The 57671-nt window shown below is 54.5% G+C and carries 48 protein-coding genes and 1 pseudogene (1 of these 49 cut by a window edge); 34 read left to right on the top strand and 15 right to left on the bottom strand.

The window, feature by feature from the left end; translation table 11 throughout:
* A protein-coding gene (locus FHS27_RS19965) for an ABC transporter permease (RefSeq protein WP_184306608.1) crosses the window boundary here: on the bottom strand, positions 1 to 109 show its start. Its footprint begins 1511 nt before the window's first position; only the first 109 of its 1620 coding nucleotides appear in the window; the start codon lies at positions 107 to 109; its stop codon lies beyond the left edge, outside the window.
* 260 nt (positions 110 to 369) lie between these two features.
* Between FHS27_RS19965 and FHS27_RS19960 the strand changes: the two genes are divergently transcribed.
* The 25 genes from FHS27_RS19960 (at position 370) to FHS27_RS19840 (ending at position 16655) form a co-directional block, all read left to right on the top strand.
* Complete coding sequence (locus FHS27_RS19960) at positions 370 to 1146, top strand: (Fe-S)-binding protein (RefSeq protein ID WP_184306607.1); 777 nt, start codon at positions 370 to 372, stop codon at positions 1144 to 1146.
* 141 nt (positions 1147 to 1287) lie between these two features.
* Positions 1288 to 2697, top strand: a complete 1410-nt coding sequence (locus tag FHS27_RS19955) for a lactate utilization protein B (RefSeq protein WP_184306606.1) — start codon at positions 1288 to 1290, stop codon at positions 2695 to 2697.
* Positions 2694 to 3320: a LutC/YkgG family protein gene (locus FHS27_RS19950; RefSeq protein WP_184306605.1), complete on the top strand. Its 627-nt coding sequence runs from the start codon at positions 2694 to 2696 to the stop codon at positions 3318 to 3320. The genes FHS27_RS19955 and FHS27_RS19950 overlap by 4 nt, the downstream gene beginning before the upstream one ends.
* Positions 3321 to 3465: 145 nt before the next feature.
* Positions 3466 to 3792, top strand: coding sequence for a 30S ribosomal protein S10 (gene rpsJ, locus FHS27_RS19945; protein WP_083905006.1), 327 nt, complete (start codon positions 3466 to 3468; stop codon positions 3790 to 3792).
* Positions 3793 to 4175: 383 nt separating this feature from the next.
* Positions 4176 to 4826, top strand: coding sequence for a 50S ribosomal protein L3 (gene rplC, locus FHS27_RS19940; RefSeq protein ID WP_246420330.1), 651 nt, complete (start codon positions 4176 to 4178; stop codon positions 4824 to 4826).
* A gap of 11 nt (positions 4827 to 4837) precedes the next feature.
* Complete coding sequence (gene rplD / locus FHS27_RS19935; protein WP_009104935.1) at positions 4838 to 5509, top strand: 50S ribosomal protein L4; 672 nt, start codon at positions 4838 to 4840, stop codon at positions 5507 to 5509.
* Between the two features lie 55 nt (positions 5510 to 5564).
* Positions 5565 to 5888, top strand: coding sequence for a 50S ribosomal protein L23 (gene rplW / locus FHS27_RS19930; RefSeq protein ID WP_044257306.1), 324 nt, complete (start codon positions 5565 to 5567; stop codon positions 5886 to 5888).
* Positions 5889 to 6000: 112 nt separating this feature from the next.
* On the top strand, positions 6001 to 6861 hold the full coding sequence (gene rplB / locus FHS27_RS19925; protein ID WP_184306603.1) for a 50S ribosomal protein L2: 861 nt from the start codon (positions 6001 to 6003) through the stop codon (positions 6859 to 6861).
* A 29-nt stretch (positions 6862 to 6890) separates the two neighbouring features.
* Positions 6891 to 7160, top strand: coding sequence for a 30S ribosomal protein S19 (gene rpsS, locus FHS27_RS19920; protein ID WP_044257302.1), 270 nt, complete (start codon positions 6891 to 6893; stop codon positions 7158 to 7160).
* A gap of 17 nt (positions 7161 to 7177) precedes the next feature.
* Positions 7178 to 7537 carry a 50S ribosomal protein L22 gene (gene rplV, locus FHS27_RS19915; RefSeq protein WP_083905005.1) on the top strand — a complete coding sequence of 120 codons (360 nt, stop codon included), beginning with the start codon at positions 7178 to 7180 and terminating at the stop codon, positions 7535 to 7537.
* Positions 7538 to 7654: 117 nt separating this feature from the next.
* A complete protein-coding gene (rpsC, locus tag FHS27_RS19910; protein WP_009104928.1) occupies positions 7655 to 8365 on the top strand; it encodes a 30S ribosomal protein S3 in 711 nt (236 codons plus the stop codon).
* Positions 8313 to 8720, top strand: a complete 408-nt coding sequence (gene rplP / locus FHS27_RS19905) for a 50S ribosomal protein L16 (protein ID WP_255325535.1) — start codon at positions 8313 to 8315, stop codon at positions 8718 to 8720. The genes rpsC and rplP overlap by 53 nt, the downstream gene beginning before the upstream one ends.
* 66 nt (positions 8721 to 8786) lie before the next feature.
* Complete coding sequence (rpmC, locus tag FHS27_RS19900) at positions 8787 to 8993, top strand: 50S ribosomal protein L29 (RefSeq protein WP_009104924.1); 207 nt, start codon at positions 8787 to 8789, stop codon at positions 8991 to 8993.
* Between the two features lie 86 nt (positions 8994 to 9079).
* Positions 9080 to 9436 (top strand): 30S ribosomal protein S17, encoded by a 357-nt coding sequence (gene rpsQ, locus FHS27_RS19895; protein ID WP_009104922.1) that lies wholly within the window; start codon positions 9080 to 9082, stop codon positions 9434 to 9436.
* Between the two features lie 90 nt (positions 9437 to 9526).
* Positions 9527 to 9895, top strand: coding sequence for a 50S ribosomal protein L14 (gene rplN / locus FHS27_RS19890; RefSeq protein ID WP_009104920.1), 369 nt, complete (start codon positions 9527 to 9529; stop codon positions 9893 to 9895).
* 108 nt (positions 9896 to 10003) lie between these two features.
* The gene (gene rplX / locus FHS27_RS19885) at positions 10004 to 10351 is read left to right on the top strand and encodes a 50S ribosomal protein L24 (RefSeq protein ID WP_009104918.1); all 348 of its coding nucleotides are present in this window, start codon (positions 10004 to 10006) and stop codon (positions 10349 to 10351) included.
* 79 nt (positions 10352 to 10430) lie between these two features.
* Positions 10431 to 11006 (top strand): 50S ribosomal protein L5, encoded by a 576-nt coding sequence (gene rplE, locus FHS27_RS19880; protein ID WP_009104915.1) that lies wholly within the window; start codon positions 10431 to 10433, stop codon positions 11004 to 11006.
* Positions 11007 to 11102: 96 nt separating this feature from the next.
* Positions 11103 to 11288, top strand: coding sequence for a type Z 30S ribosomal protein S14 (locus FHS27_RS19875; RefSeq protein WP_008674324.1), 186 nt, complete (start codon positions 11103 to 11105; stop codon positions 11286 to 11288).
* Between the two features lie 31 nt (positions 11289 to 11319).
* Positions 11320 to 11715 carry a 30S ribosomal protein S8 gene (gene rpsH / locus FHS27_RS19870; RefSeq protein ID WP_009104912.1) on the top strand — a complete coding sequence of 132 codons (396 nt, stop codon included), beginning with the start codon at positions 11320 to 11322 and terminating at the stop codon, positions 11713 to 11715.
* Between the two features lie 79 nt (positions 11716 to 11794).
* Complete coding sequence (rplF, locus tag FHS27_RS19865) at positions 11795 to 12340, top strand: 50S ribosomal protein L6 (RefSeq protein WP_184306602.1); 546 nt, start codon at positions 11795 to 11797, stop codon at positions 12338 to 12340.
* Positions 12341 to 12404: 64 nt separating this feature from the next.
* On the top strand, positions 12405 to 12773 hold the full coding sequence (gene rplR, locus FHS27_RS19860; RefSeq protein WP_009104908.1) for a 50S ribosomal protein L18: 369 nt from the start codon (positions 12405 to 12407) through the stop codon (positions 12771 to 12773).
* 88 nt (positions 12774 to 12861) lie between these two features.
* The gene (gene rpsE / locus FHS27_RS19855) at positions 12862 to 13398 is read left to right on the top strand and encodes a 30S ribosomal protein S5 (protein WP_184306601.1); all 537 of its coding nucleotides are present in this window, start codon (positions 12862 to 12864) and stop codon (positions 13396 to 13398) included.
* 105 nt (positions 13399 to 13503) lie between these two features.
* Complete coding sequence (rplO, locus tag FHS27_RS19850; RefSeq protein ID WP_009104905.1) at positions 13504 to 14001, top strand: 50S ribosomal protein L15; 498 nt, start codon at positions 13504 to 13506, stop codon at positions 13999 to 14001.
* Between the two features lie 415 nt (positions 14002 to 14416).
* Positions 14417 to 15811 (top strand): preprotein translocase subunit SecY, encoded by a 1395-nt coding sequence (gene secY / locus FHS27_RS19845; protein WP_184306600.1) that lies wholly within the window; start codon positions 14417 to 14419, stop codon positions 15809 to 15811.
* 283 nt (positions 15812 to 16094) lie between these two features.
* Positions 16095 to 16655 carry an adenylate kinase gene (locus FHS27_RS19840; protein WP_184306599.1) on the top strand — a complete coding sequence of 187 codons (561 nt, stop codon included), beginning with the start codon at positions 16095 to 16097 and terminating at the stop codon, positions 16653 to 16655.
* A gap of 199 nt (positions 16656 to 16854) precedes the next feature.
* Here the strand turns inward: FHS27_RS19840 and FHS27_RS19835 are convergent, their stop codons facing one another.
* The gene (locus FHS27_RS19835; protein WP_184306598.1) at positions 16855 to 18168 is read right to left on the bottom strand and encodes a PQQ-dependent sugar dehydrogenase; all 1314 of its coding nucleotides are present in this window, start codon (positions 18166 to 18168) and stop codon (positions 16855 to 16857) included.
* Between the two features lie 159 nt (positions 18169 to 18327).
* Here FHS27_RS19835 and FHS27_RS19830 point away from each other — a divergent pair, with 159 nt between their 5' ends.
* Complete coding sequence (locus tag FHS27_RS19830; RefSeq protein ID WP_246420304.1) at positions 18328 to 19494, top strand: acyl-CoA dehydrogenase family protein; 1167 nt, start codon at positions 18328 to 18330, stop codon at positions 19492 to 19494.
* Complete coding sequence (locus FHS27_RS19825) at positions 19491 to 20057, top strand: methylated-DNA--[protein]-cysteine S-methyltransferase (RefSeq protein ID WP_184306597.1); 567 nt, start codon at positions 19491 to 19493, stop codon at positions 20055 to 20057. The genes FHS27_RS19830 and FHS27_RS19825 overlap by 4 nt, the downstream gene beginning before the upstream one ends.
* Here the strand turns inward: FHS27_RS19825 and FHS27_RS19820 are convergent, their stop codons facing one another.
* Together FHS27_RS19820 and FHS27_RS19815 are read right to left on the bottom strand one after the other, a co-directional pair.
* Positions 20058 to 20447, bottom strand: coding sequence for a DUF4339 domain-containing protein (locus tag FHS27_RS19820; protein WP_184306596.1), 390 nt, complete (start codon positions 20445 to 20447; stop codon positions 20058 to 20060).
* A 31-nt stretch (positions 20448 to 20478) separates the two neighbouring features.
* Positions 20479 to 21186: a PH domain-containing protein gene (locus tag FHS27_RS19815; RefSeq protein WP_184306595.1), complete on the bottom strand. Its 708-nt coding sequence runs from the start codon at positions 21184 to 21186 to the stop codon at positions 20479 to 20481.
* A gap of 226 nt (positions 21187 to 21412) precedes the next feature.
* Between FHS27_RS19815 and nrdR the strand changes: the two are divergent.
* The 5 genes and pseudogenes from nrdR to nadD all read left to right on the top strand — a co-directional run.
* Positions 21413 to 21868: pseudogene (nrdR, locus tag FHS27_RS19810) on the top strand (transcriptional regulator NrdR); the annotation flags it as partial.
* 182 nt (positions 21869 to 22050) lie between these two features.
* The gene (locus FHS27_RS19805) at positions 22051 to 23211 is read left to right on the top strand and encodes an FtsX-like permease family protein (protein ID WP_184306593.1); all 1161 of its coding nucleotides are present in this window, start codon (positions 22051 to 22053) and stop codon (positions 23209 to 23211) included.
* 167 nt (positions 23212 to 23378) lie between these two features.
* Complete coding sequence (locus FHS27_RS19800; RefSeq protein WP_315854631.1) at positions 23379 to 28277, top strand: outer membrane protein assembly factor BamB family protein; 4899 nt, start codon at positions 23379 to 23381, stop codon at positions 28275 to 28277.
* Entirely contained in the window at positions 28274 to 29674 is a 1401-nt protein-coding gene (locus tag FHS27_RS19795) for a hypothetical protein (RefSeq protein WP_184306592.1), read from the top strand. Before FHS27_RS19800 ends, FHS27_RS19795 begins: the two co-directional genes overlap by 4 nt.
* The gene (gene nadD, locus FHS27_RS19790) at positions 29667 to 30302 is read left to right on the top strand and encodes a nicotinate (nicotinamide) nucleotide adenylyltransferase (protein WP_246420294.1); all 636 of its coding nucleotides are present in this window, start codon (positions 29667 to 29669) and stop codon (positions 30300 to 30302) included. Before FHS27_RS19795 ends, nadD begins: the two co-directional genes overlap by 8 nt.
* Positions 30303 to 30318: 16 nt before the next feature.
* Here the strand turns inward: nadD and FHS27_RS19785 are convergent, their stop codons facing one another.
* The 4 genes from FHS27_RS19785 to FHS27_RS19770 all read right to left on the bottom strand — a co-directional run bounded on the left by FHS27_RS19785 (position 30319) and on the right by FHS27_RS19770 (position 44544).
* Positions 30319 to 35634, bottom strand: coding sequence for a non-ribosomal peptide synthetase (locus FHS27_RS19785; RefSeq protein ID WP_246420292.1), 5316 nt, complete (start codon positions 35632 to 35634; stop codon positions 30319 to 30321).
* On the bottom strand, positions 35610 to 37367 hold the full coding sequence (locus tag FHS27_RS19780) for an NAD(P)-binding domain-containing protein (protein ID WP_184306590.1): 1758 nt from the start codon (positions 37365 to 37367) through the stop codon (positions 35610 to 35612). The genes FHS27_RS19785 and FHS27_RS19780 overlap by 25 nt, the downstream gene beginning before the upstream one ends.
* 21 nt (positions 37368 to 37388) lie before the next feature.
* The gene (locus tag FHS27_RS19775) at positions 37389 to 42689 is read right to left on the bottom strand and encodes a non-ribosomal peptide synthetase (RefSeq protein WP_184306589.1); all 5301 of its coding nucleotides are present in this window, start codon (positions 42687 to 42689) and stop codon (positions 37389 to 37391) included.
* A 511-nt stretch (positions 42690 to 43200) separates the two neighbouring features.
* Positions 43201 to 44544 (bottom strand): outer membrane beta-barrel protein, encoded by a 1344-nt coding sequence (locus FHS27_RS19770; protein WP_246420278.1) that lies wholly within the window; start codon positions 44542 to 44544, stop codon positions 43201 to 43203.
* 691 nt (positions 44545 to 45235) lie between these two features.
* On the opposite strand from FHS27_RS19770, the gene rpmB reads away from it, so the two are divergent.
* Entirely contained in the window at positions 45236 to 45505 is a 270-nt protein-coding gene (rpmB, locus tag FHS27_RS19765; protein ID WP_044257295.1) for a 50S ribosomal protein L28, read from the top strand.
* Positions 45505 to 45813 carry an Asp-tRNA(Asn)/Glu-tRNA(Gln) amidotransferase subunit GatC gene (gatC, locus tag FHS27_RS19760; protein WP_184306588.1) on the top strand — a complete coding sequence of 103 codons (309 nt, stop codon included), beginning with the start codon at positions 45505 to 45507 and terminating at the stop codon, positions 45811 to 45813. Before rpmB ends, gatC begins: the two co-directional genes overlap by 1 nt.
* Positions 45814 to 45988: 175 nt before the next feature.
* Here the strand turns inward: gatC and FHS27_RS19755 are convergent, their stop codons facing one another.
* From FHS27_RS19755 to FHS27_RS19725, 7 genes are all read right to left on the bottom strand, one after another.
* On the bottom strand, positions 45989 to 47620 hold the full coding sequence (locus tag FHS27_RS19755; RefSeq protein WP_246420277.1) for a sulfatase: 1632 nt from the start codon (positions 47618 to 47620) through the stop codon (positions 45989 to 45991).
* A gap of 183 nt (positions 47621 to 47803) precedes the next feature.
* Entirely contained in the window at positions 47804 to 49519 is a 1716-nt protein-coding gene (locus tag FHS27_RS19750) for a sulfatase-like hydrolase/transferase (protein WP_246420275.1), read from the bottom strand.
* A gap of 114 nt (positions 49520 to 49633) precedes the next feature.
* On the bottom strand, positions 49634 to 51586 hold the full coding sequence (locus FHS27_RS19745) for a glycoside hydrolase family 127 protein (protein WP_184306586.1): 1953 nt from the start codon (positions 51584 to 51586) through the stop codon (positions 49634 to 49636).
* An 87-nt stretch (positions 51587 to 51673) separates the two neighbouring features.
* Entirely contained in the window at positions 51674 to 53389 is a 1716-nt protein-coding gene (locus tag FHS27_RS19740; protein WP_261363947.1) for a sugar porter family MFS transporter, read from the bottom strand.
* Positions 53356 to 54558, bottom strand: coding sequence for a kappa-carrageenase (locus FHS27_RS19735; protein ID WP_184306584.1), 1203 nt, complete (start codon positions 54556 to 54558; stop codon positions 53356 to 53358). The genes FHS27_RS19740 and FHS27_RS19735 overlap by 34 nt, the downstream gene beginning before the upstream one ends.
* Before the next feature lie 38 nt (positions 54559 to 54596).
* On the bottom strand, positions 54597 to 56084 hold the full coding sequence (locus FHS27_RS19730; RefSeq protein ID WP_246420273.1) for a family 16 glycosylhydrolase: 1488 nt from the start codon (positions 56082 to 56084) through the stop codon (positions 54597 to 54599).
* 78 nt (positions 56085 to 56162) lie between these two features.
* Complete coding sequence (locus FHS27_RS19725; RefSeq protein ID WP_184306583.1) at positions 56163 to 57563, bottom strand: sulfatase-like hydrolase/transferase; 1401 nt, start codon at positions 57561 to 57563, stop codon at positions 56163 to 56165.
* Positions 57564 to 57671 lie beyond the last annotated feature (108 nt).

Raw genomic sequence — 57671 nt, 5'->3', positions numbered from 1 at the left:
CGCTGTTCACCACGATCAGCGTCGCGACGCCGAGGGTGACGCTGATAATCGACGCCAACGCGATGTAGCGGGTGCGTAGATAGCGGAAACAAAGCAGCAAGCGGTACATCCGTGTCCCTTGATACGACAGTAGGCAACTCTAACGAGACCGGGAATTTCGATCTTCGGCGGAGTCTACGCGGCAGGCGTCGCTTGCAACAACGTCAATCTCCGTTCATGATCGGGTGTGAAATGTATACACTTTGCGCCGGCTTCTCGATCCGATTCTGCCATCGATCGCCTATCATGGATGATTTGCAGCCGATATAGAGGTTGCGTTTAGCGGATGCCTACACTGCTGCCTCCCCTTGCCCTTATCTAAAAACAATCATGAACGTCGCACTGTTCGTTCCCTGCTACATCGATCAATTTTTCCCCGATGTCGCGATTTCCACCCTGGAATTGCTGGAGTCGCAGGGGCTTTCGGTTGCCTTTCCCGAAATGCAGACGTGTTGTGGTCAGCCGATGGCCAACACCGGATGCACCGCCGACGCGGCGCCTGTCGCAAGGCAATTTGTTGAGATGTTTTCGGGGTATGACGCGGTCGTGTGTCCGTCGGGCAGCTGCACATCGATGATCCGCAATCACTATTCCGAGTATTTCGCCGACGATGATCAGCGGTTCATCAAGTTGCGGGATTCCACGTTCGAATTATGCGAGTTTTTAGTTGATCGATTGGGAGTTCGCACGATCAAAGGTCGTTTTCCACATCGGGTGAGTGTCCATTCCAGTTGTCACGGGTTGCGGGAGTTGAGGCTCGGTGCGTGTAGTGAACAGATGGTTCCTCGCGAGAACAAATTGCGTATCCTGCTCGAATCGCTCGAGGGAGTGGAAGTGGTTCCGATCAGCCGGCAAGACGAATGCTGTGGTTTCGGCGGCACTTTTGCGGTTACTGAGCGAGAGACGAGCGTCGCAATGGGCGTGGACCGGGTTCAGGATCATGTGCAATCGGGCAGCGAAGTGTTGGTCGCCGGTGACATGAGCTGTTTGATGCACATGCAGGGACTGATTCGACGCCGCGAAATGCCGATGCAAGTCATGCACATTGCCGAAGTGCTCGCGGGAAGACCGCTGCCGACGAAACAGACGGCATCGGCGGCCCGCTGACCATCCGGAGGATGCGGTTTGTTGGTCGTTGTTGGGCTGCGTGTTTCGGTTGAGGTCGATCTTCGTGAAGCAACCCGGCGCAGACACTGTTTCCCCTGTCCCTCCTTATTTCCTGTTTTAATCACCTAGCGATAAAGCTTTATGTCCATCGCACTACCGATCGTTGATCACCCCCAAGCGGCCAAGGATTTCGTTAACAACGTGCCTCGATCGCATTGGCACGACGATTCCCTTTGGTTCGTTCGCACGAAACGCGATCGACAGGCCCAATCGCTGCCCGAGTGGGAGTATTTGAGAGAGACCGCGTCCGCGATCAAGCGGCACACTATCGCCAATTTGCCCGACTATTTGCAGGAATTCGAGGCCAACGCGATTCGAATGGGCGCGGTCGTGCACTGGGCCGCTGACGCCGCTGAGCACAACGAAATCGTGCTCGGTCTGCTGCGAAAAAACAAAACGCACCGGATCATCAAAAGTAAATCGATGCTGACCGAAGAGTGCGGTCTCAACGAATTTCTGATCGATAACGGCATCGATGTTGTCGACACCGACCTCGGCGAGCGAATCGTGCAATTAAGAGGTGAAACGCCCAGCCACATCGTTTTGCCAGCAATTCATATCAAAAAGGAAGAGGTCGGCGAAACGTTTCACCAGCACCTCGGCACTCGCAAAGGAGAGGCTGACCCGCAAGTCTTGACGGAAGCGGCTCGGGGCCATTTGAGGGGGAAATTTTTGGAAGGCGAAGTCGGCATCACCGGAGTCAATTTCGGGATCGCTGAAACCGGGGGGATCGTCGTTTGCACCAATGAGGGCAACGCCGATCTGGGCGTGTCTCTGCCGCGGATCCACATCGCCTGCATGGGGATCGAGAAATTAGTGCCGCGATTTGAGAATCTCGCGGTGTTCACCCGTTTGCTCGCTCGCAGTGCGACCGGCCAGCCGATCACCAGCTACACGTCGCATTTCCACGGACCCCGCGACGAGAACAGCGAACTGCACATTGTGCTGGTCGACAACGGTCGGTCGCGAATCCGTGACAGCGATACGTTCCGGGATGCGTTGAACTGCATCCGTTGCGGGGCATGCATGAACACGTGCCCGGTCTATCGACGCAGCGGTGGACACAGTTACCAGGCGACCGTTCCAGGGCCTATCGGTAGCGTGCTGGGGCCCACGAAAGACATGAAGGCACACAAGAGTTTGCCTTACGCCTGTAGTTTGTGCGGATCCTGCACCGATGTTTGTCCGGTCAAGATTCCGCTGCATCACCAATTGCTCGCTTGGCGAAGCGAGCTAGTCGGGAAGCGTTTGTTGGCGTGGAATAAGCGAGTTGGGATGAAGGCGGCGTCGTGGCTGTTTAGGCACCCGAGGCTGTTTTTCACCGCAGGGTATACCGCTCGCGTAGCGCTGAAATACCTGCCGAAATCTCTCACGCACAACAGGCTCAATGAATGGGCGATCGATCGCGACCTGCCAGATCCCCCTAAACAGAGCTTTCGAGCGTGGTACGCACAGAATCGAAACGTGGCTAAACCGGAGCAACCTGAATGATCGCCGAAGCGTTTGAGAATAGAGAACCGCAGGGCAGCAAACAGTTGATACTCGATCGTCTGCGAGGTCGCGCGGTGCCGTCCGATGGGCTGCCTGAAGTCGATCCGGGGAGGTTGATCAAGTTTGATGACCGTATCCGCCAATTTCAGGAAACGCTCGAATTCGTTGGTGGTGAGAGCCATCTCGTCGACTCGCCCGAACAGGTGCGAGAGATTCTCGAAGGCATCGACGCGTTCTCGAGTGCCGATCGGATTGCATCAACCTACCCTGAGGCGATCGAACCCACCGTCGATTTGGCGAAGGTGAGTGATCCTCATTTGCTATCATCTCTCGGCTGGACAATCGCTCGCGGCGAATTTGCCATCGCCGAGAATGGTGCCATCTGGATCGACGGTGCAACGTTGCCGCATCGTGTGATGATTTTTATCGCGCAGTATTTGGCGATCGTTGTGTCGAGGAGTCAAATCGTCGATCACATGCATGATGCGTATGCGCGGATTGGGGCGCCTAGACCGGGGTTCGGTGTTTTCGTATCCGGGCCGAGCAAAACCGCCGATATCGAGCAATCGCTGGTGCTTGGGGCACACGGTTGTCGCAAATTGCAAGTGTTCTTGACGCCTTGAACTGCTGTTTTCGGCATAATTTTTTCATCAAATGTTCAAAAGCCGTTGACGCTTTCGCGACTCGCCCCTACATTCTCGCCTCCCCACAACAAATGGTTTGTGACGTGGGGTCTCTGTCCGTCGTCATTGAAGTTAGGTTTCGATCGTGTCAACTGGTGCCAGCGAAGTAATCCGCATTCGTATGGAAGCATACGACCATGCTGTTCTGGATCAGAGCGCACGCGATATCGTTGATACCGTCAAGGCTACTGCGAGTATCGTTCACGGTCCGATTCCATTACCGACCCGCATCGAGCGGTACACGGTTTTGTCGAGTCCGTTTGTGAACAAGAAAGCACGGCAGCAATTTGAGATCCGAACGCACAAGCGTTTGGTTGATATCGTCCAGGCTTCGGCCAAGACAATTGAAGCGTTGAATAAACTCAGTCTGCCGGCTGGGGTCGACATCAAGATTAAGGCGTCCGCCCGCTGATCTGGTCCTCGTGACATGGACGCCGCGTTCGGTTGAGTTTACTCTCCCGGGGGTCTGAGCCGTCTTGTTGCCAGTTTGCTCGCTCGGTCAAGAGTGGGTGTTGTTTAGCCGGTCCTCTTCCGCTGCTGTTCAGTGGTGAGAGTTCGTTTGAGTCAGGCTTGTCGCCAATCGTTGGTGGTGAGTTCGTTCATTACTTTTTGCAGTCACGGTTTTCCGTATGGTCGGAAGCTGCGGCGATACCAGTCGAGTTGCTCGCTGAGCGAGTTGGTTCGGTTGGATCGTCGGGCAGTCCCGGAACTCCTAACGAAATCGCAGGTAGCTCGCCGCTTAAACGGCGGGCAGGAATTGTTATGTTACCATCTATTTTAGGCCGAAAAGTGGGGATGACTCAGGTCTTCCTCGAGGACGGCACTGCTGTCCCGGTCACTGTCGTGCAGGCCGGTCCCTGTCATGTGTTGCAGGTTCGCAGTGTCGAGCGAGACGGCTACGAAGCGGTTCAGTTAGGGTTCGAGGACAAGCCTCGTCGTTTGGCTTCGCGAAGTGAGCGTGGTCAAGTTGCGGCGATCGAGAGCAAGCGATCGAAGGTTCGTGCAGCAGCAGGCGTTGAGCTTTCCGCCAAGGCTGATTGTGAACCACAGCGGTTCATTCGCGAGTTCCGTGGTCCCGCCGGTGTCAGTGTCGGTGAAGCGTTGACCGTCGAGCAATTTGCCGATGTTAAGAAGGTTGACGTTACCGGCACGAGCAAGGGTCGCGGTTTCTCAGGTGTTATGAAGCGGCATAACTTCGCCGGGCAGCGTGCATCGCACGGTGTGAAGAAGTGTCACCGCCACGCCGGGGGTACCGGAATGAGTGCCTCGCCAAGTCGCGTGTTCAAGGGCAAGAAGATGCCTGGGCAGTACGGGAATGCCCGTGTGACCACTCGTAATCTCGAAGTTGTCAGTGTTGACACTGAAAACAACTTGTTGCTCCTTCGCGGAGCGGTTCCCGGCCCCAATGGCGGGTTCATTTCTATCCGTCAAACCAACAAAGTCTGAGGGCGGAGATAATGGCAACTATTCCAGTATTGAATGCGTCCGGCAAAGAAGTCGGCACTTACGAGATCGATACCGCTCAGATTGCGGATCGAATCAGTAAGCAATTGCTTCACGACGTCGTTGTGATGTACCAAGCTAATAAGCGTCAAGGTTCCCACAACACGCGGACTCGCGGTCAAGTAAGTGGCACAAACAAGAAGATGTACCGCCAAAAAGGGACGGGTAACGCACGTGCCGGTTCGAAGCGGACGAACGTCCGTCGTGGTGGTGGTGTTGCTCGGACCGTGAAGCCACGTGACTACAGCTATCGTCACCCGAAGAAGGCCATTAAGTTGGCGACCCGCATGGCGATTCGCTCGCGGATCGATGACGGTGAAGTGGTGTTGATCGACGGTTTTGGTATCGAGTCGCCGAAGACGAGCCAAATGGCGTCGGTTCTTCGTAGTCTCGGCCTCGAAGGCGTGACGACCTTGATCGCGACCTCTGAAGATGATTCAGTTGTTTACAAGAGCGGTCGTAATATCGCCGGCGTTTGTGTTGAGCCCGTTCGTCAGCTCAACGCGTTGTCGTTGCTGACACCTAAGAAGGTTCTCTTCACGACTGCCGCATTGGACAAAATTAAAGACGGTACTTTTGCGAGTGCCTCGTCATCGGATTCCAGCCAAGAGGAGACCGTCGCCTAGTTGGGTTTGAGTAAGAGTGTTCTCTTAATCTCAGGTTCCTAGTCGGGAGAAAATTATGTCAGCTATTAAACCTCCTCAGCCAGCCGAGCGAACGATCAAGCTTGAGCCTCACCAGGTTCTGCTTCGTCCACTCGTGACGGAAAAAGGTGTACACCGTGCATCGCGAAATAACCAGTACGCATTTCAGATTCACCGTGATGCAACCAAAATCGACGTGCGTGCCGCCGTCGAAAGTTTGTTCGACGTCAAAGTGACGGCGGTGCGAACTCAGACTCGCAAGGGTAAGTTCCGCCGCTTCCGCAATAAAATGGGCCGCACGGCAGACTGGAAGAAGGCGATTGTTCAACTGCACGAAGATCACCGCATCGACTTCTTTTAAGCGATGTGCGGTTCGGGCCGAGGGCTCTCGAAGCAGTCCTGGTTTGAGAGCCGGCAAAAGTAGACGCGACGTAAACACTTAAAACTTAAAACTCAGATCTCAGTACTGTCTCATGGGCATCCGAATCTACAAGCCGACCAGCGCCGGTCGACGCAATGCGTCGGTCAGCGACTTCAAGGACTTGACGAAGGGCTACAAGCCTGAGCGATCCTTGTTGCGTCCAAAGAAGAAGACGGGCGGTCGAAATAACCAAGGCAAGATTACCGCACGGCATCGTGGTGGTGGTCACAAGCAGATGTATCGCGTCATCGACTTCCGTCGCATCAAAGATGGTGCTGTCGGCGTGGTTGACTCGGTGCAGTATGACCCGAACCGTTCGGCTCGAATCGCATTGCTCAAATACAGCGATGGCGAAAAGCTTTACGTGATCGCTCCCCAAGGCGTCAAAGCGGGCGACCGGTTGGAAAATGGTCCGGACGCATCGCCGACCGTTGGTAATTGCTTGCCGCTGAAGAATATCCCACTGGGTACAGCAGTTTGTTGTATCGAGATGCGAGCCGGTCGTGGTGCAGTGATGTGCCGTTCGGCAGGAACACAGGCGACCTTGCAAGCACGTGAGGCCGACTGGGCACAGTTGTTGTTGCCAAGCGGTGAAGTTCGTCGTGTGCCAAGTGCCTGTCGTGCAACGATTGGCCAAGTCGGTAACAACGATCACATGAATGTCCGCCTCGGTAAAGCCGGTCGGGCACGTTGGCTCGGTCGCCGGCCGCACGTTCGCGGTACTGCGATGAACCCGATCGATCACCCGCACGGTGGTGGTGAAGGTCGTACGAAGGGCGGTCGCCATCCGGTAAGTCCGCAAGGTAAGAGTGCCAAGGGCGGAGCAACGCGTCAGAAGCGTAAGCCGAGCAACTCGTCGATCGTTCGCCGGCGTAAGAGTCGTCGTTATGGTCAATTGAAACTTCACAAGTAGGCCGACCAGCAAACGTCTGAGAATCAATCATGAGTCGAAGTAGTAAAAAGGGTCCTTTTGTAGACCCGAAGTTATTTTTCAAGGTCCAAAAGGCGGCCGAGGCCGGTTCGAGTGAGCCGATCAAGACTTGGTCCCGCGCCTGCACGATCGTGCCTGAATTTGTCAACGTGACCTTCATGGTTCACAACGGTCGCCAACACGTGAAGGTGTTGGTTACCGAAGACATGGTCGGTCACAAGCTCGGCGAGTTTTCACCGACGCGGACTTTCCGCGGACACGGTGGCAAAGGCAAGCGATAAGGTAGGAATCGGTAAACATGTCACAATTCAACGCATATCACAAAAACGCCCGTATCAGCGCACAGAAAGTGCGTCTGGTGGCCAACATGGTCCGTGGCATGTATGCCGACGAAGCGCTCGATACTCTCAAGTATCAACCGCAACGCGGTGCCCGGATGCTCGAGAAGGTTATCAAGAGTGCGGTCGGAAACGCTCAGGATCCCGACCAAAACAACGGTCGTGGGTTCAAGATTGAAGAGTTGGTGGTCACCGACGTTCGCGTCGATGGCGGCCCAATGTTCAAACGAATCCGCCCTCGTGCTCGTGGGATGGCGTTCATGATCAAGAAACGTTCGAGTCACATCCGGGTCGGATTGACACACGTCGACGAAATATAAAGTGATGCCACTGTGGGGACGCGGGTCGAACTGGCCTGTGTCTCTCGGTCGACGTCAATTACGAAAATTGCAAAACATTTACACAGTCCTCAGTCCTTAGCCCACAGAATTTTCACCATGGGTCAAAAAGTCAACCCGATCGCATTTCGAACCGGCGTAACACGCGGTTGGAGCAGTCGTTGGTACGCGTCCAAGCAGGACTACGCGGCTTTGCTGGTCGAAGACAAGAAGATTCGTGATTTCATCACGAAGCACCCCAAGAAAACACAATACAAAGCTGCGGGTATCGATCGTATTGAGATCGAACGTACCCGTGACGAAGTCCGCGTGATGATGTTCGTCGCACGTCCTGGTTTGATTATCGGTAAGAAGGGTCAAGAAATTGAGATCCTTCAGGCTGAGCTTCAGAACCTGGTCGGTCGTCGTATCAACCTGAAGGTGGAAGAAGTCGGCCGTCCCGAGTTGCAAGCTCAACTGGTTGCCGAAGACATCGCTCAACAACTGGCGAAACGATCGAGTTTTCGCCGGACGATGAAACGCTCTCTTGAGCAGACGATGGATGCTGGTGCCAAGGGCATCAAAATTCAAATGGCGGGTCGGCTCGGTGGAGCTGAAATGGCCCGGCGTGAAAAACAAATTGCCGGCTCGATTCCGCTCAGCACACTGCAAGCAAAGATCGATTACGGATTCACCGAAGCGATGACGCCACAGGGGCACATCGGGATTCAGGTGTGGATTAACCAAGGTACTTACGGAGACGACAACGATGGCGTTGATGCCCAAACGGGTCAAGCATCGAAAAAGCCAAAGAGGTCGTATAAAAGGTAACGCGACTCGCGGCAATACGGTCGTTTTTGGCGATTTCGGAATTCAGTCCCTGGACGCCGGATGGATCAAAGCTACAACGATCGAAGCCGGCCGGATCGCAGCCCAGCAATACGTTCGCGGCGAAGGCAAGCTCTACATTCGAATCTTCCCAGACAAGTCAGTGACCAGCACACCGTTGGAAACTCGAATGGGTAAGGGGAAAGGTGAGCCTGACTTCTGGGCCGCGGTCGTCAAGCCGGGAACCATTTTGTACGAACTCAGTGGCGTGACCGAACAGCAAGCAAAAGTTTGTTTCGCTCGTTTGGCCAGCAAGATGCCCGTCAAGGTTCGGTTTGTCGCTCGGCGTCCTGCCTAGGTGGCGGGCCAGCAGGCGACACGACCCAACCAATAACCTCATTCCCTTTTTTCGTTTGTTGAACCGATGACATCATTGACTGAACTTCACGAAATGAGCGATGAGCAGCTCGATGCGACTGCGAAAGAAGCGGCGGAGACACTGTTTCGGCTGCGTTTTCAATCGCAGTCCGAGCGGCTCAATACGCCGAGCGAGATTCGCAAGAACCGACGGTTGATCGCTCGGATCAAAACGATCCAAACCCAACGAGAGCGTGCGACGCAAAACGCGTAAGCATCCTGTCGAATTGAACTAGTAACTCATTGAAGCCGTCCGCGGCTTCACCTGTAATACCCTCCCAATGAATTGTCCGAAACGTCATGCCTAAACGCGTGTTAGCCGGAGTCGTCACCAGCGACAAGATGAACAAGACGCGCCGCGTCGAAATCAATCGCGTGGTCAAGCATCCGAAGTACAAGAAATACCTCCGCCGTCGCACGGTCTGTCATGTCCATGACGAAGACAATGCATCGGGTGTGGGTGATCGTGTCGAGATCATCGAATCAGAGCCATTGAGCAAGCTGAAACGTTGGCGATTGGTGCGTGTTCTCGAGAAGAGCACCGCCGTTGACGTGGTCGCGCTTCGTGCCGCTCGTAAAGAGGCCATGAACGCCGCCGAGAGCGAAACGATCGAGGTCACCCACGCGGGTGAAGGTTCTTCGGACAATGCGTCGTAGGCAATCGAGTCCTATTCCGTGTCGCCCTGGTTGCTCCGCAACGAGGGCCAGACGCCAGTAAAAACATATTTTGTCGTTGAAGTAAATTAAATGATCCAACAAGAATCTCGACTCGACGTTGCGGACAACACCGGTGCTCGTCAAGTGATGTGCATCAAGGTGCTCGGCGGAAGTCGTCGACGTTTTGCGACGGTCGGCGATGTGATCGTTTGCAGTGTCAAAAGCGTCATTCCCGGTAGCGAAGTCAAGAAGAAGTCCGTCGTGCGTGCGGTGATCGTTCGCACCAAGACGCCAACCCGTCGTGCCGACGGCAGTTACATCCGTTTCGATTCCAACGCCGTGGTGTTGGTCGACAAGGATCGTAATCCACGTGGTACGCGGATCTTCGGTGCGGTTGCAAGAGAGCTTCGCGAACAGAAATTTACCAAGATCGTCAGCCTGGCCAACGAAGTCGTGTGAGCTAGGGCTCTCGCCGGTAGCGAACCGCTATCGACCCGAGCCTCAACAAAGACATCGAACAAAACACAACAGCTAAACGCTCAACGCTAATTGCTAAAAGCTACTAACATGAATTTCCGAATTGACGACGAAGTGATCGTGATTGCCGGTGCTGACAAAGGTCATCGCGGGAAGATTATCAAGATCGATCGCGACGCGAAGAAAGTGATCGTCGAAGGTGCCGCCAAGGTTTGGAAGCACGTTCGCCAAAGCCAAAAGAACCCGCAGGGTGGGCGTCTCAGCAAAGAGATGCCGATCAGTGCGAGCAATGTTCTTATCGTCGACCCAACCGATGGTAAGCCAAGCCGTATCGGTTTGCGTTACCTCCCCGACGGTAGCAAAGAACGATTTGCCAAAAGAAGTGGAACGAGCCTCGGCCAAGTTGCCCCCGCCAAAGCGACCCGGGCGTCGAAGTAAAGTTCTTGGTTGCCGAATTATCCGGCGACGACATCAAATTTTAAGTCCCACAGTTTTATAAATCGGCTTGTTGCCTCTCATGTCCAACACGAAACCACGATTGCAGATCCGCTACGAGGAACAAGTCCGCGCAGCTTTGAAGGAACAGTTCGGGTTCAAAAACCCTCACCAGATCCCTCGGCTTGAAAAGATCACCATGAACATGGGGATTGGTGCTGCGGTTGCGGACAAGAAGGTGCTCGACATGGCTGTCGACTCGATGACACAGATCGCTGGCCAAAAGCCGGTATTGACGTTGGCCCGCAAATCGATCGCGACCTTCCGCTTGCGTGAAGGCATGCCGATCGGTTGCATGGTCACCCTGCGTCGACAACGCATGTATGAGTTTCTCGATCGGATCATTTCGGTCGCGTTGCCACGGGTGCGTGACTTTCGCGGAATCAGTCGCACGGCGTTCGATGGTCGTGGCAACTACACCTTGGGTTTGAATGAACAACTGGTGTTCCCCGAACTCAACCCTGACAAGTTTGTTCGGCCACAAGGGATGAACATCAGCTTCATCACTTCGGCCAAGAACAACGACGAAGGCCGGGCGTTGCTCGAGCAATTCGGAATGCCGTTCAAGCAGCCGAAAGAGAAGTCGGGCGCGGCTTAGTGCCGATGTCCTCGTGAATTATTTAGTTTAATACACATCACCGTTACGTTTCCCAGTTGGGCTTTGTTGCCCGCTCCGTTCACCGCAGGTCCTTTCGTGGCAAGCAAATCCAAAATCGCCAAGGCGTCTCGTACGCCCAAGTTTTCCTCACGGAAAGAAAACCGTTGCAACTATTGTGGTCGTCCGCGGTCGGTCTATCGCAAATTCGGTTTGTGCCGCATTTGTTTTCGCTTGAATGCGAACGCCGGGTTGATTCCTGGTGTGCGTAAGGCCAGTTGGTGAGTTTGGAAACAATTAAAGGGAACCCACAGCTATGATGACCGACCCCATTGCCGACATGCTCACACGAATCCGTAACGCGGTTCGTGTAGAACGGCCCTATGTTGATATTCCTGCTAGCCGCGTTAAACGTGGTTTGGCCGACGTCCTGAAGCGTGAAGGCTTCATCTGGGACTGGAAAGAAGAAGACACCGAACCAGTCAAGACGCTGCGATTGGAGCTGAAATACGGCCCCAATGGCGAACGCGTTATTCAAACGATCAAACGAGTCAGCAAGCCTGGTCGTCGGTTGTACTCTCGCAGCAAAGAGTTGCGTCCAGTGCTCGGCGGTCTTGGCATCCGAATTATCAGTACCAGTAAGGGCGTCGTTAGCGACCGGGAAGCTCGCCGAGATAAGATCGGCGGCGAAGTTCTTTGCGAAGTTTCCTGATCCTGCGTTAGTCCTTTCATGACCTCACCAATGTGAGGTCGGTTTCAAACACCCTCCTGTTTCATCAAGCGAATCAGCCATGAGCCGCATCGGTAAAAAGCCCGTCGCGATCCCCGCCGGCGTGTCGATCACGGTTAACGATCGTACGCTCGACGTTGAAGGCCCCAAGGGCAAGTTATCGTTCACGCACCGTCCCGAAGTCAGCGTTGAAGTCGATGCGGACGCCAAGGAAGCCAACGTTTCGCGTGTGGATGACAGTCGTCCTTCCCGCGAGTTCCACGGTCTGACCCGGGCGATTCTGGCGAACATGATCGTCGGAGTGACGCAGGGATACGAGAAGAAACTCGAAATCGTCGGTGTCGGTTATCTCGCTGCGATCAGTGGCGACACACTGCAACTCCGTGTCGGTTTCGCTAACGAATTGCACAAGAAGATCCCTGCCGATCTGACTGTTACCTGTCCTGACCAAACGCACGTTGTGGTTCAGGGATGTGACAAGCAAAAAGTAGGCCAGTTCGCCGCAGACATCCGCTCACTTCGCAAGCCAGAGCCATACAAGGGCAAGGGTGTGCGTTACCAAGGCGAATACGTCAAGATCAAGCCCGGCAAGTCGGCAACCAAATAATCACCCCACCATCACCTGGGATAATGGTTCGAGAAGGAACCTTTTCCCCGAACGGTTTACTGTCATGGATAAGAACAAGAAAATTCAGTCGAAGCGTCTTCGACGCCGCCGTCACGTTCGCAATAAATTGCGTGGCGATGCGACGAAACCACGTCTGTGCATCCAACGGTCGCTGAAGCACTTCGCCTGCCAAGTGATCGATGACGAGCAAGGCAAGACTCTCGTGAGTGCCAGCACACGTGACAAGAGCGTACGCGATCAAGTCAAGCAGGGCGGCAACTGTGACGCAGCGGCCTTGGTTGGTAAGCTGGTTGCTGAGCGTGCCAGCGAAGCCGGTATCAAGTTGGCGCAGCTCGATCGGGGTCACAATAAGTACCACGGTCGTGTGAAAGCGTTCGCGGACGCCGCCCGTGAAGCCGGACTGCAGTTTTAGGTTAAGCAACCTCCATCCCACGTACACAACAATCGCAGTGGCCTAATCGATTGCCCTCTGCAACCCTTCCAGCAGACAAATTGCACACATGAGTAATTCACGCAGCAACAGCCGACGTAACAAGAACGAAGAACCGGGTTTGCCCAGTGATTTGATTGATCGCGTCGTGAAGATCAAGCGTTGTGCGGCCGTGGTTAAAGGCGGTCGCCGATTTAGCTTTGCCGCGATGGTGGTTGTTGGAAATACCAACGGTCAAGTCGGTTGGGGATACGGAAAAGCCAACGAAGTGCCACCGAGTGTTCAGAAAGCGACTAAGCAGGCATCGCGTAGCATGATCCACGTTCCATTGGTTGAAGGTTCGATCCCTCACCAAGTTTGGGGTCACTTCGGTGCGGCCAAGGTTGTCTTGATTCCCGCTGGTGCCGGTACCGGTATCATCGCCGGACAAGCTGTGCGTGCTGTGTGCGAAGCATGTGGTATCCACGACATCCTGACGAAATCCTACGGCACCAACAATCCAGTTACGTTGGTGAAAGCAACGCTCGACGCGATGAGCAAGTTGCGAACCCGTGAGCAGATTGCCGCGCTGCGTGGCATCGCCCCTGAAGACCTCATCGAAGCGTAGTCGCTTTTGGTGAGCCCAACCGTCCAATTTTGAACAACCATCAGAAGGATTGCGAGCGAGAGATTTTCTCGGCCCTGAAGTCCTTTCAAAAGTAGATCTTTTACTATGCAACTCAACGACGTTCATCGCGGCATTACGAAGCACCGCAAACGCAAACGAATTGGTCGGGGTCCTGGTAGCGGCACGGGTAAAACCTCCGGTCGCGGTCACAAGGGACACAAGAGCCGCAGCGGCTACAGCCGGAAGCCAAACTTCCAGGGTGGAGCAATGCCGATGTTCCGCCGCGTGCCGAAACGTGGTTTCAATAACAAGTGGTCAGTCACCGTCTTCGCAGTGAACGTCAGCCGTCTGAACGATGCGTTCAACGATGGTGATACCGTGACACTGCAAACGTTGTCGGACAAGAACCTTGCCAAGGGCACCTTCGATGAAGTGAAGATCCTCGGTGACGGCGAAATCAGCAAGAAGCTGACCGTGCAAGCACACCGTTTCAGCAAGTCGGCTGAGGAAAAGATCACTGCTGCCGGCGGAACGATTGATAAGATCGCCGCGAAGCGAACTCCAGATGAGCGCGTCGCTGATCTGAAGAAGGCAAAAGCCTAATCAAGTTCGATTGCCGGCTTGGCATGGGATGATTTTCCGGCCGAGCTGACATTGATGAGATGAGCAAGGTCGCTCGCGACGGTTGGACATTCGTGTTTGAGCTGTCCTGGCGGTTTGAGCCAAGGCGGTTTCATAACGGATCTCAGCCGCATCGATGGGATAGCGAATGACCGGTGTCGGAGACGCCGAGGAAGCCCCACACGCAAAAGCGTCGTGACGTCGGCGAGGCACTCGTGCCCCAACGATCGCGAACAACCGGACGGCGAGACGGTGCCCAGTCGTCAATCGGCCTAGTCGGTGGTAGTTTCATCCAAACAGTTTATAAATCACTCTCGTGGTGAGGCTCCGGGATCGCTAGACTGCCCGTCTTGCCACTACTGGCCTCACCTTTAACCGATCGACGACGGACAGATCGATGTTGGAAAAGCTTCGAATCATTTTTTCGATTCCTGAATTACGCAAGAAGGTCTTTCTAACGATTGGACTCCTAGCGGTTTATCGAATCGGGTTTCACATCCCGTTGCCGATGATTGCTACCAATCTAGAGGACGCTGCGGGTGGTGGAGCGGCTGACTTCTTCGAGAAGGTCAGTGTTTTTGCCGCCAGCGATTTGCGTCAGGCGACGATCTTCGGCCTCGGAATCATGCCCTACATTTCGGCATCGATTATCTTCCAACTGCTCGGCAGCGTTTACAAGCCGCTCGAAGAGTTGAAGAAGGAAGGTGAAGCCGGACGTAAAAAACTCAATGAGTACACACGGTATCTGACCGTCGTGATCTGCCTCGTGCAGAGTTACATGTATTTGAAATTCATGTTGATGACCGGTGCCGGTGGTCAAAGTAATATCAACCCGTTCTTTATGAACGCGGACCAGCAACTCTACTTCGGCTGGCAAATCGTCGCTGTGTTGACGATGACCACGGGGACGGTGTTCCTCATGTGGCTCGGGGAGCAGATCGACGAATACGGGATCGGCAATGGGATCAGTTTGCTGATCATGGCTGGGATCCTGGCGCAAATGCCGAAGGCACTTTACGAGTTGGTGTTGGGGATGAAGCCCGAATTGACCGGTCTGGCAAAGGGTCAGGTGGGAATTGAAACGCTGATCATCCTGGTGGTCTTGTTCGTCGTTGTGGTGTTCGGAGTGGTGTTCATCACGCTCGGCCAGCGTAAGATTCCAACGCAATCGGCGAAATTTACACGTGGACGCCGCGTTTACGGCGGAACCCGCCAGCACTTGCCGCTGCGTATCAACCAAGCCGGTGTGATGCCGATCATTTTCGCTAGCAGTTTGTTGATGATTCCAGGCGTGTTCTTCGGCTTCCTGGCAGGACAGTTCGATTCGTCGGGACCACTGTTCCGCGGTCTGAATCTGATCAGCCTCACGATGGGCGATCAAACCTCCTACTTTTTTAACCTTCTGTATGTCGGTTTGATTTTCTTCTTCTGCTACTTCTGGACGGCGATCACGTTCAACCCGAAGGAAATGAGCGATAACTTGAAGGAGAGCGGGACGTTCATTCCAGGCTATCGCCCTGGCCGTCGAACGACCGATTACCTTGAGAAGGTGATGGTTCGAATCACTTATGTCGGTGCCGCATTCCTCGGATTGATCGCGATCGTACCAACGATTGTTTACGGATCACTCGGTGTGCCTTACTCCATCGCTGGATTTTACGGTGGTACGGGGCTGTTGATCGCAGTGAGCGTTGCATTCGATTTGGTGCAGAAAATTGATAGCCACCTGGTGATGCGAAATTACCGTGGGCTGCTCGAAGGTGCCGGCGGCGGCACCGCTCCTGTGGTTTAGTGTCGGAGTTGGTCCTAGGTCCTTAATCTGCGGTGCAATTGGGCTTGCAGATATCAGGGACGTAGGAAAACATTCAGTACAATCTGCTGATTGATTGTCCGCAACGGAACGTTGGATGAGCCGAGTCGGCTCGCCCTGTTCCATTGGCTTTTTGAGCGGCGGACTGAGAATGCTCAGGTTGGATTAGCCTGGACGTTTTAGTTAAAGAAGGTACCAGGGCGTGATCGATGTCTGATTACTTGAGCGTCTTGGTAAGATTCGTTTCGTCCAGCGGTCCTGAGCAGTGAAGATCGTCTTTATCGGTCCACCCGGAGCTGGAAAAGGGACGCAGTGTAATTTGCTGAGCAAGCATCTCGGCGTTCCGCATATCAGTACGGGAGAGATGTTACGGTCTCTCGATGCGGAGACAGGCGGGGAGATTCATCTCCGTATCGATCGCGGGCATTTCGCGCCCGACGACTTTATCCTCAAAATGGTAGCCGAACGGTTATCGAAAGATGACTGTCGACGTGGCTTCCTTCTTGACGGGTTCCCACGGACTCTCGTGCAGGCGAAGGCATTTGATGAGGCAATGAGCGAGCCATCGCAGAAGATCGATCATGTGGTACATCTGATCGTTGATGCGAATGAATTGGTGTATCGCCTAGCCCAGCGGTCAAAGACTGGCGCTCGATCGGATGATTCCGCGGAGTTCATCCAAGAGCGATTTCGGATTTATGAAGAGCGAACTGCACCGCTGCTCGAGCACTACGGCGCTCAGGGGCTCGTCCGGGCGGTCGATGCGATGTCGATGCCGGAAGTCGTTTTCGACCGCGTCTGTGATGCCATCAACGTTGGTCGGTGAGCGATCTGGCGACGTGCGGCGATAATCGTGGGTTCGGCTCGGCACGTGTCTGTTAAGAATCGGTCAGTAAACGCTTGCGATTCAAGGGACCGCAGAGTCAGCGCTGGGTGTTGATGACCGATTCGTGAGTCATTTGCCGCCGGATCCCACAACGTCATGGAATCCAACGGCATGATCTGATTGGCGGTCAAGCCAGCGGTTATTGCGATTCGGTTTTCTTGGCGACGAATCGGTAAATTCTTCCTCCGCCCATCATGGTGCTCATGAGGGCTTCTCCGGATTCGGTTTGACCGAATGTGAATACGGGAAGTTGTTGCCACGCGATCGGTCGGTTCTCAGTAACTGCTTTCGTTTCTGGATCGATTTTCATCGCCCACAGTCGACCGCTGACGTAGTCACCATACAGGTAGTAACCTTGAAGATCTGGTGTTTGCTTGCCTCGATAAACGAGTCCACCTGTTACCGATTTACCCCAATCGTCCGTGTGTGGGTATTCGATCAATGGTTCGATCAATCGATCGCTGGGGCCGGACCCCTTGCCGCCTTGCGTAAACGAATGAGCAGCCTCGCGTAGGCTCCAACCGTAGTTGCCGCCTTTGCGAATGATGTTGATTTCTTCCCATTCGTTTTGTCCAACGTCGGCGGCCCAGAGTTCGTTGGTCACGGGGTCGAATGCCATCCGCCAAATGTTGCGAATTCCCCACGCGTAAATTTCCGGCCAAACGTTCGACCGACCGACCAGAGGGTTGTCCTTAGGAATTCCATAGGGAAGGTTTTCATCGCGCGAGTCGACATCGATTCGCAGGACAGATCCGAGAACCTTGCTCATGTCTTGAGCCGAATTCAGTGGGTCGTTTGCTTTGCCGCCATCGCCCAAGGCGATATACAAATAGCCATCAGGTCCGAAGGTGACGGTGCCTCCATTGTGGTTCCAAAACGGCTGTTGGATTTCCATCAATATCCGTTCGCTTTTGGGGTCACCCATTCGGTTTTGTGATCCGTCGGTGGTGTGGAATTCACTCAGGACGGAAACGTGCGGACGTGCGGAAGTGGTGTAGTAGACGTAGAGTCGACCGTTTTGGCTGAATTGCGGATGGAACGTGAGGCCGAGAAAGCCTTCTTCATTCTCGCGGTCTTTGTAGATGACCCGGTCGCTTAGGTCGAGGAACAGATTCGGTTCTTCGACCTGCGTATCGTCCTGATCGAAATAGTAAATCTCACCTGTTTGGCTGGCGACGAACAGTCGCCCGCTACCATCGCCTGCACCGGTCATCATGATTGGGCGACTGATGCGAAGGTTGGGATAGGCTTCAACGACTTCGATCGGCATCGGCTCGGTATTCAAATGAGCAGGTGGATCGGCCAGGTTGATGGTTTGAGTGGACGGTTGGACATCTTCGGCACAGGCATTGTTGTTTGCATGTTCTGTGGTGAGGGTTGTACCGGTGGTTATACAAACGATCACCGCCGTGCGGGTCGACGAGATGATTGAGCGGTAGATTGATGTATTCATGCTGAATTAAAAGTGTTTCTTTAACGGGGGATTGGTTGGGTTCGGGCGTATTTTAACTGACTGAGTTAATCGAATGCGAAAGGGGGCGGTAATACGAATTCGATTTCGCGTCCTTTGGATTGAGGCGTTATCTTCCTTTCTTTATGAGTACTTTTCACTATGTCTACTATGCACTCTGAATCTGAACCCTGCGAGGTTGCGACTAATGTCAGTTTCGCTGATTTTCCGCTCGATAAATTGGTCGAGGATGTTGGTCGTGAATCAAGATTGAGCCGCTGTGAAGACTACTGGCCTGCGGGGGCCTGGTACCACTGCATGCAAGCGGGGGTGCCACGCTGGTTTACTCCGGCGTCGAAGGGCGAGATCGGACTTGGCGGTTGGGGCTGGACTCCTGCGGAGCGACTCAAGGGATTGATGGCGATTGCATCGGCGGATTTGACGACCGCTTTTGTGCTGACTCAGTTCGTGGCGGCGATCAGCCGGATGGTCGAGAGCGACAATACTTTACTGCATGAACAAGTGTTACCGGAACTGATGACCGGCGAACAATTTGCAACGGTTGGTATTAGTCATTTAGCGACGAGCCGGCAGCATTTGAGCCGTCCCGTTTTGCGGGCGGAACCGGTTCACGCGACATCGGAAGAGTGGGCGGGTGAGCCTCACGCATACCAACTCGACGGAATCGCTCCGTGGGTGACCGGAGTCGGTGTTGCCGATGTCGTCGTCGTGGGAGCGGTTTGTGATGATGGCCAGGAAATCTTGTTCGCCGTTCCGGTCGACTTACCGGGGATCCAGTGCGGTGAGGGCGCTTCGTTGGTGGCGCTCTCTGGCAGTGGTACTGATCAATTGGAGTTCAATCGCGTTACGATCGGCAGCGAGTGGATCGTTTCGGGGCCTCGCGATCCGGCGAATCGTGTGAGCAGCAGTGCAGCACCCAACGGCGGGACCGGGTCTCTGCAGACGTCAGCATTGGCGATCGGTTTGTCTCGTTCAGCGATAGGTTATCTACGCCGAAATGCAGAGCAGCGGGCCTCGTTGCTGGGACCTACCGAAGCTTTCGAAGCTGAATTGCAGGACCTCGAACGGCAACTGTTGTCAGCGGCCGAGGGAGAACCTGGTTTAGATGCCACGCAGATTCGTAGCCATGCCAACGATTTGGTCATTCGTTCGACGCAGGCTGCGTTGGTTGCCGCTAAGGGGACGGGATATGTGCAGAATCACAGCGTCGGACGCTGGTGCCGCGAGGCGTTGTTCTTTCTGGTATGGTCTTGTCCGAATGAGTTGACTATGTCGCATGTATGTGAATTATCAGGAATGGCTTCGTGAAAAAAGTGACGTCGCCGGCGATCGAGTGGCTGCAAACGCAATGGGAAAGCCCGGTGGGCTTGTTGAGGATCAGCGTCAGCGAAAATCCCGATGGTCATGCCCGGTGCATTGGTTTGTACTTTTGCGACCATCATCCGGAGCCGAAGAATTGGCGATCCGAGATGAGCAGCCTCGAGTGGGATCAACGCGACGCCACAAGACGAATTGTTGAGCAGTTGCAGGCGTATTTCGATGGTGCGAGTAGCACCTTTCGCACGCATTGCGAATTTTCAGGGACCGAGTTTCAGTTGCAAGTTTGGAGGCAGCTCCAATTGATTCCTCCGGGAGAAACTCGCAGCTACAGCCAAATCGCGGAATCGATCGGGCGACCAGCGGCGGTTCGAGCCGTTGGGGCGGCAATCGCCCGAAATCCGATTTCGATCATGGTTCCCTGTCACCGCGTGGTATCGCGGGGGGGCGGGTTGGCTGGATTTGCCGGGGGATTGGACCGCAAGCGTTTCTTGTTGGACCATGAAGCGGTCGCATTTGGCCAAGACTCGCTGCTATCGCACGCGAGCGTTTGATTAGGACAGGTCGCGTCCCATGCGTCGTTGCAACCACCGCCGTGCTGATGCGGTGGGGCCGTTTGAGACGCCTAAGCTCGATTTTGATGTCCCGACGGAATGCTCGATAATCCGTTGCCGTGTTTTGGCGAGAATGCGATCACACTTGGGGCACGTCGCCGGTGGGCTGGCCACACGGACGTCTTCGCAGTGCGGGCAGTAGTGTTCGATGGTCGGGCGTCTCGCCGCCTCAAAAAGGCCACCGACTTCGCTCGCAGCGAACCACGGCGAGTCATCTTTGCGGACCATCGTTTCTGCCAAAACGTTGCCGTCACGTACTAACGAAAGCAACTCGGCCGGTTTGAGCGGGCCGAGTTCCTCGTGTTCTCGTTGTACGTACCAAGCGGTCATCGGGATGATCGGGGCAATTGAAAAAAGGACGTCAGATGGATTCGATATGGAGGCTACGTCGACGGCGTTCGGTTCGACGCACATCATCGATCAATCCAGAAACCTCACTCACCTTATCGATACCGATGAGACGCAATTCGGGATCCGAACGGTCCGAACTCGTGATGTTGATGGAGCCAACACCGAAGAGCCTCTGGACGGGGCCCTGTTCGTAGCTGACATCGTCAATATCGATGACTTCGATACGGTCGGTACGCCGGGTTAGCAATCCCGTTTTATGAATGAAACGCTGGCTGGTCAATTCGTAGTGGAACCCCAAACGCATACGAGCGTAATTTGCCGCGACCAAAAGCCACAGAATTACGATAATACCCAACGCGACGGAGAGGGACAGTTGGGGGACCATGAAGGCCCCAATTAGCAGGCCGACGGAGACTACGGTTAGCCCGATCCACCATCCAACCATGGCTTTGGGGCTGTATCCGCCACTCCAAAGGGATTCTTCGGGATCGTGATCTTCGAGGGATTCACGTCGGCTGGCGACTTCCTGTTCGAATCGTTCCCGTGGTGAGCGGTTTCGATTTAGGCTCGGATCCACCGTACCCTTGCCTGTCGTCTCGGGGCGTTTTTCGGTCGAGGACGTTTCCGCGTGGGGGGACTTCTCCGCGGTGCCTGTGGGATCCGCCATGGGGCGTTGATCGTTAGCAGGGGCGTCGTCGGGATGCTCAGATTCGCTCATGGGAGGGTGCTTGGGGCGTCAGGATGATCGAAAAAGTGACCGACTCCGCGAACAACGCGGAGGGGCGTTGGCGAGTCAGGGACCGAATTGTGTCAGGGAACGCATCGGTTGCCATGGGGTAATAGGGCCCGATGGAATATAACACAGGGCTCAGAATCTCGTGAGAGTCTTGTATTTTCTCCCGATCCGTCGTCCCCGTTCGCTTTTTTGGAATCAAACCCCCGTCATGCGTTGTCCGTTCTGTCATTCCGATAACGACAAAGTGCTCGATTCGCGATCTGCCCAGGCCGGATATCGGGTGCGTCGCAAACGGGTTTGCCAAGAATGCGGGCGTCGGTTTGTGACGATGGAGCACATCGAGGCGTTGAATGTTCGCGTGGTGAAGAGTGACGAAACCCGGGAACCGTTCGATCGAGAGAAGATTCGACGGGGGATCGAACGAGCCTGTTCGAAGCGGTCGGTGCCGAGCGAGACGATCGAAGCCACCGTTCAAAGTATCGAAGCGGCGATTTATGCCGAGTTCGATTTTGAGATCCCGGCGGAAAAGATTGGTGAGGTCGTTCTGCGATTTCTCGCGACTGTCGACGAAGTTGCTTACATTCGGTTCGCGAGTGTTTATCGTGAGTTTTCTGATGCGAAGGATTTCTTGAGAATCATTTCCGTTTTGGACAAGAGTCGGGAAGAGAGCAGGGAACCGATCGCGACGTCAAAATCACCCTCCGTGTCTGGCACGTCAGTCCCGTCTGAACGTTCTCGGGCTACCGCGACGAAGGCCAGCGGAGGTGATTCGGGAAATAACAAATCGCCTGACAAAGAGAAGCGATCGAAATTGAAGAAGAAATCACGTGCCGCCGGGGAACGTTCATGAGACGTACACCGCTGGCTTGGAAGAATCTCGTCAACGAACCCCGACGACTCTTTTTAGCTGCAGCCGGCGTCGGCTTTGCCGCCGTTTTGATGTTCACGCAGAACGGTTTCCGAAACGCGTTGCTCGACAGTCCGGTCCAGTTGATCGAATTGATGGAGTGCGACTTGGTTGCGATCAGTCCCGCGAGATACATGTTGCCGGTGGATCAGCGGTTTCCAAAAGATCTACTGCGTCGAGCAATGTCGGATCCCGCGGTCAGTGAGGTCGAACCGTTATTGATCGAGTTGTGGTTGGCACAGGTCCGTGTCGCGGGCAAAAAATCCAGGCCGATTCGCGTTGTCTCGGTGCCCGAACCGGGGTGGTTGAAAATCCGAGGATTGAGCGAGGTCCGGCATAAATTGCAGCCGCCTGGTGCAACGTTGATCGATAGCAAGACGCGCAGCGAATATGGGTTCGCCAACGATGACGCTGAACTCGCCTCACAGGTTATTGAGTTGGCGGGCAAACGGATTCATGTTGTCGGCAGGGTCACGATCGGGACCGACTTTGCCAACGAAGGCACGTTGATGGTTCAAGAACGCGAGTTCGCGGAGTACTTTCCGATTCGTGGCAATGGAAGGCCGCTCGAAGTCGTGGACGTCGGAATGATTCGCATTCATGAGGGTGAGGACCCAGCCAAGGTTGCGGCCCGTTTGACGGAGCTAGCACCGCGGATGTGGCGGGTTCTGAGTCGAGAAGATTTGCAGCGGCAAGAGACCGATTTCTGGAAAGGACAAACGCCCGTCGGAAAGATTTTTTTGATTGGAACAGTGATGGGATTCGTCGTCGGCGTGATCATTTGCTACCAGATTTTGTTTACCAGCTTGCAGGATGCGATGCCGGAGTTTGCGACTCTCAAGGCGATGGGATATCCGAACCGTTATTTCATCGGTCTGGTGACGCAGCAGTCAGTCTACTTGTCTTTGTTTGGCTTTATCCCCGCCGTCATTGTGACATGGGGATTGTTTTGGGGACTGGAGCATTTTTCGGGTCTGCCGATGCGATTGACCATACCGCGAGGGTTGTTGGTTCTCGGGCTGACGACATCGATGTGTCTGATCAGCGGTCTGTTGGCACTTCGTAAATTGCTGCGTGCCGATCCGGCGAGTCTCTTTTGACGCAGTGCTCGTGCACGTCTACCGAGCGAGGTGATAACGCTCAGGCGGGGGCGCCGACCCGACGGACCGAAAAAAGCACTCCGGAATTGCTTTTCGTTCTGAAACAAACCCTACAATTAATATCATTTCCGCTCTGAAACGCTGATTCGTTGTTCAAAGGCATTGATGTGAAACGTTCTGTGAATTTGGCAGTGCCAACGCTACTGGTGGAGCTTGTGCTTCTGTCGTGGATCGGTCTATCGATCGGCGTGACGGACTGCAACGCCCAGGGGTTGTTTCGCGCGACGATTGACACTGGCGCATCTGAGTTATTGCCGCCTCCGCGAAGCGTGCGTCAACAAATTCGCGAAGCGAAGGAAGCACTCGACCAAGAGCGATACAGCGACGCGGTTGTTCGGTTGGGTGATCTGATGCGGCGAGTTGCCAACGATGACCTATCGGAGAGCACGCAGGACTACTTCTTGCGTCCGGCCCGTTCGGTGCAGCAGTTGCGAAACGGAATGATAGAGCAGCGTATCGAACGGCTTCTCGATGAAGATGAGGACAACGATGAATTTGATGAGGACGGGCCGACTACGGTTTTTCGTCAAGTCCGTGAGATGATCGGGAATTTGCCGGAGCGGGCGTTCGAGATTTATGAACTTCGTTACGGTCCGCTCGCGTCGAAGCTCCTCCAGGATGCCCAACCGAGCCGCGATTGGAATGCGGTGGAACAGGTCCGGCGCGAGTTTTTTCACACCGAGGCTGGTTATCGGGCGACGTATCTGCTCGCGATGCGTGAGTGGTTACTGGGAAACCCATTGACGGTTTCGTTGTTGCTCGATGATGTGGTTGATTTGCCGCGTGCGATCGACCAACTTGGCGACGAAGTGATTTGGTTACACGCCGGTGCCTGCGCGATGTCGGGGCGTTCATTGCCGCAACCGACTCGGCTTCCGTCGGATTTTCGAACTACCGCAACAACCCAAGCCAGCGACTTCGATGCTGTGGCTTGGGAAGTGGCGGTCCGATCGCGTTTCGCGTCGATGGCGTTCACGATCGACGCCGAGGCTGATGACTATGCTTATTTGGGCGGTCGTCCTAACCGCAGCGGAAATTCCGGTGGCCAAATGCCGTTGAGTAACCCGAGATGGGTTGTGGAGTCTTCCGGAAGTCCGCGACAGGAACGCATGCTCGAAGCGGAAACGGCTCAACTCAAAGCAACCAGTCAGTTGCCGCCGCCTTCATGGATGCCGCTGCGTGTGGGTGAGCAATTGTTGATGCGAACGACGGAACGATTGCTCGGCGTCGATTACCGAACCGGTAAACGAGTTTGGCAATATCCATGGTTCGCGCCACCGGAAGCCATTCCGACGTCGGATGATGATTCAATGGATCGTCGCGGCGAAGAAGACCCCAAAGACATTTTGGTGCAAAGGGTTTGGAATGACGTGCCGTACGGCCAGATCGCCAGCGATGGCGAACGCGTCTACATGATCGACGATCTTAGGTTGGTCGAAGTCGAGCGGTTTAACCCGTTCGGGATGCGTGGAATGCGATCGGTCAAAGCGAGCAAGAATACCCTCGTGGCGTTGGACCTCGCCACCGAAGGAAAGTTGCTCTGGCGATTGGGATCGAACGAAACGACACCGTCTCGTTTTTCGGAGGCTTTCTTTTTGGGCCCTCCGTTACCGTTTCGAGGTCGGTTGTACGTCATGGCAGAGATGTCTGGCGAGATCGTACTGGTTTGCTTGAATCCGCAGGACGGCAGCGAAGAGTGGAGGCAGGTTCTGGTTTCGATTGAATCCAGCGGAATCACAACCGATCCGGTTCGCCGTGTTGCGGGCGCGATGCCGACGTATCACGAGGGGTTGTTGATTTGTCCAACGGGAACAGGTGTCACGATCGCCGTTGACTTGATCGACCGCACGTTGCGTTGGGCCAAGCATCATCAACGAAACGCGAACTTTGCTCAGAACGCACTGCGACAACCGTCCGACATGTCGATGAACCAATTGAGTCAGCGTTGGATGACTTCCGTCGCGATCGGTCACGGAACCAGCGTTGCACTGACGCCTGTCGAATCCGATCGCATGATTGTGGCGGATGTGGTCACCGGGGAGGATCGGTTTCGCCCTCAACCGCGAGGGAAGAATTTTTATCTCGCGGGTATTCGGGACAACCAATACTACATCGTGCGTGCTGATCGCATGATGGCCTACGATTTGAATACGGGGTCGGAACTATGGGCAACACCTGGTGACATGATGCATCCGGGGCAACGGGTTTCCGGACGCGGTGTGTTTGGGGACTCAAGTTATTTCTTGCCCACGACCAGCGATGAATTGATTGAGATCGGTTTGGCGTCGGGACGTGTTCTCTCGCGACGAAATGTACGCTATCCGCTCGGTAATCTGATTGCAGTCGATGGCGAGATTATTTCTCAAGCGACCACGACGATTGCGGTTGCCTACGGGGAAGAATCATTGCGTCCGCAAGTCGATCGTATCTTGGCCGATGACCCCGACGACTTGGTCGCGATCGTTCACAAGGCGGAACTCTTGATGGAGGAGAACCGTCGTGCCGAAGCGTTGGCGCTGCTCGGCAAGGCCCGCGAAATCGATCCCGATAACGACGATGTCATTTCGTTGTCGGTCGAAGCAATGTTGGGCAGCCTGCGTGAGCAACATGAGATCTCTCAAACCGACCTTGATACGCTGCGTCGATTGATTGATCGACCCGAACAGCAGGCGGAATTGCTGGTGCTGCAAATTCTAAGGCAATTGGAGGCCGACGACGCAGTAGAGGTTGAAACTACCGCGACTCAGGACGACTTGCTTGCCGCGTTTGATCTCTTGTTGGAGTTGTCCGCTTTGATGATTGAGCGTCCGACAATCGCGAGCCAGCAATCGATGATTTTTCCTGGTGCGTCGCGTCAGTTTACTTTGTCGGCGTGGGTCACCGCTCGTGTTGCCGAAATCTCCGACGAAGCCGATGAATCCACGCGTGCGGTCGTTGCTGACAAGTTACTCGATTATCTGGTGAACCGAGTTCGACCGAACCGAATGACGCTCGACCAAATTGTGGAGCACTTCTCACCACTGGAAGACGTTATCGCGTCTTCGAGACAAAGTCTCTTAAAACAGTATCAGGGACAAGGCGATGCGTTGGCGACGGAGCGTTTGACATGGGGGATTCGGTTGCCTTCGGATGATGCAGTGGAAGGACTCGATACATCCAGCCTCATGTCGCTCGCGCAGGTCTACAGTGTTTCGGGTTGGAATCAAGACCGGCGTCGTGTCGGTGAAGTTCTGCAGACGCGAATCCAGGAACCTGACGCGACACCGGAAACAATTGAGGAAATCGCGAAGACCCTCGATGACTATCAGGTTCTAGGCGTGGGACGTATTTCGCCGGACATGTGGCCAAGCGAAGTTGATTTGCAATGGCAATCGACGCGGTTGCCGCAGACACAACCCTTGATATCAGATCGCCGGTACGCTCGGACAACCCGGTTGATGGGGCGGCAATTGTTGGGTTGGCAAGCGATCAGCGACAACAACCCGTTAGCTCTCTTAGATCATGACGGAATTTCGAGGCCGGTTGTTGTGGAAGGCCTCACCAATCGCAACTCGAGTGACAAAGAAGTCACGATCAGTGGCGGTTTGATGTTGGTTTTGACACCATCGGAATTGATCGCGATCGATCTGTTCCGAGTGTTTACCGGCGGTGTCAATGAGATCGTACGCTGGCGGCAGAGTTTGCATCCGGACGGGCAACCTGTTGCGAAACGACGCAGTGAAACATCCAAGTTCGGCGATCAGGTATACCGGTACGTTTCCAACTCGCCGACTGCGAATGCTGATGATGCACAGTTGCGACTCGGGCCGGTTTTGGGTGATCGATTGTTTTTGCTGCAAGGCGAAGACCTGATTTGTTATCACGCTGTGACCGGCGAGCAATTGTGGCGAAGTAACACGGGGATCGCGGGCAGTGGCGTGATCGCCGGTGACAGCCGTGTCGGAGTGCTCAGTGAACGGGCGGATCAGATTGTGTACTTCGATACGTTTGACGGTGGCCTTGTGGAAACGAAATCGATGCCGATCGATTCTGTTTTAGCGACGCTCGGCAGGCATGCATTGTTAGTGTCGGACTACGACGAACGTGAGGGGCAGGTCGATTTGTTTGATCCTCACATCGTCGAGATCGTTGATTGTTTGTCGATGGAGCGAGTCCAAAGCCGAGTCGCTTCGCCGGTGAACTTGACTGATCAAGATCGCTCGGCGGCCTATGGCGAGCTAGTGAATGGTCGATATTTCGTGCTACTCGATAATGTTGGTCGTACTACGATTTGGGATGTGTTCTCAGGTCATGAACTCGCCGACGTCTCGGTTCCGGTGCGTCCGAACCTTTTTGGATTGTCGGTCGTGCAGGTGAAGAATCGATTTCTCTTGATGCCACGTTGTCGATTGCCGCAACCGACCGTGAGCACGACGAGTACGGTCACGGTCGCGAGTGGTTTGTCGGTGCAAGGTGCCACGAGTGTGCAATGCATCGAATGGCAGGAACCACACGAACGAGAGGTTGTGTCTTCAGCGGATGCTGTGTCTGCTGAATTTGAAGATGCTGGTTCCGATTCAGATGCTGCTGAAGCCGATGATGAGAAATTGGCAGCGTCTGAGGACGATACCGGCGACACTGCGAGCGACGGTGAGGCGACGGAATCTCAAAACGAAAGCGGAGCTAAGTTGGCTTGGTCGGTTTCGTTTGATCAGGCGAGAGGTGTGACGACCTATCAACCATGGTTGACCCCAATGTTGATGTTGGTTCGTGGTCATTCCCATTTTGAGAGTCAAAGTGGTGCTTCGCGACGCCGTGAACTCGATGTTTGGGGGCTGGATATTGCGGACGGTCACGTTTTGCATGAATTGTTGGGCAAGAATATCGGCAGCCGAAACAATCGAATCGAAACGCACGTGCGATTATTGCCGCACCGGGATCAGATCATTGCAACGATTCAGAGTGAGTTGTTGACCTACACGTTTTCTGACGAAATCAAGGCAGATGCCGAAGTCGAAACGCCGTGACCTGTTCGATCGAGGCAACCATTTTTGAAGAACACGCTGAAGTGCTCGCACACTGGATCGGACGCGGTGTGAAGGAGGCAGTCGTGGTTTGTTTCGATGCCCATCTTGATGTGCAGTATATCTCTGACCAGCGTCTCGCTCGGTTGCGACAGTGCCGAACCTCCAGCGATGTCCTCGCTCGGATGAAGCCGCATCATCTGATGCCCGATCGTAATAATGCGACTTCGGCGGAGTTGAGTTTCGGTATCGAGGATTTTCTGTTTGCAGCGTCTCGCCTCGGCGTAATTCGTCGATTGGTTTGGGTCGCACCTGCTCACATCCCTATCTTCGATATGGAGGTTGCCACGGACCAGTTGCGACAATCCGAAGGCGTCACGGTGGAAGATCTCGCGAGTTTGAAGGTGTGTGGTGAACCTGCGGGGGCGGTTCGTTGGATCCGTGGCAGTTTGTTGGGGATCGATCTGACGGTCTGTCATCGTGAGGCGTTGCCGTTTCTGGAACTGCCGTCGGAGACGTTGGTCGACATTGATATCGATTATTTCGTTGAGTTGCCGAGTGAACAGATCGGCGTTTCCCCTGCGGATGTCGTCAACGATCTTGTTAACTTGCCTCTCGATCTAACGGAGGTGACGATTTCCCGTTCGGTGGAGAGCGGCTTCACACCCTTGCGTTTTCGGCAGATCGCGGAAGAGTTGGCGAGCTGTTTTCGCGGTTTGACGTTGGACGATGTAAATCAAACTTCGCGAGTAAACGCAAGCTCGGTGTGTCGGGAATCACAACGTGATGACTTACTGCGTCGCGCCTGTGAATATCCCGCACGCGGATTGGAAATTGATGGACAACAGATTATCCAATTGCACAGCGAACTCGCCTCGTTTGAACCACTCGATCAGAAGCGAGGGTTGATCGAGGCCGCTTTGGGGATCCTCTGGTGTCATGTCGGTGACATTGATGCAGCAGCGAGATGTTATCAGACGGCCGTCGAAGTCTTCGGTGGTCACCCGGAGTTGGCACTGGAGTTGGCAAGGGGATGCATGGAGATGAGGCGATTCGGAGAGGCGAGGGGATATCTTCTGGATGCTCTTCACGATGACAAGACACGTGCGTCAGCTCACTTTTATCTCGGTCAACTCGCGATTGAGTTTGCTCGTTCGTCGGGGGATGGCGGCTTCGTTGAGGAAGCGATTACGCACTTGCAGAATGCACGCGATCGAACTCCCGCGTGGGAACCTGTCGTCGAAAGTCTCGTGCATGTTCATTGCCTACGCGGAGATCATGTGGCCGCCGATCGGTATCGGGCGTGTTTGGCGGAAATCACGGATGCCAAAGTTGGGAACGTTGATCCGAGCGTGACCGATGGGAGAATGTTTGGAGTGATTGGAGAGTGGTTTGAGTAATGCGATTGGAATCTACGGCGGTTCGTTTGACCCTGTCCATCTCGGGCATCTTTGGATCGCCGAGTCAGCGCTGGAGCAATTGCCGATCGAAGAGGTTCGGTGGATTCCTGCCGCGACCAGTCCGCTCAAAGAATCAGGTGCGGTGGCGAGTGACTCTCAGCGATTGCGAATGTTGAGATTGGCTTTGTCAGGTCAGACGGGGCACGTGATTGATACGCGTGAACTCGATCGCGACGGGATTAGTTTTACCGTCGATACCCTCGAACAACTCAGCAAACAGTTTGCTGAGCAGAGATTGTTTTTGATTATCGGTGCAGATTCACTCGCTTCATTTGATCGTTGGAAAACTCCCGCGAGAATTCTGGAACTTTGCACGTTGGCGGTGGTCGCACGAGGTGGAATGGCACCGCCGGACTACCGCATTCTGGACGGCTTTGCTTCCGAAGAAAAAGTTCGCCAGTGTGCCGACGCTGAAATCGCAATGCCCGTGATTGAGATTAGTAGTCGCGACATGCGAGATCGCGTGAAACGTTCCCGATCAATTCGGTTTCGGGTGCCGCACGCTGTCGCAGCATACATTCGGCAGGAATCGCTTTACCGTTCGTCTGAAGAACGCAAGTCGTCGTAACGCGGCGGATCAAGCATTACGCGTGAACGACACCCGAGTTTTGCATCAGTTCATCGAGTTGTTGCGCGATTGATTCGGCCGCGGGCGACTGAAGCATATGGGCGTGATCGCCCGGGACTTCGAGGACGTGAACATGTTCGGTGACTTCACGCCATCCAAGCACCGGGTCGTCGAAGAGAGAGTTGGTTTTTCCTTGGTCGGCGGGTCGAAATAGATGCACCTCGCCTTCGAAAGGCTCGGCAACGTATTCGTGCACGGCTTTGACGTTGGATTGAAACACGCCGAAAACGTGTGCCGCGTTTGGTGTGTCTTTGGTCGCGACAATGTCGTTGAGTTCGTCGGGAACGATGCCTGCCTGAGAGGCTCGGTCAACGAAAAACTGCAATTGATCGGCGGGACTTTTTTGTCGAATCTGTTCTAGATCGAGATTCATGGCTCCTGGGAACAAAGCAGTCAGGAGAGGCAAGAAGTCTTCTTCACGGAGTTGCGTGTCCGGGGAGAGCAATCCGGAATCTAACAACGCCACGACTCCGACACGAGTGCCCCGCGATTGCAATTGGCGGGCAACCTCGAAGGCGATGTTTCCGCCGAGCGACCACCCGGCCAAGTGTACTGTGCCCTCGGGTTGGATCTCGCGGATTGCTCTGGCGTAATGCGCCGCCATTTCGGCGAGCGTTTCATGAGGTGGTTGGGTTCCGTCGACGCCGTTGGCTTGAATGCCGTAGACTGCGCGACCACCACTCAAATGCGATGCCATTTCCATGTAACAGAAAACGGTTCCGCCGGCGGGATGGATGCAAAACAGTGGGGGACGGGAGTCCGCTGATTCTTTGCTCCGCTCAACCGTTTTCAGTGGAACGAGCGTCGAGCCGATCGTGGACAATTCACCTTCATCAATCCGCTCTGCAAGGTGTGCGACGGTCGCGTTTTGAAACAGTGCGACCAGCGGAAGGCGTTTGCCTAATACGCGTTCGATATCACTCGTCATCCGAACCGCTAACATGGAGTGGCCGCCGAGTTCGAAAAAGTCGTCCTGGATGCCGATCGGACGCGTGTCGAGCAGGTCTTCCCAAATTTTGACAAGTGCTTTCTGCGTGGGTGTGGTGGGGGCTTCGAAATTTCCCGCCCAAGCAGGACGTCCGGCGGGACGCGGCAGACGCGACCGATCGATTTTGCCGTTGATGGTGCGTGGCAGTTCGTCGAGTACCACGAACGCGGAGGGGATCATGTAAGCGGGCAGACGAGCGGTGAGTTCATCGCGAAGTTGTTTCGTGAATTCTCGAACGCGTTCGGTGCCGATGGGGTCATTGGCCAAACGGCTGATGTCGGTCGGGACTTGTTCGGTGGCTGCCGGGTTATCAACTGAAACGTTTCGGATGTTTGCGCCTTGTGGCTCGGTGGAGGAATCGCAGAATTCGATGATGTCGAATTTGCTAGGGTCCTGGTCGTTCCATGTGGCAACGGTTGCGCCGGGGCGAGTCAGTGTGAAGTCGTTGGGGTCTCGCATCGCGAGAGATGGTTTGATCGAATCGAGTTGATCGTTGAGATCGGCAACCGTGTCAGTATCCGCCATCGAATCGGCTAATCGTGTTGCATGACAATCCAATGCAACGCGAGCGTTTGTGATCCCGGTGTATCGAACCGGCGTGTCATCGGCTTTGTCTCGTTCTTCATCGGCGGAGTACCCGACTTCGCGGCAGTGACCAGGCGATGTTTGACCGTCGACGTCGATCACCACATCATAGCGAAAACGCCCGAGTTCGTTGTTCTCGGCAGTGTCTTTCAGCAAGACCCGGATGTTCGTAATTCGCGGTTGACTGGATTTTAGATGCACGAACAAAGCGGGATCGAGCAGCAATTCTTCCTCGTGTTCGATCCGAGCGGCAACACGGTGCTTCAACTCGCCAATCGACAAGTCAGTATCCGCATTCGCCAGTTCCACTGAGGTTGCCATTGCCGATTGCAACTTCAGATTGCGTACGTCGCCGATAAAGAGCAAACCGCCTGGCGCAAGGTGGGCAATCGCTCCTTCGAGCACGCGAAGCAGGTAGTCGACACCGGGGAAGTATTGCACGACGGAGTTCAGCACGATGCAATCAAACATCTCATCACCGAGGTGATCGAATTGGTCAGCGTCGGCCTGAGCGAGAGACACGATGTTCTTTAATTCGGGACGTCGTTGCAATTCGCTTTCGATGTTTTGCAATGACGATACGAGTAGATCCGATCCAACGTATCGATCGCAATGTTCGGCGATTCGCAGCAGCAACAGTCCCGTCCCGCAGCCGATCTCCAAGACGTTTCGAGGTTGCAAATCAAGGATTCGTTGGACTGCACCGTCGGTCCATTGACGCATTTCTTCGCTCGGAATCGGCTTTCCGGTGTAAGTGCTGATCCATCCTGTGATGTTGAACGAGGGATCCAGGACAGGGGGAGCAATCCGATGGGTTTGTTCGAAAAGGTTTCGCCACTGTGTAACGTGGTTGGATTCGAGATGTGATGAAAGTGCCGTAGTCTCGTTTTCGTTTTGGGGAACCACGTAGGCAACGAGTTGTGATGTTTCGTTTTCGGTACGCTCGATCACTGTGGCTTGTCGGACGCCGCCAAGTGTTTCCAGCGTTGCGGCGATTTCACCGGGTTCGATACGAAATCCGCGGAGGCTGACTTGATCATCGACACGGCCGACGAACTCAACCACACCGTTGGCGAGCCATCGTCCGAGGTCACCGGTGCGATACATCCGTGGAGCAGCAGCGTCTGAAGTTGTGTCTTGGGGTGCGAATGGGTCAGGTAAGAAGACCGAATCGGACAACTCGGGCTGTCCGAGGTAGCCCCGGCCTACGCCTTTTCCTCCGACGTAGATTTCGCCTGCGGCGCCGATCGGCAATGGTTCGCGGTGCTCGTCAAGAACGTACATTCGCATGTTGTTCATTGGCGGTCCGATGGGTGGCTTGTCGCCGGTCCATTCGTTGTTGAGCAGCATCATGCTGCAGCCGACTGAAACTTCGGTGGGCCCATATCCGTTGAACATCCGGCGCTCTCCGGTAAGCCATCTTCGAGCGAGTTCGCCGGTCAGTTTGTCGCCTGCCGAAGCCACTGTGCGTAAATTTGGTAGCGTCGACGGATCGAGCGTGGACAACAGTGCGGGCGGGAATTTTCCGACCGTAACGTGATGTTTGTTGAGGAGGTGCGTCAGTTCCTCGGGGACAAGGAGTGTTGGTTTGTCAACAACGACGCTCGTTCCACCGCTGCCCAAAGCGTAGAAGATTTCGGAGATGGCTCCATCGAACGAGGGTGAGAAACTGAAGCTGAATCGGTCCTCGGCCGAGACTTGCATGCGATCGATCTGAGCCCGCACAAAATTGACGATCCCTCGATGTTCGATTTCAACGCCTTTGGCGGTTCCAGTCGATCCCGATGTGAAGATCACGTAGGCGCGATCGTGTGGGGCGACGGTCGGAAACGAGATGTCGGCGGGAGAGGTTTGGTGGTTCGCGATCCATTGTGGATCAACCATGATCTTTGCACCGGTGTCCGATACGATACGTTCGATGCGGGCGTCAGGAAATTCCGGGTCGACCGGAACGAAGGATCCACCTGCTTTGAGGACGCCGAGTATGGTCGCGATGAGATCGATGGAACGAGGAAGTTTGATGACAACCGCGGATTCGCGGTCGATACCTGCGTCGATCAGGTTGGCGGCGATGCCTTCGGCTCGCTGGATTAATTCGTGGTAGCTGACTTCGCTGTCGCCGTGCACCACGGCGGTTTTGTTGGGTGTTCGCGTCGCGTTTTCTTCAACCAGTTCGTGCAACAAAAACGGTGCCGGATTCGTGACAGATGTTTGGTTGAAATTGTCAACGACTTGTGACCTTTGCTCGGCTGAAAGAATCGGCAACCGATCAATCAGTAATTGAGGATCGTTGGTAGCGGCAGTAAGCAGCGTACGATAAGAGTCGATCAGTCGTTCGATTGTGTCTCGATTGAACAGCGTTGAACGATACTCGATATGGCCGATCAGCCTTTCCGATTCTTCCCATAGGAAAAACGTCAGGTCATATTTGGCGGTGCCGTTGTCGACAAGGATCGGATCGACTTGGATGCTGCCTTTTTCACTGATGTCGCGAGGCAAGTTTTGCATAACGAGGGCGGATTGGAAGATCGGCGAGAAACTGCGGTCACGCGTTGGCGCGAGCTCTTCGACCAATCGCTCAAACGGGACGTCCGCGTGTTCGTGGGCTTCCGTCGTGGTTTGGTGTACCTGGCGGACGAGATCTTCGAACGTCAAGTTGTCTTCTAACCGAACTCGTAAAGCGAGTGTATTAACGAAGAAACCGATCAGCGGTTCGATCTCGGGGTGGACGCGTCCGGCGGAGGCGGTGCCGAGTACGAGGTCGTTTTGTCGTGAAAACCGGCCCAGCAAGATCGCTTCGGCGGCCATCAATACGGCGAACGGCGTCGTATGCAATGTCGACGCGAGTCGATTGATGGCGGACGTTAGATCTGCGGGCAATTCCATTTCGACTGTCGCACCAATGAAGTCCTGGATCGCGGGTCGAGGACGATCGGTGGGCAGGTCGAGTACGGCGGGCGCGTTCTCGAGTGATCGCCGCCAATACTCCATTTGTTTCTCGACGCGTTGATCGGACATCTGTTCGTTCTGCCAATGCGCGAAATCAGCGTACTGGATTGGCAGTGGTGGCAACGCGTTTGAATCCCCATTGAGCGATGAGTCTCGGGATCGATTCATTTCGTATGCGAGCGTGAGTTCTCGCAACATGACAATCATGGACCAACCGTCGGAGATGATGTGATGCATCACCAGCAAGATCACGTGTTCGTTATCGCTAATGCGGTAGACCGTGATCCGCAGCAGAGGTCCGTTTTCTAGATCGAACGGTGCTCGGCTCGCGACACGCATTCGGCGGCGCAGGTCTGACTCTACGTCTCGGCTCGCTGAAACGTCGATCCATGCACAATGAATCGGTTGTGATTCGTGAATCGTGCGGCGAGGTTCTCCGTCGACGAGATGATAAGTCGTTCGGAGTGATTCATGTCGGTGGACCAGTTGTTCGACCGCGACATCGAGTGATTCACGATCCAAGGGGCCATGCAACCGCGCAGCGAGCGGCATGTTGTAGAACGGATCGTCTTTTGCGATCTGATCGACAAACCATAAACGTCGTTCGGCACCCGAGAGATCATCATCGCAATCGGAAGGACGAACGGGAATCTTCGAGCCTCGAGTCTCCGCACGTTCCAGCAACATTCTTTCTAAGAGCGCGCGTTTGGCGGGCGAAAGAGAGGCTAGCCGTTTCTCGAGATCGGACATGAGTTTCCTGTCGAATGTATGGCCGATGGGAGACTGGCCGAAGCGTTTGAGGAGGAAGAGGGGCAGACGATAGCAGGCATCTCTGATTCTGACGGTGATCCGACGGCGAGCTGTTCGCTGAGAAAGCGAAGCAATTGATCGCGGTGCGTTTGCTGATAGCGAGTCGCGTCGGTTTGGCCGATGAAGTCAATCGCTCGAATCAGAGGACGTTCGCCGGGATGTTCGTTTACACGCCAATCGTTTTCGAGAGACTCCGAAATGTGATGTTCCGAAATCAGTTGTCCACGACACATTCGCCGTATGCGTGGATGCAGGTAGGCATCGTCGTAGCCCTTTGCAGCATCAGGAATGCGGTGTTTGTTAAAGATGTCGCCTTCAAACTCGCCATATTCCATCGTGATGATGTAGTAATGTGGGTTGTCAGCGAAATGACTGTCTTGGATGTAATCGACGGCGAGATTGGCGTGATAGTTCGCAGTGCCGGTTTCGTCGTCAACGACGAGGCAATCGCCGAGGAAACCGGGTTGATGCATCAATCCGGCGGCGGAGCTGACTTGAGCGGTAATCTTGTCGGCGATGTTTTCTGGCGTGGACTCGAACGAATCCGCCGGCCAAGGGACATCCATGTAACGTTCGGCCAGCAGGTTGAACAATGCGGCGGTGTTGAATCGAAATCCGTGCAGTACGCTCGACATGGTTTTCTTGAGGTCACGGATCTGCGTGATCGTTCCGGCGTAGAAAACGCCGGGCAAGTTGGTTGATTCCCATCCGCTCGTCATTGCGGGCAAACGATCTTCGCATGCCATGTCTGGGCGGCAGTTGTCGGAAAAGAAGGTTGGATCCCAACTGAATCCGGTGCAGCACAGCACGCGGTCATAGGCTAACGAAGCGCGTTGGCCTTCAGCGTGAGTGAACGTGATCTCGACGTGATACTCTCCGTCCACTTTCTTGATGCTGTCCACGGTAGCGTCGAGGACGGAGTTCTGACCCTTGAGGATATAGGTGTCGAGGAAGTCATTGTTAACGGCGCGGAGGTGCCCGAAAAAGTGAGTTTGCCAGGCCATCTTGATCGGACTGGGACTACACAAGTGAGTGACACGGGTCGCCGAAATGAGATGGTTTGCGGTTTCGAACGCCGAGTTGCCTTTGCCCAAAATCAGCACCCGTTGGCCCGCGAAGTCGTCGGGATCGATCGACATTTCCGCGTAGTTTTCGGTCAGTTCGATGCCGGGAATTTCGGGGATGTACGGCTTCTGCACGCCGACGGCAACGACAAGACATCGCACGTGATACACGGTGCCGTGATTGTCGCGAACGACATATCCTTCCGCTCCGTTGTCCTTCTTTTCGACCGACTCGACGCGGGTGTTGAATTGAATGTCGAGATCGAATCGTTCAACGAAGTCTCGAGTGTAGCGGGCGTAGTCTTCCGTGCTGGGGAAATACTCTTTGGAGTATTTTCCGAATGCCATCTCGTCATCGTCGCATAACAGCGAATTCCAGTCGTAGCGGAGTTGTGACTCGCGGTCGCTGTAGCCGGTGTGGATCTTGTTGATTGATAACAGTTTGCCGTGACGCGGGTACTTTTCCAGAAAGGTGCCCGGTCGATCATGAGCCTCGAGTATCAAATGATCGTATCCGGCACGCTTCATGAAATAGCCCAACTGCACCCCGGCCGGTCCGGCGCCGATGATGAGGAAGTCGATTTCGCGTTCTTTACAAGGCGTGATCATGACACAGGTCGAGTTTAAGAATCAGGATTGGTTATTGCCGTCGAGTGCCCGCATCACCTCGTCATCCGAAAGTGAGTCAATCGTTGCGAGCATGTCCGATAGGTCATCAGCGTCCGTTTCTGCTTGATGCATGACGATAGCGCTGGCCATCATCGCAATTGTCGGTCGTGTGTAAATTTCTCGAAGTGGTAAGTTAATGTCCAACCGCTGGCGAAGCCGTGCGAACAACTGTGCCGCCATCAATGAGTTCCCACCGAGGTCGAAAAAGTGGTCATCGCGACCAATCGCTTCGCATTCGAGGACTTCGCACCACACTTCGGCCAAGGCGGATTCCAATGGCGTCTGGGGTGGAGATGTTTGGGATTCGAGTGGTTCGATCGAATTCGTTGGGAGTGATCGGTAGTCCGTTTTCCCGGCGGGCGTTTGCGGTAACTCATCGAGCCACTGGATCGTCGCCGGGATCATGTAGTCAGGTAGTCGATCTGCCAGTTCGGAACGTACGGCCGCGTCATCGCTCGAGCCCGAGCAAAACGCGATCAGTCGATCACCACCGGTAGAATCGTTACAACAGAGCACCACGGCAGCTCGATCGATCCCATGGCACCGCTGAAGTGCGGATTCGATTTCGTCTAGCTCAACCCGGAACCCACGGAGTTTGACCTGTCGATCATTCCTCGCGAGAAACTCTAGGTTACCGTTGAGTGAACGTCGGACTTGGTCGCCAGTTTGGTAAAAACGTTCCTCGTCGATACTGATGAATCGGGAACGCGTTTGCTCTGCATCCCCGAAGTAACCACGAGCGACCCCGAGTCCGCCAATTTGCAGTTCACCCGCAACCCCGATCGGAACTACGTTTCCGTCGCGGTCAACGACGCGGCAGGTTGTGCCCGCGATCGGACGCCCGATGCTGATTTCGTCGGGGGACTCGATACGAGTAATTGTTGACCAAACGGTCGTTTCGGTCGGTCCGTAGACGTTCCAAAGCTCGCAACCCGTCGAGAGCAAATCGAAAGCCAGATCGGGCATTAACGGTTCGCCGCCACACAACAATCGTGTCATCGGATCGGGACGCCAACCGGCCGACATCAGCATCCGAAATGCGGAAGGCGTCGACTGAATGACCGAAGGTCGAGTCGTTGTGATCGTGCGAATGACCGATTCGGGATCTTCGCCGATTCGGTTTGCAGTGATATCGACCTTCCCGCCGCACCAGATCGGAAGGAACATCTCAAGGACCGAGATGTCGAATGACATTGTCGTCACCGCCAACATCGAATCTGCCGATGTGAATCCCGGTTCATCCGCGAACGAGGCGAGTAGGTTTGCGACGCTGCCGTGTTCGATCGCGACCCCTTTGGGCGTGCCCGTCGAACCGGATGTGAACATCACGTATGCGAGATCGCTCGGGGCGGGCTGCCGTTCGCTGATCGACGTTGATGGTTTAAGTGACGATTTCGCGAGTCGTTCGAAGGTTGTGTCGTCAATGATGAAGGTAAGATCGGCGCCTGATTTGATTTGTTCACGTCGATGGATCGGCAGCGAAGGATCCACCGGCACGTATCCGGCACCCGCTTTCCAAATCCCAAGAATCGCGGTGATGGCGTCCGCACTGCGAGACATTCCAACGCCGACGAGGGATCCGGTCTCTAGGCCGTCCGCGATCAACGCCATTGCGATGTGGTCGCTTTTACGATCAATCTCTCGATAGCTGAACGAGGCGTGATCGTCGCTGATGGCGATGCGATCGGGAGTGCGTTCAGCGTGCGAGCGGAGTCGCTGGATCAGATTGTCCGTCGTCGCCTCGGTGAGTGCCTTTGCGTGCGAGGCAGCCTCGATCAAATCACGTTCGGTGCTCGAAGGAATTGTTAGGCCGGCAATCGATTGTTTGGCGAGCGAAGCGTCGGTGATCTGTTCGAGAACTTCGTTGAGTGAAGTGAGCATCCGTTGCACGAGGTCCGTCGATACGTTCTCTCCGGCAACCATCGACATTTCGGTTTCGTCGCCTGGATGAACGACTAGCGACACATCATAAGCGGTCACCGCGGAGTAGCCGGGACGAACCGAGGCAACGGCAGCGTCACCCAAACGTTCGATCGAATCAAAAGGCGGTTGATAGAGGAACATCACCTGCGACAGCGGCATCCGCGATATGTCGCGGACTTGATCGATAGCCGAGACAACGTCTTGAAACGGCACGTCAGCGTGCTCGAGATCGGACAACAGGTGTTCGCGAGTTTGCTCCAGTGCGTTCGCTACAGACTCGTTCTGGTCGACCTGGGCACGATAGATGATCGGATTGACGAAGCATCCGACAATCTCGTTGAGACGTGAAGACGGACGATTGGATGTTGGGATCGTAATCCCAAAATCGTTGCTTCCGCCATATCGAGCGAGCACTGATTGAAACGCAGTGAGATAGACCATCGACGGCGTCAGTCCGCGTTCAATCGCAATCTGTTCGATTTTGGCGGCGACCGATGCGGCGACTTTGGTTGATGCGGGTGACGCGGTTGTTGATCGTTCATCGCTGTGACGTGTTTCTGCACGCGGGAGATTCAACTCCGGGGGCATCGCGGCGAGTCGTTGTTGCCAGTAGGCGACTCGCGTTTGCATCAATTCGCGATGCGCTGAACCGCGATCCCATTCCGCAAAATCCACGTAACGAAGAGCCGTATCGTCGGTCTCGCAGGCTACTGATTCGGTGGTCGTGTCAAACGAACGGGCTAGATCACTGATCAGTGTTTGCAGACTGCTCGCGTCACAAACAAGATGGTGCAGCACGAGGTCGATGCGGCTTCGGCCATCCGGACATTGGGACAACGCGACACGCATCAGAGGTGCTTGAGTCAGATCCATCGGCTCACGAATGAAACGATCCAACGCTTCGTCGAATGATTTCAGATCGGATGCGTTGGAGCACATCACATTCAAGTCGTGAATCTCGATACTGTTCGATTCGCCGATGAATTGGGTTGGTTCTTGATCCGAGTCAACGAACCGCATTCTCAGCATCGCGTGTTTACTGATCACACGGTGGCACGCCTCGGCGAGGCGGTCGCGGTCGATCGCTTGCTCGAGATGGATGGTGACCGGGACATGGACGAACGCGTTGGTCTGGCCGAGTTGATCGAGCAACCAGAAACGTTGTTGGGCAGACGAGAGCGAGTGCGGTTCGTCGGGCGCCGTGTTCGTGCGACTGATTTCGAGTGCCGAGCGGTCACGGTCCTCTTCGGCGTCAACAACAGCAGCGAACTCTTTGAGAGTCGGGTTGCGGAAGATCGCTGTCATCGGGATCGAAACGGAGTAGCGTTCGCCGACTTCGGTCAGCATTTGTGCGATCAGCAGCGAGCTTCCACCGAGATGGAAGAAGTCATCGTTGCCGCTGACGGACTCTACTCCAAGGATTGAGGACCAAATCGATGCGATCGTTTTTTCGGATTCGGTCGCGGGTGCCTCAAACGGTTTGGGTGTTGAGGTTGCCGTGTTGCCCGCTTGCCATCGTGCGATCTCAGTCAGTTCCCCTTTAAGGAACATCTCCTTCGTATCGGTGCGTTGAAGCTTGCCGCTGGAGGTTTTGGGTAACGAGCCGCTGCGGACCAAGACGATTGCATGTGGGGTGACTTGCGCCTTTTCAGCGATTGCCGCGACAACGTTCTTGAGGAGCTCTTCGGGAGAGAACTTTCGCGGCCTCCACAGTTCCTGGATGACCACCATTTCTTCGCTGTCGTCGATATCGATACCGATCGCAGTGCCCGTGTCAGGCTTGAACGCTTCACTGGTCGATTGGACGATCTGTTCGATGTCGTGCGGGTAGAAGTTTCTTCCCGCGACAATGATCAGTTCTTTGAGCCGGCCGGTGACGATGAGTTGTCCGTCAACTCGAGCGGCGAGATCTCCGGTTCGGAGGTAACGAGTTTGGCCGACGGCGGAGGGTTTGCCGTGGCAATGCGTGGTCGATGCGAGTTTAGCGTGAAAGGTTCTTTCGGTTGCCTCTGCGTCGTTCCAGTAACCTGCGGCAACCGAACCACCTCGAGCCCATATTTCTCCGATTTGGCCGTCGGGCAGAGCGTGGTAGGTTTCGGGATCGACGATCTCGTATTCCATCCCTTCGACCGGGATTCCCGAGCTGACGAGTTCCTGAGTGAACGGTTTGGATTGGCTGGTGCGATCGGCGGAGACTGGGTTTGTAATGACGTGACCCAAACGCAACGCCTGCGCATCGACATCAAACGTTTTGTAGCGTTCGCCCAACGGTGAACCCGTCATCATCACGGTAGTTTCAGCCATTCCAAACGCGGGGCTGAACGTGGTCGAATCGAATCCGTATCGTGCAAACTTTTCTTCGAAACGACGGAGAGTCGACGCACGCACGGGTTCGGCCCCGGCAACGGCAACCTTCCATGAACTCAGATCGAGACCTTCGCACTCGGAGTGGTCGATTCGTCGAACGCAGAGTTCGTACCCGAAATTAGGAGCGCCGTTACTCGAACCGTTGTAGTAGTCGATGCAGCGAAGCCACAGTAACGGGCTGCGGACGAAATCGGTCGGCGAGATGATCACGGTTTCGACACCGCGATAAATCGGCAACAAGATGCCGCCGATCAGTCCCATATCGTGATAGGGGGGCACCCACTGGACGCTGCGGGCACCCTCAAAGTGAATGTGCTCGACAATCGCATGCAGATTGCTGAGCAGGATTCGATGCGTCAGGACGACGCCGCGAGGGTTTCCCGTCGATCCCGAGGTGTATTGCAATACTGCGACATCATCGGGTTCGGGTAATCGTCCATCCCACAGGGAAGCGGCCTCTGGTGAGATTTCATCGACCGCGATTGCGCCGCTTTCGGGCATTTGCCAAAGGCTGCTGAGCGATTCGCCGATCGTGGCTCGGTCGCTCAACATCAATTTGGCGCCGGTATTTTCGATGACCGCTTTGAGGCGTGGCAGCGTGTGTTGCAGCCGCAGCATTTGTGGAGGGTAGATCGGCACGGCGATCGCGCGGGCGTACATGCATGCGAACAACGACGCGGCATAGTCGGACCCTGGGTCCAGTACGATCAGGACGGGCTTTCCCACTCCGCCTCGAGCCTGAATTTCAGACGCGATCGCGCGGGCACGTTCATCCAGTTGAGCGAAACTCAATCGGTCGTGGTCGCCGGGTTCGCCCAGGACATGCGTGAACGCAGGCGAATCGGCGGATTTACCGCACGCGTGAAATCGGCAGAAATGAATCAGCGTCGACGATTCCGTCGGTGGAGGACCACCACGCGTCCATATTCCGGACACTTGAGTCGACGATTGGATTCCAGTTTCGTAGTCCACGAGCCATTGTTTATTGAGGGGGCTATCCGGTGCGACCAAAACGAGTTCTTAGCCGCAAGCAACCAATTCGTCTAGGTATCAATTCCCCAGACCCCCTAGTGTAGCTCACCGTATAGGATTGTTTTCTCGCTACGATCGACTGTCGCAGGGAGGGGACGACGCCCAGAAGACGTGATGTATCGCTTATATGCTTTTTACAGCCGGCAGGCGGACAGCGAGCCTGGCTCGACCGGCAAATTCAGCATCACCGAACCAGCGAAGAAGCGGAAAATAACGCAAAACACGGTGTTCATCGCTCGACGCGGCAATCATGTCCGGTCCATCGGACGCGTGTTTCCGCTACACGCCGGTTTCCGCAGCGGACTGGCTCTCGACAAGCGGGCTCTCGACGAGCGGGCTGCCCCAAGGGGGTGGAGAGCATTTCGTACGAAGTGCGACCGCGCATGAAAAAACCGTCCGGTCGCTCGAGAGCAACCGGACGGCAAGCGGGTTCTAGAGATCTGCGGATCGATTAGAACAAGAAGATCGTGTCGAATCCGAAGGTGAACTGATCGTCGGCGTCATCTTCCAGAATTCCGGTGGAGTCGCCATCGACCCAATCCCAGCGGATTTCAGGACGCATGATGACGTTCGAGTGAGGCTTGATGTTCAAGCCAGTCGTCAATGCGTAGATGTCGTTGTCGGAGTTGTAGATGCCTTCGTTGGCGTCGTACCATTCGAAACGTCCGCCCAGCGCCAATTTGTCGCTGAGGGTGTAAAGGAGGTACTGGTTGATGCCGAACGTGCTGCGTGAGGTTGCACCAGCGGCGTCTTCGGTGTCGAGGTAGTCGCTTTGGAAGATGTATTCCAAGTTGTCGCTGACGGCATAGTCGAACACGATCGAGTGCATGTAGCCGCGTTCGGAGTCTCCGCCACCAGTCTTGTCTTCGCCGAAGCGACCGAAGACGGTTGCGTAGGTCATCGTCAAACCGTCACACAGACCCATCGACGCACCACCGAGGAACGCGTCGCCGTTGTTTTCGAAGCCGCTGTCCCAGCCAGTGACCCATCCGCCGTAGACCGACAGATCGTCCGATGCGTTGTAGGTTGCCAATGCACCGGTGTGGGTGAAGGGCTCGCTGTTGTACATCGTGTAAGCGTGGCTGTAGAAGAAGTTGTCAGGAGCTCCAACAACTTCCCATCCGATGATGGTGTAGAAGTGTCCGAGTTTGACCGACAGGTCTCCGTAACCGGCTTCGACGTAGGCTTGAGGAAGGGCGTGACCGTAGTCACCACCGTTGTCCCAGCCGTTGTCCCAGTGGTCGTTGTTGATACCGAACGACTGAGTGTCAGGTCCGTCGGTACCATAGATGTAGTCGAGGCGACCACCGATGTCGAAACCGTTCGAGGTGTCGATGGCTTTCTCTGCGTACAACCATGCTTGGTGGAGTTGAACTTCATCTGCACGGCTGTTGAACAAAGGCACTGCTTTGCTGTGATAGCCGATGCTGGCCCATCCACCGACGGTGATTCCGTGTCCGATGTCGCCGAAGAGCGAGCATGGGTCGTCGAGGCAACCGCCTGCGAGGTCATCGAGGCAGCTAGTGGCAGCACAACCGCTGTCACATCCGCCATCGCAGCAGGAGGTGTCGTCGCAGCATGCGATTTCGCAGCCGCATTCTGGTTCGCAGCACGAGCCGTCGTCGCAACCTGGATCGCAGCATACTGGTTCGCACCCGCATACTGGCTCGCCGCAGTCGCAGCTGGTTTCGCAGAAGGAAACCATGTTGATATCGTTTGCAGTCGCAGTGGTCAGGTTGTGTGCGTTGATTCCGCATGCAACGGCTGCGATCAGGGCTAATTTACTAAGCTTCATTGCTTTCTCCGTGTTTGTCCCAATCCAATTGGGTCGATTTTTGTGGCACCAAGGTAAATGTCGGTGTGGCCAGACGATCGAAGCGACACACTCACGTGAGTGCATTACGTTTCGAACCTCCGCAGCCGAAAAAGCATTTTTTCGGACCTGCCGGACTCTCCCACTGCGCCTGCCGCCACTGGCGATCGTGTTTGAGACTAAAAGGCTGTTTCCGGTTCCACACCGGGTCGTCGCAAACTTCATCGGTGTCCTGAGGCGAAATCCCACGGTCTAGCTGCTGTAAAACGAAACGATCGGCCAAATCGTGTTCCTAACATCCACAAGACAACGGTCACAAAAGCTGCGTTGACTTTGACGGTCAGTGGTGGTTTGGCAGATAGGCCGTACAGAGAACGGGATTTGCGGCGGTCCTGTGTACCTAAAGGCCATTTGCAGGTAATTGGAACGCCTATCATGCGGCGCTCCACACCTGGGGTGTTTTAGCTCCCCTTGGTGGAATATTCCCGTCGATCCCACCGACCATGAGGCCGCGCCAGCCGGGGATATCATCCGAAAGCGAATCCTGCTTTCCTTCAAAGCCGAAAGTCGCTATTCTACCGGGCTTCCAAACAAAAAAACTTGCCCCGGTGCGTCTGTTCGCCCGGTGCTTTTCACGATCACATCACATTTATTTACGGCGGCGGAGAATTCGATGGCACGACAATGCGAAGCGTGCGGCAAAAAAGTACAGGTGGGCAATCGGGTCGAAACACGCGGGAAAGCGAAATATCTCGGTGGTGTCGGTACCAAAATCACCGGTTGTACTCGCCGTAAATTTGTCCCGAACCTGCAACGTGTTCACGTCACCCTGCCCAGTGGCGAAAACAAGACCGTTCGAGTTTGCGTGCAGTGCATCCGCAGCGGTGTCGTTCGCAAAACGGTCAAGACCAAGCCTTTTGACGTCAGCGGCGCGAAGAAATAGTGTCAGGCAACGTCGATATCGATAAACTCGCTCGATTGGCCAAACTCGATCTCACCGAACAGGAGAGAGAGAGTTTCGGCCGCCAAGTGGGCGAGATTTTGACGTTCGTCGAACAACTCTCTCAGCTCGATACCGAGGGTGTCGAGCCGATGACCAGTGCGCTGGATGTCCAAAACCGGTTTCGCGATGACGTCCCCGGTGAGAGTTTTACTCCCGAAGTCGCGACTGCTTCCGCTCCTGCTTCTCAGGACGGCTTCTTTTTAGTCCCACCTGTTCTCGGCGCCGCCGCAACAGGCAAAGACAGCTAGAATTTCCTGGAATGATGTCGCCTTACTTTCGGGCGACTGAATTCTGACGAATCCAGGTTCTGTGTTCGGGCAAGTCCTTCTTTGAAATGCTCTCGAGACGGACGTTTCTTTTGCATCTTGTCGTGTTGAACACGTCTGGGTTGGGTTCGAGAGCCGGCGTGTGAGGATTTCGCTGCTAGTTACTGGTCGTAGCCAATTGTGCCTTCCATCCTGCCTTAAACTGAGCCAATAATTCGGCAACGAGTTCGGGCTGAGCGTCTGCGACGTTGATCGTTTCTGACGGATCCAGTTGGTGATCGTACAATTCGACGTCGACCGGATCTGCCGACGCGTCACGGTAGTCTTGCCACACCACGAGCCGATAGCGATCCGTCCGCATCGTATAACCCATCAAATGCTTCTCGAATAAGTCTCGATCCCACTTGTCGCCTTGTTGACGAATGATGCGGCCTTCGACCTCTTGAATCAGTGGGCCAAAGAACGTTTCACGCATCCCGGCCGACAACGGATTTGCCGCCCATTCGCGGAGTGCGGGGTTGGGGAATTGGCTAAACACGGCTGACTTCCATGATCGATGAGGAGCTTGCAAGAGCGGTAGGAAGCTTTGTCCTTCCAAGTGATCGGGTTGAGCGATGCCAGCCAATTCGCAAAAGGTAGGGTACATGTCGACCAGCTCTACCAACGCATCGGTCTTGGATCCGCGAACGGCCTCGGGCATATCGGGAGTCCAGATCATCAATGGAACGCGTGTTGCAATTTCGTAATTGGTCGCTTTGCCCCAGATTCCCATGTCACCGAGGTGCCAGCCATGGTCTCCCCAGACGATGATGATCGTGTTGTCGCGGACGCCCGCATCCTCCAGAGCGGCAATCATTCGGCCGAGCTGAGCGTCGACGTAGCTGACGCATGCCAGATACGCGTGCTTGAGTGTGCGAGACATCTGTGGGTCAATCGGGCCGCTCTTGGGGATACCGTCGCGAACGCGTAGTTCGAACGAAGGATGCAGGCCCATGGCCGCTCCGTTCTTCGGTGGCGCGGTGTGTGCAGCAAGTGGGATGTCGTTGGGGTCGTAGAGGTCCCAGTATCGTTTGGGTGCAATGAATTCGAGGTGCGGTTTCTTCATTCCAAGGCCGAGGAAAAATGGCTTGGCGTTGTCGGCGACTAACTCTTTCAGCGTGGCGATCGCGGAGTCGGTGTTGTAACCGTCTTCATAGGTGTTGTCAGGAACATCAGCCGCTTCGTAGGCGGGGCCGTGGATCAGCCCGTTGCCGGCGATCGCTCTGCCGTATTTCGCGTCAAGGATTTCTTTGTTCTTACGCCAGATCGCTTGGTTTTCAGGCAGTGCGTAACCGCCTGCCGTTTGGATTCGTTTGACCTTTGGTCTCGTCGGTTGGCGACTCCATGACGTTCCGCGATCGGCAGTCGGATCGTTGTGAAAGATTTTTCCGGCGTAAACGGCTTCGTATCCGTTTGCGATGAAGTGTTGCGGGAGGGTTACGATGTCCGGATTGAGATCCCGGAAGTACGCGTAGTTTTCGACCACGCCGATCGTGTCCGGCCGTGCTCCGGTCATCAGACTCGCGCGGGAAGGGCTGCAGATCGCCTGCTGGCAATAGGCGCGGTTGAATAACAAACCTTGCAATGCCAACTTGTCGAGGTTGGGAGTGATCGCGATCTCAGAACCGTAGCAACCGAGTTCTGGTCGTAAGTCATCGATGGCCAGAAACAGAACATTTGGACGATCAGCAGCTTGGCTGGTTGCGGAGATAAAGAGCAGCAACAGGCACAGTTTGGGGATGATCTTCATCAGCATGATTCCTGAGAGCGTCTTCGCGGATTTCAAAAGGAGTCTGTCGAAAAGGTGCTAACCACGTAGCCGCGTCTCTCCGAAATTCGGAGGAGAAGGATGCGATTGTCATGGTGGCAGTCTTGCAGAGACTGACCTACATGAATGTCTGCGTGGTTCTGGTGGAAGGAACAGCCTGTCAGGCTATTTGGCCCAATAAGCTTTCTTCTCTTTGCCCGATGCGATGCCGTCTTGGTCGGCGTCGATTTGTTGGAAGGTTGCTTCCACTTTTTCCTGGTTCCAATTCCACCCGTTCTTTTTCCACTTCGCTTTTTCCAAAGCGATGAAGTGTTCTAGCGTGCTGTCACCGCGTTTCAGTTTGACGCCCGCTTCGGTTTTCTGGGGAATATTGACAACTGGTTCGGCGACGTCGCTATCCGTCACGTGGGTGACCGGACGAAGCGGTGGTGCACCGACTTCGATCTCAAACGCTTTGTCAAAGTGAGGCATGTCTGATTCATGCCATTTGTCACGAGCGACCGGTGAATCGAAGAATAGAGGCTCCGCGTGCGTTTGGCTCCATTTTTCTGCGGCAGCGACCAACTCTTGGAGTCGTTCGGGATTACTGGAAGCCAAGTCATTGAGTTCCCCAAGGTCTTCCGTAATGTTGAACAGCCGCCAAGGTTGGTTAGAGTATCGGACTGCTTTCCAATCGCCGCGCCGTGCACTGACGTCGCTATAACCGGCGCGATGCCGCATCGCGAAAATTACATCGTTTGGCCGTGGGTTGGTTCCATTGCTCATGTCAGCGAGGATGTTTTTTCCATCTAGTTTTTTGCTGTTCGGTATTTCGGCGTCTGCGAGTGCGGCGAAGGTGGGATAGAAGTCCAGTGCCGAAACGGGATAGTCGAATTTCTGGGCAGGGATTTTATCCGGCCAGTGGAAGAACATTGGAACCCGAAAACCGCCTTCCCATGTATCACCCTTCACTCCACGAAAGGGGGCGTTGGAAGATCCGAAAACCGACTTGCCACCATTGTCGCTCAGGAAAATCACCAGCGTGTTGTCGAATTTGCCTTGCTGTTTCAGCGTTTGAGTGACGAGACCGACTCCACGGTCGACCGCCGTTACCATGCCGGCAACCACCCGTCGTTTTTGATTCTTGATGTGCGAGTTTGCCGCGAGATCTTCCTCCTTCGCTTCCATCGGCGAGTGTGGTGCGTTGTATGCGAGGTACATAAAAAACGGTTTGTCTTTCGCGGATGCTTCGTTGATAAAGCGGACAGCTTGTTTGGAAAGGGCGTCAGTCAGGTATTCGTCTTCCGCGGTTCGTTTGCCGTTGTGTTGGAGTGGCAACAGATAGTCATTGATGCGTACCTTGCCCGCTCGTTTTTGTCGGTCGTAGGCGGCGGAGTATTGCTCAGGGAAATAGTTGTGACCGCCGCCGAGGAATCCGTAGAAGTCGTCGAAGCCACGATTGTTCGGGTGGTAATCAGCTTCTTCTCCTAGGTGCCATTTTCCAATCGCACCGGTGGTATACCCCGCATTTTGAAGCACGGTGCTGATCATCGTTTCTTCTCGGGGAATTCCGAGTTTGTTGTAATCGTCCATCCCGATATGCGTTGGTGGCAAATTGTATTGGCCGCCGAATGCGTGCGGGTATCGTCCCGACATCATCCCCATGCGGCTGGGGCCACAGAACGGATGGGCAACGTAGCCTGACGTGCAAATCGTGCCCGCCTTGGCGAGCGAATCCAAATTGGGAGTGCGAATGTCGGGGGCACCGCTAAAGCCGACGTCCGAATATCCCAAGTCATCGCACATGATGACCACGATGTTTGGGCGAGAAGACGATTCTGCAACGACGTTTGATGCAATGAAAGGAATCAGAATCCAAATCGGTAGCCACGCAGTATTCATTTGATGTGACATTCTTTCGTAGGACGGTGTCGGCAGATCATGCCAGGGATTCATTGATTTCGAAGATTCGCTGCGTTTACGAAGAGTAAGTTGCAATCGTTGGATTCTGAACGGCTACTTCCAGACGACGGGAAGCCAGACCGTCATCTCTGCATTGCCGCGGTTAGACCATGCGTAATACGGAACAAATCGAACCGACGTACTCTTCCATTCGGGGTTGCCAATCGGTCCGTACATCGATGTTCGCTCATCCGTCTTGACCCGCACGTTTCCGACGAGAGTCGTGATTCCATCGAGAACATCGGGATCGTTTTGCTTCCTGAGTAGAATGTCACTGGGGACATAGACATCCAACGTGCGAACACCTTCGGGTAAATCTGGCGACTCGAGGCAGTAAACCAATGGCCCCACTTTGATCGCCGTCTGGTTGCGAGTTTCTTCGATGAAGGGATGCCCTTTCATCAGTTTGACATCCATCGGTAGTTTGAGTTCGATGGTATCACCGGCATGCCATGCACGAAGGATTTTCGCAAAAGTTCCCGGTTTGGTCTCGACACGGGATTCTTTCCCGTTGACGAGCAATGTGCAGTGTTCAGCCCATCCGGGGATTCGTACCAATAATTCAAACGGATCGGGCTTGCACGCATCGATCGTAATTTTGATATCTCCGTCCCATGGAAAACAGGAGTCTTGGTGTAGCTTGATCTCGGTGCCGTCAAGAAGTTTCGTTGTCAAACGATTACCGCCGAATAGATTTACGGTCACACCGTTGGGTGTCAGGCTGTAGGCCCACCCCGAAATTTTAGCGATGGTGCGAACCAAGTTTGGTGGGCAACAGAAGCATTCGATGTATGGTTCTCGGTTGGCCGATTCGGTGCAGTCTCGATTGTCCTGGTATTCGCGTTGCCCGTGGTTGTACCGCAGTGGATTGGCGTAGAAGTAGTGTTTGCCGTCGGCGCTGATACCCACCAACGCGCTGTTGTAGGCCACCAATTCCATGATGTCGGCATATTTGGAATCGCCTTTGATGCCGAGTAACCGGTAATTGAACATGGCATTAGCGATGTTGGCACAGGTCTCGTTGTATGCCGTTGCGTTGGGCATCAGATACGCGTCGAGGAAACCTTCCTCGATTTTGTCGCGGCGAGTTGACGCGCCGAAATGTGCTTGGCCGACTGCACCGGTGACGTACATCTTTTGATTGGCGACGTTGTCCCACAGTCGATCGAGGGCATCGATCAATGCCTGTTCACCGGTTTCGGCATACACATCCGCGGCACCCGCGTAGTAGTAGAGTGCCAACACGGCGTGTCCAACTGCTTCGGTTTCTTCTCGCAGCGGAACGCGTTCCTGGACCATGTCGCCGATCGGATACCCTTCCGTACTGGAGTCTTCGACAACTTCGGATTTGCCGCGGTTGTTAATGAAAATCTCGGCAAGTTCGAGATAGCGTTTGTCTTTGGTCGTGCGATAGAGTTCGGTCAAACCCATGATCTGAGATTGATTGAAACCGAACCGAGAGAGCTCTTTGGGTTGGGGGTGGAATCGTTTGTAAAGCAGGTCGGCGTTCTTGATCGCAATATCGAGAAAGTTGGTCTTGCCTGTCACGCGATGATGGACGCAGGCGCTGGTGTAGAGGTGACCGCAATTGTACATCTCGTGATATTTGCGATTAGAAAAGTGAGCGATACCATCGATCTGGATGTTGGTGTGCAGGTAGCCATCGCCCTCCTGTGCCTTCCCGATGACTTCGATAATTTCGTCAAGTTCGTCGACAATTTTAGAGTCCTGGTTGACGGCGTAGATGTAGACCGCCGCCTCCATCCATTTGAAAAAGTCTCCGTCGTGCCAAGCAAAACCCTGATGTTTGCCCTCTTTTAGACCTGCCGCAATTTTGAAGTTGTTGTAGCCGTGTCCAATATCGCCTTTGAGTAGGGTGCCCATGTGGGGCACCATGATCTCTTCACATTGCCGGAATTTGTCTGCCCAGAATCCCTCCGTCCATTGGCATTCACCGATGCCGATGTTCTTAAGTTTGACGTGAGGACTGTTGGATGTGTCGATCATAACTCTTAACGAATCGTGGAAGTATTGAACGCGACGGGCGTCACTGAAATTCTGAATTACAGCAAGGAAATGATGTTCAGGATGAGTTTACGTGGTTGCTCCGTTCGTTCGCAGTGTTGTTTCGATTTCCTCGATGCTCATGTTCTTGGTTTCTTTTAGTGTGAAGAACAAAATCACCAACCCGGCGAATACGGTTCCGGCGTAAAAAAGGAACACGGACGTCATTCCCATGCTCTCAAGTTGTCGCGGGAAAAAAAACTGAACGAGCCAACTCGTCAGACTGGTCACAATCGTGAAGAAGGGAATCGCGATGCCACGAAGCGAAACGGGGAAGATCTCTGAGAACAGAACCCACATCACCGGGCCGACGGAAAAGTGGAACGCGGCGATGAAGCTGAGGATGCCGAATAGGACCAGTTTTGCGTCGATTTGGATCGAGGCGTCCAGGATCGTTCCCATGTGTTTGTTCGCATCGTCGGGGCCCAATGTGTCGCGAATCGCCTGTTTGAATTCGATGTCGCTGGTATGTTGGACTCCCGCGATGGATTGAAGTCGGCTTACTTCGCTGAGAGCGTTTTGTTCGTCGGCTTCGATGGCAGCAATTGTTTGTTCGCTGACGACGTAGCGAGCGTTGTGGAACGCGTAGGCACAGATGCCCAGGCTCGCAATGATCCAAACCATTCCCCAGATAATCAGCGGGCGACGGCCGAGTCGATCAACGAGTAGTAGCCCCATGACCGTAAATACGATGCTGGTCAGACCAACCCATATGGCTTGCACGAACGCGGCGTCTGAGCCAATACCGAGTTGTTTGAAAATTGTTTGAGCGTAGAACAAGACCGCGTTGATGCCCGTGGATTGTTGTGCAATCGCAATCGTCAATGCTATCACAAACGTCAATCGCATCGGTTTGCCAAAGATCCCCCGTAACTGTGCTTGGATGGAATGGTCATCGGTGGTTTTGTGGATACTTTCACGAACCTCGGCCACGTGGGCATCGATCTCATCCTCGGGCATCAGTTTGCGCAAGGTCTGCTTTGCGTCTTCGTCCCGATGTTGAAACACAAACCACGATGGGCTTTCCGGGATGAACAATAGGAGCCCGAACCAGAGTACGGCGAACGGTACTTCAGACCCCAGCATCCAACGCCACGTGCTGGTGTCGAGTCCCATGTTGACCACCCAGGGTGCACCGGACGTCGCCCAGTGATTGATCAGGTAGTTGACGAAGTAAGCGCCCGATAACCCGATCACGATATTGATTTGGGTCATCGAAACGAGTTTTCCTCGTAGTTTGGGTGGTGCGATCTCGCCGATGTACATGGACGCCAGTGAGATGGAGCTGAATGCGAGACCACCTAAGAAACGAGCGGCAACCAAAGTCCAGTAACTCGGGGCCAGTGACGAACAGATTGCGGAGACCAGGTAGAGGATTGCGATCAAGAGGATCGCTTTTTTGCGCCCGAACTGATTGCAGATGTAGCCCGCAAACGGCAGAGCGACCAGAACACCCAACGCGGGAGCGCTGACGGCGGTTCCGAGTTGCTCGGGCGTTAACGAGAACTCGGCCGTGATGTAATCGATCGTTCCTGAAATGAGAGCTGCATCGAGCCCGAACAGAAAGCCTCCCATCGCGACGATCGTTGAGTAAATCATCGCGTTCGTCTTGTAAGAATTCATGTTGGGCTTCGTCGAACATTTGGGGGTGTTGGCAATCGGAGCAGCGATGATCCGATGAGTACAATTTAGCTGGTTCGAATGGCGTACGGTTACTTCAGCGAAGCCTTCTTTTTGGCAAACCATTTTTGACGTTCGATTCCCGAAGCGACTCCGTCGTTGTTGACATCGATTTCTTCAAAGTTGGATTCCACCTTTTCGCGATTCCATGGCCAGCCGTTGCTTTCCCACTTGGCTTTCTCCATGGCGACAAATTGCGATTTGCTCATTGAATGGCCAGCGACCTCGTTGTCGAGTTGGTTGCCGGATCGGGTTTTCGTTTTTACTTTCGAGCCGTTTGATTGTTTGTTGGGTGTCGATGACTCTGCGATGGTGTTTTTGTTTCTCCAGACACGCACGTAGTCGACCAACATTTCTGTCGGAAAGCCCTCTCGAGTCGTGTTTTCGAGGACCGCTTCGCGTCCACCGTTTTTGTAGGTTTCAAACGGCCGTCGCAAACCCAACGACAAGGTGATGTGCATGGGAAGATGCCAGTAGAGATTGGGTTTGCGTGCTACTTCCTTGCCATCGATGTACCAGATGACAAAGTCTTTGTTGTTCTCAACGCCGTAGACGTGAAAATCCTTGCGAGGGTCAAACGAAGCGTGATATTCGTTTTTGTTCGTTTCCGGGTGTGTGCCAGGACGGATCCACTGTCGCTTGCCATCGCGAATCAAAACGGCGTGAAGGTTGCAGTCGATGATATCAACGCCGTTATTTTGCTTGGTCGTGTCGTTGTATTCCCCCTGCTGAAGTTCGATGACGTCGATCTCGGAATAGGCAACGGTTTCTCCATCCGTTGCCATGAAACGATTCTCAGGTCCCTTGCTGTGCAACCAAAATGCCGGAGAAGCACCCGGGAACAAATCACATCCCTTCACGCGTGCTTCAAAATAGCCATACGTTGCCGTTGTGTATTGGCGGGCAATTCCAGATTTGTAGGCGAGTTTATTGTTACCTCGTTGGTGGTCTTCTTGCACCATTCGCAGATGCATGATGCCGTCGAGTTGAAAAGTATTTTCGGGTTCCCAACTCCATGTTCCCAAATCTTCGGTATTGATGTTCCATTTCGCCGTGTCAACTTGGTCGCTATCAAATTCATCCGATTGGTTTGATACGAACTCCCAATCTCCTGGGCTATTTTGGAAAATTTCCCCTACGGGAGACGGTTCTAACGCCATCAACGGCGAGGCCATCAGTAAGAGGAGAATAGGTGCGAAGAGTGAGTGGCTGGCGATCGGACTTATCGTTTTCATGGCGACGTGGGGGAGATGGTCGATGCGGATATGGCGTTTCATTTTGACGCTTCAGAGCGTTGGATAGCGATCTCATCGAGATAGATAAGATTTTTGCCGCTGGGGGTGTTAACGCGGTCAATGGAGATCTTCAAACGATCTGAATCGGTGGAGGATTGTTCTTTTGTGAACGACTGAGTGACCGTTACCCACTCACCCTTCTCGCACGACGTCAGGTCGATTGCAGGAAGTTCGAAGGTTGGATCCGCGAGAGAAAACTGGATTTTCTCTGCAGTGCTATTGGAATCGACCCAAACTTTCACGGTGAAATCGTAGGTGCCCGCGGCAATATCAACGGACCCTTCGGGGCCTTCAACGAAAACGTCGTTTGCGGAAAGTTCGTCTTCGGTCGTCAACATCAGGCTGCGTGTGCCGGATGCGAATTCCTTGTGCCGGACGATTGAGAAGTGTTTCGCTGATGCATCATTGATGCGCCAGAACTGTTGATAGTCATTGTTGACTGAACTTTCGGGGACCAGATCCAGCGGCCGTGGGTTCTCTTGAAACAGGAACGGACCTTCGAAGCCGAAGAAGGCACGATCGAGGAGGTTGGATTGCGACTGCTGCCAAACCCGAAGATATTCGATTTCAAAATCGGTAGGCAGTTCATCTTCAGTTGGGAGACCGAGCCAAACGAAGATCTCGGAGTCCAACCAAATTTCTAGTGGGTTGGTCAGCACCCAGTTCTTGCCTTCTTGTTCCTGAGTGGTTTCATAAACGAGTTCGCCGTCGATAAAACACTTCAGGTAATCTTCGCCCCATTCGCAACCAAAGACGTGAAAGTCATCTGCGACGCGGTAGGGGAGTTTCTTTTTGTAACCGAACTTTCTCGTCGGGCGCTTCGCCGGTGGCTGCCAGTCGTGCACGCTCATTTTGGTGCTGTCTTCTTGGATATCATTGCCGGCGTTGGGGTTACCCATCTGTTCGTAGATATCGAGTTCTGATTCGTAGCCGATGGCCCAGAACGCGGCGGTCATCGCCGAATCACCCGGCTTGGATTTGACTTCCATGTATCCGTTTAGAAAACGTTTGCGACTGACCACGCCTCCGGTCGTGACGGGGACGTCTTTGCCTTCGTGGGTTCGGTAGGTATTGCCTTCATGTCCTTCGTCTTTGGCAAAATTGAATGCCGGTTCCCATTGTGACCGGATCTTCAGTTTGCCGTCTTCGACGATCACGTTATGGGGAGCAAATTGCGAAGGTGCCCGGCCCTTCCAGATGTAGTAGTCACCATTATTCCCTTCGACAAACCATTTCGACTGGTCAATTTCGTCGCCTTCGAACTCATCACTGATATCTTCGCGAAGGCTCCAGTTGCCTGAGTTGGATGGGTCGGACGCGGGTGACACCGTACCGGGGTGTTTGGGTGCCGGAGCCTTCGAAGTGAGGTGATTGTCTTGTGCCTGCGTGTTGGCGGACGCGAATAGCAGGAGACTGATGCCGAGGAGGTTTCGCGCTACGGAGAAATTTTGGCTAGCGATTCTCATGGTTAGTTCGTTGACTTGGCAAACATGAAATTGAGATAGAAAGCGATCGATATGGTTGGGGATATCAATGAGTTCGTATTAGTATTTTTTGGCGGGTGGCGATCGGAATTGGTCTGTCCGCCGGGATGACCATCCTTCTTCTGCCCGGCGAAGCATAAACAGGGGGCGTTCGAGTTCGAGTTCCCACGCGAACATGCTGCGAAAGAGACGTTTGACGATCTCAGGGTGCTGGCGGGCGAGATCGTGTTGTTCGGCGGGGTCTTTGGCGAGGTCGAACAACTCCGCAGGGCGGTCTGGGAAACGTAGTAACTTCCAATCGCCTTCTCGAATGGCGCCACGCGTTTCCATTTTCCAGTGCAGCGTTTTGTGCGGTAATGTGGAGGTGTCGCCTTGCAGAAAAGGCAACATGTTAGTGCCGTCGAGGTCGTCAATCTTCGAGGGATCACCGCCGCCTGCGGCGATGAATGTGGGCAGGAGATCGAGCGTAATAAGCGGCGAGTCAAAAACCGAATCACCTTTTAACTTGTTCGGCCATGAGACGATTCCCGGGACGCGAATGCCGCCCTCGAGTTGTGTGCCTTTCACTCCGCTCAAGGGATAGTTGCTCGATCCGTTTTTATCCATCGGACCGCCGTTGTCATTGGTGAACACAACGAGAGTGTTTTCGCTGACGCCGAGCGCGTTGAGTTTGTCGAGGATTTTGCCGCATGCACGATCCATCGACAGCATCATTTGGGCGGCGGTTCGGCGAGTCCCATCCAATTGAGGAAACGAGTCTTTGTCATTCGGGTCCGCTTGCATTGGGGTATGCACTGCGGTGAAAGAAACGTAGGCAAAGAAGGGAGAATCCTGGTTGCGCTCAATGAACTCGCATGCTTCATCCGCGATCGCGTTGGTCAGGTAACCGTCGTGTTCTTGATAGTTTTCAAAGTTGCGTTCGATTAGGTTTTCGCGCGCGGTCTGGTTTGGATTTTCATACGCAAAGAAACTCCGGGCGCCACCTCGCATCCCGTAGAACTCGTCAAATCCGCGGCGGAGCGGGTGGTATCGATCGGCGACACCCATGTGCCACTTGCCAAACACGGCCGTGCGATAGCCTAGGTCCTGCAGATGGTTCCCCATCGTCTTTAAATGAGTCGGCAAACCCATTTCATCACCGAGCAGTTTGCTGTGCGAACTCATGATTCCGGGAACGTTGATTTCCTCGTAACCGAATCGCTGTTGATAGCGACCCGAGAGCAATCCTGCACGAGATGGGCCGCACGTTTCTCCCGACACGTAGAACTGGGTTAGCCGGACGCCGGACTTTGCGAGTTTGTCTAAATGGGGCGTTTTGAAATGGCGACTGCCTTGAAAACCGAAGTCGCCGTACCCTGCGTCGTCGGCAAAGAGCAAGACAATATTCGGCTTTTCCGCTGCCAGGCAACATGCCGGTAGAAGCATGGCTGCTGCGATGAACAGGATCCGCGAGGCGTGCATGGTCGATGTCCCACGTTGAGGTGAATTCCGGTAGGTGATATTGTAATACAAAAAGAGGAGGGCGTCGTCAATGGGGTGATGGTATTTAATAGAGGGCGATTAAGCGAA

The organism is Aporhodopirellula rubra, from assembly GCF_014192335.1.
Taxonomy (GTDB): Bacteria; Planctomycetota; Planctomycetia; order Pirellulales; family Pirellulaceae; genus Rhodopirellula; species Rhodopirellula rubra.
The sequence above is the reverse complement of the archived record's forward strand: the minus strand, read 5'-3'. Positions and strand labels throughout refer to the sequence as shown.

Excerpts from the sequence above, each read along its gene's own strand:
- FHS27_RS19960 (WP_184306607.1), top strand. The coding sequence starts at position 370 with ATGAACGTCGCACTGTTCGTTCCCTGCTACATCGATCAATTTTTCCCC.
- FHS27_RS19955 (WP_184306606.1), top strand. The coding sequence starts at position 1,288 with ATGTCCATCGCACTACCGATCGTTGATCACCCCCAAGCGGCCAAGGAT.
- FHS27_RS19950 (WP_184306605.1), top strand. The coding sequence starts at position 2,694 with ATGATCGCCGAAGCGTTTGAGAATAGAGAACCGCAGGGCAGCAAACAG.
- rplC (WP_246420330.1), top strand. The coding sequence starts at position 4,176 with ATGACTCAGGTCTTCCTCGAGGACGGCACTGCTGTCCCGGTCACTGTC.
- rplD (WP_009104935.1), top strand. The coding sequence starts at position 4,838 with ATGGCAACTATTCCAGTATTGAATGCGTCCGGCAAAGAAGTCGGCACT.
- rplW (WP_044257306.1), top strand. The coding sequence starts at position 5,565 with ATGTCAGCTATTAAACCTCCTCAGCCAGCCGAGCGAACGATCAAGCTT.
- rplB (WP_184306603.1), top strand. The coding sequence starts at position 6,001 with ATGGGCATCCGAATCTACAAGCCGACCAGCGCCGGTCGACGCAATGCG.
- rpsS (WP_044257302.1), top strand. The coding sequence starts at position 6,891 with ATGAGTCGAAGTAGTAAAAAGGGTCCTTTTGTAGACCCGAAGTTATTT.
- rplV (WP_083905005.1), top strand. The coding sequence starts at position 7,178 with ATGTCACAATTCAACGCATATCACAAAAACGCCCGTATCAGCGCACAG.
- rpsC (WP_009104928.1), top strand. The coding sequence starts at position 7,655 with ATGGGTCAAAAAGTCAACCCGATCGCATTTCGAACCGGCGTAACACGC.
- rplP (WP_255325535.1), top strand. The coding sequence starts at position 8,313 with ATGCCCAAACGGGTCAAGCATCGAAAAAGCCAAAGAGGTCGTATAAAA.
- rpmC (WP_009104924.1), top strand. The coding sequence starts at position 8,787 with ATGACATCATTGACTGAACTTCACGAAATGAGCGATGAGCAGCTCGAT.
- rpsQ (WP_009104922.1), top strand. The coding sequence starts at position 9,080 with ATGCCTAAACGCGTGTTAGCCGGAGTCGTCACCAGCGACAAGATGAAC.
- rplN (WP_009104920.1), top strand. The coding sequence starts at position 9,527 with ATGATCCAACAAGAATCTCGACTCGACGTTGCGGACAACACCGGTGCT.
- rplX (WP_009104918.1), top strand. The coding sequence starts at position 10,004 with ATGAATTTCCGAATTGACGACGAAGTGATCGTGATTGCCGGTGCTGAC.
- rplE (WP_009104915.1), top strand. The coding sequence starts at position 10,431 with ATGTCCAACACGAAACCACGATTGCAGATCCGCTACGAGGAACAAGTC.
- rpsH (WP_009104912.1), top strand. The coding sequence starts at position 11,320 with ATGATGACCGACCCCATTGCCGACATGCTCACACGAATCCGTAACGCG.
- rplF (WP_184306602.1), top strand. The coding sequence starts at position 11,795 with ATGAGCCGCATCGGTAAAAAGCCCGTCGCGATCCCCGCCGGCGTGTCG.
- rplR (WP_009104908.1), top strand. The coding sequence starts at position 12,405 with ATGGATAAGAACAAGAAAATTCAGTCGAAGCGTCTTCGACGCCGCCGT.
- rpsE (WP_184306601.1), top strand. The coding sequence starts at position 12,862 with ATGAGTAATTCACGCAGCAACAGCCGACGTAACAAGAACGAAGAACCG.
- rplO (WP_009104905.1), top strand. The coding sequence starts at position 13,504 with ATGCAACTCAACGACGTTCATCGCGGCATTACGAAGCACCGCAAACGC.
- secY (WP_184306600.1), top strand. The coding sequence starts at position 14,417 with ATGTTGGAAAAGCTTCGAATCATTTTTTCGATTCCTGAATTACGCAAG.
- FHS27_RS19835 (WP_184306598.1), bottom strand. The coding sequence starts at position 18,168 with ATGAATACATCAATCTACCGCTCAATCATCTCGTCGACCCGCACGGCG.
- FHS27_RS19830 (WP_246420304.1), top strand. The coding sequence starts at position 18,328 with ATGTCTACTATGCACTCTGAATCTGAACCCTGCGAGGTTGCGACTAAT.
- FHS27_RS19820 (WP_184306596.1), bottom strand. The coding sequence starts at position 20,447 with ATGACCGCTTGGTACGTACAACGAGAACACGAGGAACTCGGCCCGCTC.
- FHS27_RS19815 (WP_184306595.1), bottom strand. The coding sequence starts at position 21,186 with ATGAGCGAATCTGAGCATCCCGACGACGCCCCTGCTAACGATCAACGC.
- FHS27_RS19805 (WP_184306593.1), top strand. The coding sequence starts at position 22,051 with ATGAGACGTACACCGCTGGCTTGGAAGAATCTCGTCAACGAACCCCGA.
- FHS27_RS19785 (WP_246420292.1), bottom strand. The coding sequence starts at position 35,634 with ATGTCCGATCTCGAGAAACGGCTAGCCTCTCTTTCGCCCGCCAAACGC.
- FHS27_RS19780 (WP_184306590.1), bottom strand. The coding sequence starts at position 37,367 with ATGATCACGCCTTGTAAAGAACGCGAAATCGACTTCCTCATCATCGGC.
- FHS27_RS19770 (WP_246420278.1), bottom strand. The coding sequence starts at position 44,544 with ATGAAGCTTAGTAAATTAGCCCTGATCGCAGCCGTTGCATGCGGAATC.
- rpmB (WP_044257295.1), top strand. The coding sequence starts at position 45,236 with ATGGCACGACAATGCGAAGCGTGCGGCAAAAAAGTACAGGTGGGCAAT.
- FHS27_RS19755 (WP_246420277.1), bottom strand. The coding sequence starts at position 47,620 with ATGAAGATCATCCCCAAACTGTGCCTGTTGCTGCTCTTTATCTCCGCA.
- FHS27_RS19750 (WP_246420275.1), bottom strand. The coding sequence starts at position 49,519 with ATGAATACTGCGTGGCTACCGATTTGGATTCTGATTCCTTTCATTGCA.
- FHS27_RS19745 (WP_184306586.1), bottom strand. The coding sequence starts at position 51,586 with ATGATCGACACATCCAACAGTCCTCACGTCAAACTTAAGAACATCGGC.
- FHS27_RS19740 (WP_261363947.1), bottom strand. The coding sequence starts at position 53,389 with ATGGTTTGCCAAAAAGAAGGCTTCGCTGAAGTAACCGTACGCCATTCG.
- FHS27_RS19735 (WP_184306584.1), bottom strand. The coding sequence starts at position 54,558 with ATGAAAACGATAAGTCCGATCGCCAGCCACTCACTCTTCGCACCTATT.
- FHS27_RS19730 (WP_246420273.1), bottom strand. The coding sequence starts at position 56,084 with ATGAGAATCGCTAGCCAAAATTTCTCCGTAGCGCGAAACCTCCTCGGC.
- FHS27_RS19725 (WP_184306583.1), bottom strand. The coding sequence starts at position 57,563 with ATGCACGCCTCGCGGATCCTGTTCATCGCAGCAGCCATGCTTCTACCG.